47 protein-coding genes and 1 tRNA gene (2 of these 48 cut by a window edge) are annotated in these 57671 nt (G+C 33.2%); 21 read left to right on the plus strand and 27 right to left on the minus strand.

Annotated elements, in window-relative coordinates; all coding sequences use genetic code 11:
* Positions 1-40, minus strand: partial view of a porin family protein gene (locus L1276_RS19450; protein WP_253790789.1) — the beginning only. It extends 515 nt beyond the left edge of the window; the window shows 40 of its 555 coding nt (coding positions 1-40); it begins with the start codon at positions 38-40; the stop codon falls past the left edge of the window.
* A gap of 88 nt (positions 41-128) precedes the next feature.
* The gene (locus L1276_RS19455) at positions 129-1265 is read right to left on the minus strand and encodes an AraC family transcriptional regulator (RefSeq protein WP_253790791.1); all 1137 of its coding nucleotides are present in this window, start codon (positions 1263-1265) and stop codon (positions 129-131) included.
* A gap of 343 nt (positions 1266-1608) precedes the next feature.
* Between L1276_RS19455 and L1276_RS19460 the strand changes: the two genes are divergently transcribed.
* From L1276_RS19460 to L1276_RS19480, 5 genes are all read left to right on the plus strand, one after another.
* Positions 1609-2337 (plus strand): hypothetical protein, encoded by a 729-nt coding sequence (locus L1276_RS19460; protein ID WP_253790794.1) that lies wholly within the window; start codon positions 1609-1611, stop codon positions 2335-2337.
* Between the two features lie 2 nt (positions 2338-2339).
* Positions 2340-3041, plus strand: coding sequence for a M23 family metallopeptidase (locus L1276_RS19465; RefSeq protein ID WP_253790796.1), 702 nt, complete (start codon positions 2340-2342; stop codon positions 3039-3041).
* Positions 3042-3383: 342 nt separating this feature from the next.
* Positions 3384-3935, plus strand: a complete 552-nt coding sequence (locus tag L1276_RS19470; RefSeq protein WP_253790798.1) for a GNAT family N-acetyltransferase — start codon at positions 3384-3386, stop codon at positions 3933-3935.
* A gap of 252 nt (positions 3936-4187) precedes the next feature.
* Positions 4188-6200, plus strand: coding sequence for a M13 family metallopeptidase (locus L1276_RS19475; RefSeq protein WP_253790799.1), 2013 nt, complete (start codon positions 4188-4190; stop codon positions 6198-6200).
* Between the two features lie 44 nt (positions 6201-6244).
* Positions 6245-6703 carry an RNA methyltransferase gene (locus L1276_RS19480; RefSeq protein WP_053470562.1) on the plus strand — a complete coding sequence of 153 codons (459 nt, stop codon included), beginning with the start codon at positions 6245-6247 and terminating at the stop codon, positions 6701-6703.
* 96 nt (positions 6704-6799) lie between these two features.
* On the opposite strand, the gene L1276_RS19485 is transcribed toward L1276_RS19480, so the two are convergent.
* Complete coding sequence (locus L1276_RS19485; protein ID WP_253790801.1) at positions 6800-7207, minus strand: XRE family transcriptional regulator; 408 nt, start codon at positions 7205-7207, stop codon at positions 6800-6802.
* 217 nt (positions 7208-7424) lie between these two features.
* Here L1276_RS19485 and L1276_RS19490 point away from each other — a divergent pair, with 217 nt between their 5' ends.
* Together L1276_RS19490 and L1276_RS19495 are read left to right on the plus strand one after the other, a co-directional pair.
* Positions 7425-7565: a hypothetical protein gene (locus L1276_RS19490; RefSeq protein ID WP_253790803.1), complete on the plus strand. Its 141-nt coding sequence runs from the start codon at positions 7425-7427 to the stop codon at positions 7563-7565.
* 83 nt (positions 7566-7648) lie between these two features.
* Complete coding sequence (locus L1276_RS19495; protein ID WP_253790805.1) at positions 7649-7969, plus strand: lysozyme inhibitor LprI family protein; 321 nt, start codon at positions 7649-7651, stop codon at positions 7967-7969.
* Positions 7970-8002: 33 nt separating this feature from the next.
* Here the strand turns inward: L1276_RS19495 and L1276_RS19500 are convergent, their stop codons facing one another.
* From L1276_RS19500 to L1276_RS19525, 6 genes are all read right to left on the minus strand, one after another.
* The gene (locus tag L1276_RS19500) at positions 8003-8548 is read right to left on the minus strand and encodes a hypothetical protein (RefSeq protein WP_253790807.1); all 546 of its coding nucleotides are present in this window, start codon (positions 8546-8548) and stop codon (positions 8003-8005) included.
* Between the two features lie 254 nt (positions 8549-8802).
* Positions 8803-8973, minus strand: coding sequence for an Arc family DNA binding domain-containing protein (locus tag L1276_RS19505; RefSeq protein ID WP_089352030.1), 171 nt, complete (start codon positions 8971-8973; stop codon positions 8803-8805).
* 3 nt (positions 8974-8976) lie between these two features.
* Positions 8977-9831 carry an SPFH domain-containing protein gene (locus L1276_RS19510; RefSeq protein WP_253790809.1) on the minus strand — a complete coding sequence of 285 codons (855 nt, stop codon included), beginning with the start codon at positions 9829-9831 and terminating at the stop codon, positions 8977-8979.
* Positions 9832-10429: 598 nt separating this feature from the next.
* Positions 10430-10996, minus strand: a complete 567-nt coding sequence (locus L1276_RS19515; RefSeq protein WP_253790811.1) for a hypothetical protein — start codon at positions 10994-10996, stop codon at positions 10430-10432.
* Positions 10993-12240 (minus strand): hypothetical protein, encoded by a 1248-nt coding sequence (locus L1276_RS19520; RefSeq protein ID WP_253790813.1) that lies wholly within the window; start codon positions 12238-12240, stop codon positions 10993-10995. Before L1276_RS19520 ends, L1276_RS19515 begins: the two co-directional genes overlap by 4 nt.
* 208 nt (positions 12241-12448) lie before the next feature.
* Positions 12449-12521, minus strand: a tRNA-Met gene (locus tag L1276_RS19525).
* Between the two features lie 116 nt (positions 12522-12637).
* Between L1276_RS19525 and era the strand changes: the two genes are divergently transcribed.
* The 4 genes from era (at position 12638) to der (ending at position 16760) form a co-directional block, all read left to right on the plus strand.
* Entirely contained in the window at positions 12638-13519 is an 882-nt protein-coding gene (gene era, locus L1276_RS19530; RefSeq protein WP_253790815.1) for a GTPase Era, read from the plus strand.
* Between the two features lie 28 nt (positions 13520-13547).
* Positions 13548-14549, plus strand: a complete 1002-nt coding sequence (locus L1276_RS19535; RefSeq protein WP_253790817.1) for a hypothetical protein — start codon at positions 13548-13550, stop codon at positions 14547-14549.
* A 34-nt stretch (positions 14550-14583) separates the two neighbouring features.
* A complete protein-coding gene (locus L1276_RS19540; RefSeq protein WP_253790820.1) occupies positions 14584-15159 on the plus strand; it encodes a CHAP domain-containing protein in 576 nt (191 codons plus the stop codon).
* A gap of 293 nt (positions 15160-15452) precedes the next feature.
* Positions 15453-16760, plus strand: coding sequence for a ribosome biogenesis GTPase Der (der, locus tag L1276_RS19545; RefSeq protein ID WP_253790822.1), 1308 nt, complete (start codon positions 15453-15455; stop codon positions 16758-16760).
* Positions 16761-16824: 64 nt separating this feature from the next.
* On the opposite strand, the gene L1276_RS19550 is transcribed toward der, so the two are convergent.
* The gene (locus L1276_RS19550; RefSeq protein WP_253790824.1) at positions 16825-18702 is read right to left on the minus strand and encodes a hypothetical protein; all 1878 of its coding nucleotides are present in this window, start codon (positions 18700-18702) and stop codon (positions 16825-16827) included.
* 354 nt (positions 18703-19056) lie between these two features.
* On the opposite strand from L1276_RS19550, the gene L1276_RS19555 reads away from it, so the two are divergent.
* Positions 19057-21819, plus strand: coding sequence for an outer membrane beta-barrel protein (locus L1276_RS19555; RefSeq protein WP_253790825.1), 2763 nt, complete (start codon positions 19057-19059; stop codon positions 21817-21819).
* A gap of 86 nt (positions 21820-21905) precedes the next feature.
* On the opposite strand, the gene L1276_RS19560 is transcribed toward L1276_RS19555, so the two are convergent.
* The 8 genes from L1276_RS19560 to L1276_RS19595 form a co-directional block, all read right to left on the minus strand.
* Positions 21906-22451 (minus strand): hypothetical protein, encoded by a 546-nt coding sequence (locus tag L1276_RS19560; RefSeq protein ID WP_253790827.1) that lies wholly within the window; start codon positions 22449-22451, stop codon positions 21906-21908.
* A 172-nt stretch (positions 22452-22623) separates the two neighbouring features.
* The gene (locus tag L1276_RS19565; protein ID WP_253790830.1) at positions 22624-25170 is read right to left on the minus strand and encodes a TonB-dependent receptor; all 2547 of its coding nucleotides are present in this window, start codon (positions 25168-25170) and stop codon (positions 22624-22626) included.
* A 246-nt stretch (positions 25171-25416) separates the two neighbouring features.
* The gene (locus tag L1276_RS19570; protein WP_053470541.1) at positions 25417-25830 is read right to left on the minus strand and encodes an Rrf2 family transcriptional regulator; all 414 of its coding nucleotides are present in this window, start codon (positions 25828-25830) and stop codon (positions 25417-25419) included.
* Positions 25831-25922: 92 nt separating this feature from the next.
* Positions 25923-26744, minus strand: a complete 822-nt coding sequence (locus L1276_RS19575; protein ID WP_253790831.1) for a YgcG family protein — start codon at positions 26742-26744, stop codon at positions 25923-25925.
* Between the two features lie 3 nt (positions 26745-26747).
* Positions 26748-27185 (minus strand): TPM domain-containing protein, encoded by a 438-nt coding sequence (locus L1276_RS19580; RefSeq protein ID WP_253790833.1) that lies wholly within the window; start codon positions 27183-27185, stop codon positions 26748-26750.
* 35 nt (positions 27186-27220) lie between these two features.
* Positions 27221-27811: a LemA family protein gene (locus L1276_RS19585; protein WP_253790835.1), complete on the minus strand. Its 591-nt coding sequence runs from the start codon at positions 27809-27811 to the stop codon at positions 27221-27223.
* Between the two features lie 29 nt (positions 27812-27840).
* A complete protein-coding gene (locus L1276_RS19590) occupies positions 27841-28173 on the minus strand; it encodes a MerR family transcriptional regulator (protein ID WP_012023968.1) in 333 nt (110 codons plus the stop codon).
* A 46-nt stretch (positions 28174-28219) separates the two neighbouring features.
* Positions 28220-29197 carry a M23 family metallopeptidase gene (locus tag L1276_RS19595; protein ID WP_253790836.1) on the minus strand — a complete coding sequence of 326 codons (978 nt, stop codon included), beginning with the start codon at positions 29195-29197 and terminating at the stop codon, positions 28220-28222.
* A 280-nt stretch (positions 29198-29477) separates the two neighbouring features.
* Between L1276_RS19595 and alaS the strand changes: the two genes are divergently transcribed.
* Positions 29478-32117, plus strand: coding sequence for an alanine--tRNA ligase (gene alaS / locus L1276_RS19600; protein WP_253790838.1), 2640 nt, complete (start codon positions 29478-29480; stop codon positions 32115-32117).
* 276 nt (positions 32118-32393) lie between these two features.
* On the opposite strand, the gene L1276_RS19605 is transcribed toward alaS, so the two are convergent.
* Positions 32394-34139 (minus strand): ABC transporter ATP-binding protein, encoded by a 1746-nt coding sequence (locus tag L1276_RS19605; RefSeq protein ID WP_253790840.1) that lies wholly within the window; start codon positions 34137-34139, stop codon positions 32394-32396.
* 382 nt (positions 34140-34521) lie between these two features.
* On the opposite strand from L1276_RS19605, the gene L1276_RS19610 reads away from it, so the two are divergent.
* The 5 genes from L1276_RS19610 (at position 34522) to L1276_RS19630 (ending at position 44828) form a co-directional block, all read left to right on the plus strand.
* Positions 34522-35325 carry a hypothetical protein gene (locus tag L1276_RS19610; protein WP_253790842.1) on the plus strand — a complete coding sequence of 268 codons (804 nt, stop codon included), beginning with the start codon at positions 34522-34524 and terminating at the stop codon, positions 35323-35325.
* A gap of 97 nt (positions 35326-35422) precedes the next feature.
* Positions 35423-36379 (plus strand): GSCFA domain-containing protein, encoded by a 957-nt coding sequence (locus L1276_RS19615; protein ID WP_253790844.1) that lies wholly within the window; start codon positions 35423-35425, stop codon positions 36377-36379.
* Between the two features lie 247 nt (positions 36380-36626).
* The gene (locus L1276_RS19620) at positions 36627-41738 is read left to right on the plus strand and encodes a translocation/assembly module TamB (RefSeq protein ID WP_253790846.1); all 5112 of its coding nucleotides are present in this window, start codon (positions 36627-36629) and stop codon (positions 41736-41738) included.
* On the plus strand, positions 41722-44040 hold the full coding sequence (locus L1276_RS19625; RefSeq protein ID WP_253790848.1) for a BamA/TamA family outer membrane protein: 2319 nt from the start codon (positions 41722-41724) through the stop codon (positions 44038-44040). Before L1276_RS19620 ends, L1276_RS19625 begins: the two co-directional genes overlap by 17 nt.
* Before the next feature lie 158 nt (positions 44041-44198).
* Positions 44199-44828, plus strand: coding sequence for a DUF4230 domain-containing protein (locus L1276_RS19630; protein ID WP_253790850.1), 630 nt, complete (start codon positions 44199-44201; stop codon positions 44826-44828).
* A 287-nt stretch (positions 44829-45115) separates the two neighbouring features.
* Here L1276_RS19630 and L1276_RS19635 read toward each other — a convergent pair whose 3' ends face one another.
* The 3 genes from L1276_RS19635 to L1276_RS19645 all read right to left on the minus strand — a co-directional run bounded on the left by L1276_RS19635 (position 45116) and on the right by L1276_RS19645 (position 47967).
* Positions 45116-46888 (minus strand): aromatic amino acid hydroxylase, encoded by a 1773-nt coding sequence (locus L1276_RS19635; protein WP_253790852.1) that lies wholly within the window; start codon positions 46886-46888, stop codon positions 45116-45118.
* Between the two features lie 138 nt (positions 46889-47026).
* Positions 47027-47473, minus strand: coding sequence for a hypothetical protein (locus L1276_RS19640; protein ID WP_253790854.1), 447 nt, complete (start codon positions 47471-47473; stop codon positions 47027-47029).
* Positions 47474-47556: 83 nt separating this feature from the next.
* Positions 47557-47967: a group III truncated hemoglobin gene (locus tag L1276_RS19645; protein ID WP_253790856.1), complete on the minus strand. Its 411-nt coding sequence runs from the start codon at positions 47965-47967 to the stop codon at positions 47557-47559.
* Positions 47968-48349: 382 nt separating this feature from the next.
* On the opposite strand from L1276_RS19645, the gene L1276_RS19650 reads away from it, so the two are divergent.
* Positions 48350-50497, plus strand: a complete 2148-nt coding sequence (locus L1276_RS19650) for an RICIN domain-containing protein (protein WP_253790858.1) — start codon at positions 48350-48352, stop codon at positions 50495-50497.
* An 86-nt stretch (positions 50498-50583) separates the two neighbouring features.
* On the opposite strand, the gene ilvA is transcribed toward L1276_RS19650, so the two are convergent.
* The 5 genes from ilvA to L1276_RS19675 form a co-directional block, all read right to left on the minus strand.
* The gene (gene ilvA / locus L1276_RS19655) at positions 50584-51828 is read right to left on the minus strand and encodes a threonine ammonia-lyase IlvA (protein WP_253790861.1); all 1245 of its coding nucleotides are present in this window, start codon (positions 51826-51828) and stop codon (positions 50584-50586) included.
* 355 nt (positions 51829-52183) lie between these two features.
* Positions 52184-52723 (minus strand): DUF4136 domain-containing protein, encoded by a 540-nt coding sequence (locus tag L1276_RS19660; RefSeq protein WP_253790863.1) that lies wholly within the window; start codon positions 52721-52723, stop codon positions 52184-52186.
* Positions 52724-52846: 123 nt separating this feature from the next.
* The gene (locus L1276_RS19665; protein ID WP_253790865.1) at positions 52847-54823 is read right to left on the minus strand and encodes a urocanate hydratase; all 1977 of its coding nucleotides are present in this window, start codon (positions 54821-54823) and stop codon (positions 52847-52849) included.
* A 466-nt stretch (positions 54824-55289) separates the two neighbouring features.
* On the minus strand, positions 55290-56264 hold the full coding sequence (locus tag L1276_RS19670; RefSeq protein ID WP_253790867.1) for a D-glycerate dehydrogenase: 975 nt from the start codon (positions 56262-56264) through the stop codon (positions 55290-55292).
* An 11-nt stretch (positions 56265-56275) separates the two neighbouring features.
* Entirely contained in the window at positions 56276-56455 is a 180-nt protein-coding gene (locus L1276_RS19675; protein ID WP_095928730.1) for a DUF5522 domain-containing protein, read from the minus strand.
* A gap of 116 nt (positions 56456-56571) precedes the next feature.
* On the opposite strand from L1276_RS19675, the gene L1276_RS19680 reads away from it, so the two are divergent.
* The gene (locus L1276_RS19680) at positions 56572-56913 is read left to right on the plus strand and encodes a hypothetical protein (protein ID WP_253790869.1); all 342 of its coding nucleotides are present in this window, start codon (positions 56572-56574) and stop codon (positions 56911-56913) included.
* Positions 56914-56973: 60 nt separating this feature from the next.
* On the plus strand, positions 56974-57671 hold the 5' portion of the coding sequence (locus L1276_RS19685) for a 1-aminocyclopropane-1-carboxylate deaminase/D-cysteine desulfhydrase (RefSeq protein WP_253790871.1). The gene runs 211 nt beyond the window's last position; only the first 698 of its 909 coding nucleotides appear in the window; the start codon lies at positions 56974-56976; the stop codon falls past the right edge of the window.

Here is a 57671-nt window from a genome sequence, read left to right on the forward strand (position 1 = left end):
CCAAAACTGTAAAAACAGCTAACACTAAAATTTTTTTCATAAAAATTGATTTGAATTATTTGAGCCCAAAATTCAGATAAGAAAAATTAGAAAAGGTTTCAAAAGCTTAAAAATGGATAAATCGGTACTTATTTATTGGAATTTCTGTACTCATTTGGAGTCTGCCCGGTAACTTTTTTAAAAGCTTTGTAAAAAGTGGTTTTAGAAGTAAATCCAGATTCCAGCCCTATAGTCAGTAAATTGTAATTTTCGTAGTCAGAATTGGAAATCATTTCCTTAACAGCTTCAACCCGATATTGATTAATGTAATTGGCAAAATTATCTCCCGTAATAGTATTTACAATTTGTGAAACATAACCAGAACTTATGCCCAATTCTTCGGCAATTTTTTCTCTGCTCAATGTGCTGTCTGTATAAATGTGCTGTTCTTTACAGAGAAGTTCGAGTTTCTGAAAATAAAGATTATCAGCTGTTATGGATTCTTTATATTCTTCTTGTATGTTATTTTCTACAATGTGCAGATTTGTATTCGAAATGGCTAAATCATTATTTAAAAAATTGTAAACCGCAGCTTTGTCTTTGGCTAATTTGTATTTGAAAATCCCAACATAAGTAGTCCAATGAATTAAGAATGTTCCAAATAATGCCACAATCTTCATGGTGAACGAAACATCGTACTGAAAAAATATCGCAATAAGAACCACAATAACCCATGAAAATAATAAAGTTGAAACAATAGACCATAAAATTATAAGCCATCTTTTTTCATTAATATCTTCAGAATATTTAATGAAGCTGAATGAATAAATTAATAAGGAAGGAATAAAAGTAAAGGCCAGAAAAAATTCAATCTGACTGAGTGTATCAATTACAGCCAGGCCTGAATCAGGAATTTTATATAAACCTGCTATAATATCAAGATCGCAAGTAATATTAAGGATTGCAGAATAGGCAAATGGAAAAAATAATAGGTATAGTATTTTTTTGCTTTTAATCTTGCTGTTTACTTTGTTTACAATAAAGAAAAAAACAAAAACAGGAAGCAGAAATGCCCATTCGACATCATCAATAAAACGAAGAAACGGAAAAGAATGATATGCTTCTGCTATTTCAAAAACAAGGTTCAATAAAAGTATTGAAAGTGTAAAAATGGCACTTGCTAAGAATTTGTTTGAAGTGCTGTTAAATAATGGTGATTTTAAAATAATGAAACCTAAAACGATTCCCTGAAAGATTGCAATATTTAGAAATGTTATATAAATCAAAGTCAAATATTAAAATTGTTCTTAAAAATTTTACTGTAAATATTGTAGTCAAATCTATACTTCTCAACGTTAAATAATTGCTGATTTGTTCTGAATTTGCGGAGCGAATTTATATTATCTCTGAGAATTTTCTTAAGGGATTAAGAAATGATTAACTAAAATGATTTTTTGATTAACTGAAGCGAGGTATTCTTTTAAATCCTAATGATGCGGCGGTTTTTACGAACAGAAATAGTAATAAATAAGGTGCGGATTTATTCAATCTTAAGGTTTTGAAACCTCAGTCATTTTTGGCTCTCATATTTTTGGCGAATGATAATCAACTTAATCATCTCAACTTTATATGAAATTAAATCGACTCTTGTTTACTACTGCAATTTTATCTGCAGTATCGGTACAATCGCAAACCACTCCAAAAAAGAACCAGCTCGAATTTTCAGTAGGAAATAATTTTGGCTATTTAAAAAATCTTGAATTTGCTCCGGTGGCAATGTATGAGTATGAAGGTTTGGTGTATAAATTAAACTATACCCACACGAGTAAAAAAGAAAATTTGTTTGAAGTAAAGATGGATTATCTTTCATCAGAACTTAAAACAGATAAGCTTTCTAATCTCAACACAGATTATGCAAAAGCAGGGTTGGGTTTTTCTTATCTGAAACAGATTTATAATAAAGATAAATTTGCGGTGTATTTAGGACTTCAATCGCAAACTAATATTTCTATTTATCGTAATCCTAATACTTCCAGTTTTAATAATGAGGATTATTATACTTTGCATCAGGAATTCGGAATCGCAGGCAGATTAAGCTATCAGTTAAACGACAAACAATATTTATCTTCAAAATTAACCCTTCCTGCAGCCTTGCTGAGAGTTACCAACGCTGAGGGTAAGTTTTATGCATTAGACAATTATCAAAGTATTTTATGGAATATTGAATATGGTTACAAGCTTTCTAATCATTTTGAGGTAAAGGCAGCGTATAATTTTAATTATGCAAGACTTCAAGTGCCAAGTGCTTATAGAGAATTACAGCATCAGTTGAATCTTGGTATTAACTATAAATTTTAATCATGAAACCAATTAAATCTTTAAGTTGTTTTTTTGCAGTTAGCTTTTTTCTTTTATTTATTTCATGTGCTGATATGTTAATGGGAGATGAAGGAAAATACGATGAAGACATCTATTTAAATTATAAAACAAAAACAGAATTAGAACTGCCTTTTGAAGATGAATGGTACATAGTTGCGGGAGGAAAATCGTTGGAATTAAACCATCATTTTGCGCCTATTCGCCACCAAAGATATGCGCTGGATATTGTTCATGTAAAAAACAGAAGAGGAAATACGGGAGACGGAACTAAAAATGAAGATTATTATTGTTTTGGTAAACGTTTAAATGCTCCTGGAGACGGAAAGATAATAGCTGTTGAGAATGCTGTCGAGGATAATGTTCCAGGAATTAAAAACACGAAACAATCGTTAGGGAATTATATTATTATTGACCACTTGAATGGAGAGTTTTCTTTTATGCTTCATTTAAAAAAGAACTCTATAATAGTAGCTGCAGGAGATACTGTGGAGAGAGGGCAACAGGTAGGTCTGGCTGGAAACAGTGGTTATTCTACAGGGCCGCATTTGCATTATCACCTGCAGACAACTTCATCTCTTGCAACAGGTGTTGGGCTTCCTGTACAATTTTTAAATTATTATGCTAACGATATTTTTACAGAAAGGGGAGAACCCGTTACTTCTCAAATAGTAAGAAAAAATTAAAACAAAACGTAGTTTAATCTAACACGAAAAGCTTCAGAGGAATCTGAAGCCTTGTTTTAACAGCGGGAAGCATTAAAATATTTAAGCAGATTATCCTGGATTATTAAAGCATTCGCATCTTAATTTTTCTCTGTTTTGTTGGCATAATCACTCATGTAAGTGCAAAAAAGCATCAATCAAATGTAAAGTCTGTTTGAAAGTTTAAATTGAAAAAATTATATATTTGACTAAATAATGTGCAAAATTTACCACACATATCTACCCAAATTGAAATTGCTTTATGTAGTTTTAACGGTCAGTCCTTGATGACAAAAACTGATAATCAGAAACGAACAATAAATCATGAAGAAAGAATTTCCAACTATAAAAACCGAAAGACTTTTACTGCGGCAATTTGCTGATAGTGATCTTGAAAATGTTTTCCAAGGACTTTCAAATCCAGAAGTTATTAAATATTACGGAGTGAGTTTTCAAACACTGGAAGCAACTAAAGAACAAATGCTGTTTTTTGCTGACCTTGAAAAAAACGATACAGGAATTTGGTTTGCTATTTGCTCCGCCGATAATAAAACATTCTTTGGAGCGGGTGGATTAAATAATTTAAGTAAGGAACATAAAAAAGCAGAAATTGGTTTTTGGTTAATTCCAAATTTTTGGGGACGTGGAATTATAAAAGAAGCAATCCCTTTAATTTGTAATTATGGGTTTGGCGATTTAGAACTTAAGAGAATTGAAGCATTTGTTGAGTCGGAAAATAAGAATTGTAAAAACGTAATGGTTAAACTTGACTTTCAATATGAAGGAACTATGAAAGACTGTGAAATTAAAAATAACAAGTTTATAAGTCTTGATATTTATGCTAAAATAAAAGATAATTTAATAAAGGCTGAGTAAGAAATTAAGTAAAGCATTAAAGAAATATGAAGCTTTACTAAGCAGCGGTAAGAATTCAAATAGCTAACCAGATTATTGAGGGTTATTCCAATATTATAGATTACGCATTTTAATCTTAAAAGGTTATGATAATTCTGATAAATACTTTAGAATTAAAAACTGAATTTGTATATTGTTCTGCTATAATTAATTATGCCATGCCTATATCCTAAAACGTTTTTAAGTTCATTTTTAATAGAAATCATCTAGATTATGAAAAAATCATTAATGCTCTTTATTGCATTCTTAGCTCTTACAGCGTGTTCAAAACATCAAAAGAAAAAAAATATTGCTATCACAGGAATAGATTCGACATTGCGGCCTGGAAATGATTTCTTTAAATATGTAAATGGCAAATGGTATGATTCTGTATCAATACCTGCATCTCAAGCTGGAGTTGGTGCTTATATGTTTATGAATTTTCCGCAACGTCTGCGTCTGCAGGGAATATTAGACAGCATTTCGCAAAGCAAAAATCCAGCAGGAAGTATTGCGCAAAAAGTAGGAGACTTTTATGCATCAGGTATGGATACTGCAGCCATTGATAAACGCGGTTATGAACCTATCAAACCCCTGCTTGCCAAAATTGAAGCAATCAGCGATTTGCCATCCTTGCTCCACTTTGTAGTTAATGAAGAAAAAGCAGGAAATTCTTCTATTATAGCTTTTGGAGTTTCACCCGATCAAAAAAACAGCGGTATGAATATTGCCGAAATCTATCAAACGGGTATCGGTTTGCCTGACAGGGATTATTATTTCAAATCAGATTCATCAACTGCTGCTATACAGGCAGCATACAAAAAATACCTTGCTGCATTATTTAAGCAAACAGGAAGCAATGCCGAAGAGGCTAAAAAGAATGCTGATTTAGTTTATGATATTGACAAGCAAATCGCCGCTGCTCATAAAACAAAAGTTGAACTTCGAGATGTGCAGGCAAATTACAACAAAATCGCTGTGACAGATCTTGTAAAAAGACATTCGAATATAGACTGGACTACTTTTTTAAAAAAATTAGGTGCTAAAACTGATTCTATTAATGTATCTCAGCCGGCCTATTATGATAACCTTAATAAGCTTTTAAAAAACATCCCCATTAATAATTGGAAAATTTACCTGAAAGCAAATTCTTTAGAAAGATATGCAGATGATTTAAGTAAACCTTTTGTAGATGCTGCATTTGAATATGCGAAAGTGCTTTCTGGTCAAGCTGTTCAAAAATCACGTGGCGAAATAATGGCTAATGCAGTTGATACTTACCTGGGTGAAGCATTGGGTGAATTGTATGTAAAGAAATATTTTTCAGAAGATGCCAAAAAACGAATGTTGGTTCTCGTAAATAATTTACAAAAAGCCTATGCCAAAAGAATTGATAATTTGGATTGGATGAGTCCTGTTACAAAACAAAAGGCTAAAGAAAAATTGTTTGCCATTACCAAGAAAATAGGATATCCAGATAAATGGAGGGATTACAGTAATGTACAAATAGGCAGAAATACCTATTTTGAAAATATGGTTTCGGCTGCTACAGCTGCATATCAATTTCAATTGGCAAAATTGGGCAAACCAGTCGATAAATCAGAATGGTATACCACAACTCCAACAGTTACCGCATATAATAATCCTACTGCAAATGAAATTGTTTTTCCTGCAGGTATTTTACAAGCCCCATATTTTGATAATAATGCAGATGATGCACTTAACTATGGAGGTATCGGAATGGTTATAGGTCACGAAATAACGCATACTTTTGATGATCAGGGTGCTCAATATGATAAAAATGGAAACCTAAAAAACTGGTGGACAAAAGAAGATTATGCACAGTTTAAATCAAGAATACAACAGGTTATCGATTTGTATAGTACCTATACCGTTTTAGGAGATTTACATATTAATGGCGCAATGACAGTTGGCGAAAACACGGCAGATATTGCAGGAATAGCAGTTGCCTATGATGCTTTTAAAATGACTGAACAAGGAAAAGGAAATACAAAAATTGACGGTTTTACCCCAGACCAGCGCTTCTTTATTTCGATAGCTAAAATATGGAGAGTAAAAATGAAAGACGAATTCCTGCGTTTGTGGATTAATAATAATCCGCATTCTCCGCCAAACTGGCGCGTTAATGGTCCTCTAATGAATACGACACCTTTTTACAATGCATTTAATGTAAAACCTGGAGATAAAATGTTTTTGGCAGAGAAAGACAGAATAACGATTTGGTAATAATCTCGTTTCTGGAAATATTTAAAGTTTGTACTTTTGCCATTATGAATGATAACTTTATAAATGAATACTTTGGCATAGGAATTCAAAATGGGAAAACACCTGAAAATTTAGGGGTTTTATGGCGATCGGCTCAAAATATGGGTGCTACTTTTATATTTACCATTGGTAATCGATATGCGAAACAAGCATGTGATACTCATGATGCAGTAAAAGCAATTCCTTATTTTCATTATGAAACTTTTGAGGCTTTCTTTGAAAATTTACCTAAAGGCGCCAGATTGGTTGGTGTAGAATTGGCAGAAAAATCTTCTGATTTAGAAACTTTTGAACATCCAAGAAGATGTGTTTATTTATTAGGAGCAGAAGATCATGGATTGTCTAAAAAAGCAATGGATAAATGTCATCATTTGGTGAAATTTAAATCAGAAAAAAGTCTAAACGTGGCCGTGGCAGGAACTATTATTATGTATGACAGAAATTTGTCAAAACCACGTTCTTAAAACAAAAAGCTTCAGAGAAATCTGAAGCTTTTTTTATTTATTCTATGTGTGATACTAAACTCAAATTTTACTTGAATTAATATCGTTTTATAAAGTTTATTTATCCTTTAATAATTTCTCTAAAACCTTAATATGTTCGTCTTTGGTTTTCAAAAGTTCCGAATTTAAACGTTTAATTTCCTCTAAAGCTTCTATCCATTTTTCTATTGGATTTATATTGAAAGTTGGATAATAGTTGTAACCATTAGATTGGTCGTTAAAAGTATTTGAAATAATATTAATTGCCTGTTCCTCATCAAAATTCTGAAAAGCTTCAACAGGAATTCTCAATGAATTAGAAATTTGTTTAAGCAGATTATCTTCAATAACATCTTTCTGCTCCAGCAAAGAAATTTTCTTTTGATTCCAGTCTTCCCCCAAATCATAAGCCAGTGCTTCCTGTTTGATACCAAGCATTTCTCTAAAGCGTTTTACATTTCTTCCCTGATGAATTTTCTGTTCCATAAATGAGGTTTAGTTTTCTGAGGCTTAAAGATAAAGCCATTCAGATTAAAAAGACTGAATTTCAAAGATAAAAAAATATCCCATAAATATTCCTTTTGTCAGATATTATATCCAAATCCGGAATGATTTGGCAAATCCGAATAATGGGCTTAATTTAGTGCCAAACCTGCTGTAATAGTGGGATATTAGTTGCTTGCTTAGAAAAACCTAATAATATATGAAACACTTTTTTTTATCCATTATTTTTTGCTTTATAGGAAACATTGCTCTTGGGCAAAATGGTCCAAAAGAAATATCTCCGGAAATTTTTAAAAAAATAAAAGCAGAAGTAGAAGCCCAAATCCCTAAGCTAAACTAAAGCTTGCAAAACAAGAATTAAATCCTGACGAAATAGAATTCAAAATAGATACTTTCCGAATAGAGACAATAGCTTCTAAACGAATGGATATTGATTATTCAACAGCAGGAATGAATATAACAGTTGATGAATTGACTACTGGTTATGACAAGTTACTAAATAAGTATTATAATAAACTTATGAAATCACTAAAGCCCGAAGACAAGAAGGTTCTTATAACAGCGCAAAAAGCCTGGTTAGCTTTTCGTGATGCCGAAATTAAGCTAATTGGAACAATGACAGAAGATCAATATTCTGGAGGCGGGACAATGCAGTCCAATATACGAATGGGTCAATATTCCTCTTTAGTAGTCAAAAGAGCGATTGATATTTTTCATTATTATAATGGAATTCTTAAAGATTGATAAACCTAGTAGGGGGAGCTGTAGTTAAATTTTTTATTTTCTCTTTTCCAATCTGAGTATAACATTTCGATCTTTTGACTGATAATATTTTAATCTGACATAGACGTTTTCATCTATCACACCTCCTTTTGATTTAGCGTTATTGTATCCAAAGTCAGTTAAATCAAAATCTGAAAATTTGAATTTTACATTTCTAACATTGAAGCTTTCACTATCATGTCCTGATGATGGCATTCCATGAAAGTCAGTCACATAACCTTCTATTGATTTTAAGCCAGTGTTCAAAATGCTGTAGGTTCTGTATATCTTTATTGTTTGTATAATGACGAGAAAGGCAAAAATGATAATTGAAGTATATTTGATTATTTGCGCTTTTGTAGTATCTAAGCTTTTGCTTTGCGATAAAAGATTCTGAATCAAATTCCCTTCCTTATCTTCATCTTCATCTTCATCTTCATCTTCATCATTTCGGAGTCTATTAACTGCTATCCAGTATAAAAATACTGGTATAGTTATGAACCATGATTTTTGTATGACTTCCAAAACTCCGAAATCGTATATAATATCAAATTGTTTCATTAAGCTTAATTTAAAATTTTTCCCTTGAGCGCGAACCGATAGCGCAGATTTGCAACTGTGCCCGCAAAGATAATCAGAAACGTAGAAAGAAAAAAAGCTCCAGATTTCTCTGAAGCCTTTATTTAGTAGCCCTAACGGGATAATTTTCGAACCATTTTATTGATGATTTAAAAAAAAATGAGGTATTTAGTAAATGAGTATTAGAAAAATAACTTACCTGTAAGTTCTTCAAATTTACATAATACCTTTATGCTTTATTTTTTTTGTTCATTTTTTTCCTTTAATCTTTTCGCATTTTTAAGACTATTATTAAGCATCCACTCAATCTGACCATTGACACTACGAAATTCATCATTAGCCCATTTTTCAATTGCTTTCATCGTTTCTGAATCAATTCTTAATGCAAATGACTTTTTTTCAGACATCTTTTATTGATTTAAAGTACCGGTATTTATTACAGGTTTAGTTTCACTATCGCCACAAAGTACTACCATTAAGTTGCTTACCATTGTAGCCTTTTTATCTTCATCAAAATCTATAACTTCTTTATCTGCTAATAGTTTTAAAGCACTTTCAACCATGCCTACGGCGCCTTCTACAATTTTATGACGTGCAGCAACAACAGCCGACGCTTGTTGTCGTCTTAACATCGAATGAGCAATTTCAGGGGCATAGGCTAGATATGCAATCCTAGACTCTATAACTTCTATTCCTGCAATTTCTAATCGTTGCATAACTTCATGTTCAAGTGCCTGGTTAACGTCATCAAAATTAGTACTTAATGTTACGGTTGCTCTTTCATCTTCAAAATGATCGTATGGGAAAGAACCTGCAAGTTTTCGAACAGCTGAATCCGTTTGAATTCTAATGAATGTCTCATAGTTGTCAACTTCAAACGTGGACTTAAATGTATCTGTAACTTTCCAAACTAATATAACACTAATTAAAATAGGATTCCCCATTTTATCATTAACCTTAATTTTTTCGCTTTCAAAGTTTCTTGCACGCAAAGATAAACTAGTTTTATTATAAAGTGGGTTTACCCAAAACAAACCACTTTGTTTAATACTTCCTTTATAATCTCCAAACAGTAATAGAACATTTGAGCTATTAGGGCCTATTACAATAAAACCCTTTATTAAAAGAACAGACACGAGAAGTGAAATCACTGCTAATATCATGCTGTTTGTGATAAAGCCGTAAAGCGTTATTGCTATTGAAAGTAATAGAATTACAACAACTAAATAGCCATTGAAGGGTATTAAAACTTTTTCTGTTTTCATAATGAGTAATATTTAAATGATATTAAATTGATATCATAAAGATATATATTATTTTAATGTGAAAACATTTTTTTACTTTATAAATTTAAAATAAATGGTAGAATTCAAATACAAATAATCCTGATTATACAGATTTGCAATTTGTGTTCTTAAAAAATTAAAAAATACTTATAACAAACAAAAGCTTCAGATTTCTCTAAAGCTTTTTTTTCAATTGACCTAACGGGACTCGAACCAATTTTCCTAGAAATACAGGCTTTTTATATTTGATAAGAAATATTATAAGATTTTCGAATCATAAAAAAAGCCTGAGAAATCTAGATTTCTCCCGCTCTTCGAAGAATTCAATGGAGGCGCTATGCGACTGTCATTGTCTTCGCCTCGCTGATTGAAGAATGCAATGGAAAGGCTGTGCGAATGTCTCTGACTTCGCACCCACAATCTAAATCAAATATTTTTAGAAATTTTATTATAAACAAAAAAAAGCTCCAGATTTCTCTGAAGCTTTTACTTAGTAGCGGGAAGCATTCAAATATCTAACCGCTTTATTTATGATTTTTATAAAATTGTTTCTTGAATTTGTATTTTGAAAGAATAATTAATTTTTCCATTTTTTTATTTCTGACCATTCTTTTGGTGTAATATCATATGACGGGGCACCATCACTATTTTTATATTCATCATAGTAAACACCTTTCATGCCATCATTTTTCTTTACATCTATAAAAAAAGTTCCTTTTTTGAATTCAGGAATCTCTAATTCAAAACTTATGTGATCATTCCTGTCAAAATTCCCTACATAAATCATCATTTTGTCTACGTCTCTTACTTTGTAAGTGTAAACAGAATCTTTTGTATACATTTTTTTTCCTTTCCAAGTGTCATCACTAGCATCAATTATATTTTTATAAATAGTAAGTTTAAAATATGTGATGCCTAAACTGTCCTTGATAGTAGACTTGGGTATAAAAAAACAATTATTAATACTTAATGGTGTAGTCGGACTCAGTATCAATTCATCACTGCCCTCTAAAATTATTTTTATTCCTCTTTCAGAATAACAGCTTTGATCGCCAGGCTGGGCGTTTAATGAATAAAAAGAAAATAATAAGGCGATAAATATTGTTATTGTTTTTATCATTGAAATGTTGTTTGTTGCAATCATTGGTTAATACTTTTTTCGATTTTTTGATGCACGTTAATTCCTAATGCGTTATAATATTCTATTAAATCCATTGTACCAAGAGGTGAAGCTGTGTTGTTTTTGAGACTAAATATTTCTATTTCTTTATTTATCTTTTTTGATTCAATTAAAGAACTCTCCTTTTTGTATGCAGCAATATCATGTAAGTTGTAGGTAATTTGGTAGCGAAATGTGTCATTTTTATCAATTAAATGAATGCCATTGTAAGATAAAATGTTTGAAATGGCTACATATTGTTTCAGATAATTTTGTAAAGCGGGCATACTTGTTATCATCTTTAATTTTTGACAACTTGTTACTATCGTATCATTGTTATCAAAATTATCAAATAATTCGCCATTATTAATTCTTATTAGATCAGAGTTAGCTAAAGCGCTAATTTCTTTTTGGTTACGTTTGTAAATATTATTTTTTATCAATCCATTTTTGAGTTTTTCTTTAAAATCACGATAAGTGTTTGAGTATGAATTGGGAGAGTCACAATGGATATATCTGATGAATTTTGGAATGTAGTTTGCTGTTCCATCTTCGCTAAAATATGTTTTTTCGGTATTTTTTGTAAGCAGGAGTATTGTATACAGTGCTAAAATATTTTTATCACCAAGTAATTTTTCAATTGTAGAATCATTAAATCGTTTAAATTTTGTTTTGTCTTTTTTCTCTACTGTTATTGTGTTTAGACTATAATCGCCAATATTTAATTCATCTTTAACAACAAGATCTTTGTGAAATTTAGCAATATATTCTATTGCAAAACACAACAAATTAGAGTTGAAATCGGGGCATGTTTCTAATGTATGCAAAATAGTATCATTAAACAATAAGCGGATATGATGATCATCTTCTTTATAGAAATTAATACTATCACCCAGGATTTTAACTCTGTATGGAAGATGTAATTGCAGTCTTAATTCCTTAGGCAATCCCGAAATGTTTTGGAATCCTTTTTCATTGTATTTTTTATGGTAAGCCATGATTGTATTGTATCCTGAAGGAATTTTATCTAAATAATAATACTTTTCTTTTTTATTATATTTAGCTTTAATAGCTGGGATTTCAAAACCTTCAAGAGTTACTTTTGCATCATTAATGTTTTTCAGCGTTTCGGCATCTTCCAGATATATTTTTATAGAAGAAATGGGTTTTTCTTGTGCAGAAACGTAAAATGAAATTACTGTAAAGAAGAATATTAATAATGGTTTCATGCAGATTTTTGTTTCTTTTTAGTATAGATGCCAATTTAGTTTAAAAGGTTGGGAAGAAACAAAATATTTTTTCAATTTTTAGTTTAGTTAAATTTTCGTTACATCCCTTAGTGGCGGGAGCATCCCGGTGGTGAATGCAACGAGATGTTGAAAAAAAGGGGGATAAAACAAAAAAAGCTCCAGATTTCTCTGAAGCTTTTTGTCTGTGTAGCGGGAACAGGACTCGAACCTGTGACCTTCGGGTTATGAGCCCGACGAGCTGCCTACTGCTCTATCCCGCGATGTTTCGGGTGCAAAGATACGTCGATTTTTGAGAATTCCAACGAAAACTTTAAAAAATGTTTTATTTTCTGTATTGAGTTGATATGACTACCTTTGCAAATTAAATATTATGCAAATGTCACATAAAGCAGGTTTTGTAAACATAATCGGGAATCCAAATGTTGGAAAATCGACACTAATGAACGCCTTTGTTGGAGAAAGATTATCCATCATAACATCAAAAGCACAAACAACACGTCATAGAATCTTAGGAATCGTAAATGGCGAAGATTTTCAAATGGTACTTTCAGATACTCCCGGAATTATAAAACCGGCTTACGAAATGCAAGAGTCGATGATGAACTTCGTAAAGTCGGCTTTTGAAGACGCTGATGTTTTAATTTACATGGTCGAAATAGGGGAGCAGAACTTAAAAGACGAAGATTTCTTCAATAAAATCTTTTATGCTAAAATTCCCGTTTTACTATTGCTGAATAAAATCGACAATTCAAATCAGGAACAATTAGAAGAACAGGTTGGTTTTTGGAAAGAAAAACTGCCAAACGCTGAAATTTTTCCAATATCAGCTTTACAAAACTTTAATGTTCCGGAAGTTTTTGGCCGAATCATAGAATTGCTTCCAGAATCACCACCTTATTATCCAAAAGATCAATTAACAGACAAACCGGAACGTTTCTTTGTAAACGAAACGATTCGTGAAAAAATCTTATTGAATTACAGTAAAGAAATTCCGTATGCAGTAGAAATTGTAACAGAAGAGTTTTTTGAAGATGAAAAAATTATTCGAATCCGTTCTGTAATTATGGTAGAGCGCGAAACGCAAAAAGGAATTATCATTGGGCATAAAGGCGCCGCTTTAAAGAAAGTAGGAATGGACGCCCGTGTTGATTTAGAGAAATTCTTCGGGAAACAAATCCATATTGAGCTTTACGTAAAAGTAAACAAAGACTGGAGAAGTAATGCCAATATGCTGAAACGTTTTGGGTACAACCAATAATTTTTCTAAAACATCCAAAAACTAATTTATGCAGGTTTCTACCAAGTACTCCATACCAATATGTTGTGGACTTATAGTTATTGTGGGCTTAGCATCCTTCTTTCAATCAAAGGAAGATAGTGTAAAACCTGCTCCCGTTAAGAAAAATACAGAAATAGTTACAAAATTAGATTCAGTTACGTCCTTTGATACCACAGCATGTTCAGACGCAGAAGTGAAATTGTTTTTAAAGGAGTTTATTAAACAGTTTCAGACCAATAAAGCAGCTAATATTAATAGGTTTATTAATAAAGAAAACGGATTGGCAGTGTTTCTTAGAGATGGATATTACCCCATTTTAAGTTTCCCTGATAAAATTGATGATTGGATTGAATGGTTCGATTTTAAAATTTATGATAACATAATTTTTGAAAAATTCCCAGAATATCTGGGAGACGGTGAATTTAAGAAAACAGGCTTTTTTTATATCGATTATAAAAATAAATTCAATCTCGATGATTTTGATGATACTTATAGTAATCGTACAAATGAAGATAAAAAGCCATTTCGCCAGCTGGAAGAAAAATGCAATTATAGAGCAGATGTAATGTCGCTGGACAAAACAACAGTACTTACATTGTATTTTAGTATTTATAAAAATAATAAATACCTGGTTGGAATTACACAAGATAGTGTCGACGATGTTTTATATATAGATAAGGAAAAAGAATTTATAGCATTCGATACTGAAGAACAGGTAAACGAATTTATCCAAAATAACAGAAGATTTTGTGATTTAGAGAACAAAGCTTATGTTGATTTTGATAAAAAGGAATTGACTTACTGCGATTTTGGCGATGAACCGTTTCCATTTCTTAATTATAAAATTGGTCCAATAAGTGTTATCTCAGATAAAATAAAAATTAGAGAAATCACTTTTTATAATTCTAATGAAGAGGATGGATTTACCTTAAAATTATCAAACAAAGGTGCTTTTAGCTCCTACAGAATGGGGGCAAGGCCACAATATATTTATGATAAGTGTAATTAATAACTACTAGGGATTAATGAAGGTTAAAAAAATTATGCTGCTAATTATTTCAGTTTTAGCTTTGGGCTACGCAGGATTTAAAATTGTAAAGAAAATAAATTTAAACTCCGATTATAAAATAGGTCAGTCGCTGGATAGTTTAAATGGTGTAAAGGTTTATTACAATGGCGGAGTAGATCATGTTTCTGGACGAAACGTGACAAAAGATAATTACAATTTAGGACTTAAATATCAATGTGTTGAATTTGTAAAACGATATTATTACGAACATTACCATCATAAAATGCCAGATGCGTATGGTCATGCAAAAGATTTTTTTGATCCGAAAGTTAAAGATGGTGATTTGAATTCAAATAGAAATTTAATTCAATATACAAATCCAAGTAAAAAGAAACCTGAAGTTGGAGATTTGGTCATTTTTTCAGGATCTATTTTAAACAGATTTGGACATGTAGCGGTAATTTCTAAAGTTTTGGAGAATGAAATTCAGATTATTCAGCAAAATCCAGGGCCGTTTAGCAGTTCGAGAGAAAAATTTGCCTTAGAAAATCAAAACGGAAATTATAAAATTGATAATAAAAGGCTGTTGGGCTGGTTAAGAAAAGAGTAATAAAATATTCTTGAAACCTTAAAGCCTATCCCAGATAGAAGCGGCATCCTTTTTTTGATCTCGTTTTTTTCTAACGAGATCAGAAAAAGATATAGCGGATAGCTGGAAATTGCTCCTAAAAATAACAAGAATAACAATAAAAAACTTAGGTACTTAGAAACTTATTAGCTTAGGAGCTTTTTTTAACTACCTTTGCAAAAAATTAAAACACAGCATTTTGGATTAACGGTTTACATGATTTTGTCAAAAACAGAATCTAAAAATCTGAAATCCAAAATCTAAAATTCAAAAAAATGAATAACATTGTTGCGATAGTAGGAAGACCTAATGTAGGGAAATCGACCCTTTTTAATAGGCTGATACAAAGAAGAGAAGCTATTGTAGATTCAGTATCTGGGGTTACCCGTGATAGAAACTATGGTAAAAGCGAGTGGAACGGAAAAGAGTTTTCTGTTATTGATACGGGTGGATACGTTCGCGGATCTGATGACGTATTTGAAGGTGAAATCCGTAAACAAGTAGAACTGGCTATCGACGAAGCCGATGTTATTATATTTGTAGTTGATGTAGAAGAAGGTATTACACCAATGGATGAAACGGTTGCCAAGTTACTTCGTAAAGTAACAAAACCTGTTTTATTGGCTGTAAATAAAGTAGATAACGCAATGCGTGAGAAAGATGCAATTGAGTTTTATAATCTTGGTTTAGGAGATTATTTTACTTTTGCAAGTATTTCAGGAAGCGGAACAGGAGATTTATTAGATGCTTTAATTGATGCTTTTCCAGAGAAAGAACCAGTTGAGGTAACAGAAGAATTACCTCGTTTTGCAGTTGTAGGACGCCCAAATGCTGGAAAATCTAGTTTTATCAATGCTTTAATCGGCCAGGATCGTTATATTGTAACTGATATTGCAGGAACAACACGTGATGCAATTGATACAAAATTTGACCGTTTTGGTTTTGAATTTAATTTAGTTGATACTGCGGGAATCCGTCGTAAAGCAAAAGTAAAGGAAGATTTAGAATTTTATTCTGTAATGCGTTCTGTAAGAGCAATTGAGCATGCAGATGTTTGTATATTGGTAATCGATGCAACTCGTGGTTTTGAAGGTCAGGATCAAAGTATTTTTTGGCTTGCCGAGAAAAACCGTAAAGGTGTTGTAGTTTTAGTAAACAAATGGGATTTGGTTGAAAAAGACACCATGTCGAGCCGTGATTACGAAGAAAAAATTAAAAAGGAATTAATGCCTTTTACAGATGTGCCTATTTTATTCGTTTCGGCTTTAACTAAGCAGCGTTTATTAAAAGCATTAGAAGCTACGGTTCAGGTTTTTGAAAACAGAAAACAAAGAATTGCAACTTCAAAATTCAACGAATATATGTTGAAAGTTATTGAAGCTTATCCACCGCCAGCAACAAAAGGTAAATATGTGAAAATTAAATATTGTATGCAATTGCCAACGCAAACACCTCAGTTTGTGTTTTTTGCCAATATGCCGCAATATGTAAAAGAACCTTATAAAAGATATCTTGAAAATAAAATTCGTGATAACTGGGATTTTGCAGGAGTTCCAATCGATATTTATATCAGAGAAAAATAGATTTCAAAAAATCTTTATTATAAAACAAAAGCAGTATTTCTATTTTGAAATACTGCTTTTTAGTTTAAACTTCATAGAAGAATATTTGTTCAATTGGTCCGCTGTCAGAAATTGCATTATCGCCGTTGTGAAGCCTGGATCTTCCAAAAAGTTTTAGAATGTAAGTACATCTGGTCATATCATTTGGCGGATTGTTAAGCTGAGAACTATTGTTGGTTTTCTCTGTAACTGCCGGATTGATATTTGAAGCCAAAGGAACTATTGCGTCTGAAATTGCTCTGTTTACACTATTGCTGTTGTTTCTTAAGTGAAGTGAAGAAGATGATAAATGTGGATGATAAACCGTGTATTTTGCATGGATAGTACCATTTATCGGACTGCAAAGATTACTTGATTCCAATTCTGCAATCGCTAGTTTTATAAATACAGGATTATTATTCATAATAGCTGAATTTAATATTTTTCCGCCGGAAATTATTCCAAACTGATTTGCAGGTTTATTAATCACCTCTCTGATTTCAAAACGAATAGCAAATTTCTCAATTCCAATTTTGTTAGCTGCCGGAATAGTCTGCCCGGCATTAATGCTGTCAGGAATGTTGGGTGCTGATGTCAATGCAGCAGTATTTATACTGATCAGTGTATCTTCTTCAATAATATTATACAAAGACAAATCGGCTGGAGTTAATCCGGCATTTATTAAAGATCTTTCTATAGCATGATTAACATCAAACCAGCCTTCGGCATCAAAATCGCTCTGATCACTGTAAACGAAAATTTCATTATTAGTTAAAGAAAAAACTTTACGAATTAGTTTAGAAACCACTCCCGGAACAAATAAATTTGGATACAAACCTGCCACTTTTGTAAAGCCAGATAATGGAGGAGCATTCAAACCATCATTAGGAGTTGTAGAATCGCTTACGGAAAAACGATATTCAACAGGATTTCCCGATGCTGATTTTAAAGCGGCCTGCCCGGTTAAACGAATAGTTGAGAACAGAACATTTTTACCAGAACCTGCATAACCATCGGCATCAAAATCATAACTGTTGGCTCCGTAAGAAGAACTAAAGGCATTTCCAATTCCGGTCCACGCACTAGGAAAGTTCGGATCTTCAGGATTTACCACATTTACCTCCGAACATAAATTTACGCACAAACAATATCCCACATTTTTGCGCGCATTGGCCTTAGTTTCGTCAACCAATTTTGTTCCGGCTAATTCTGCTTTAAAATAAACATCGGGCCCGCTTTGAAAAGAGAGAAAACCGGGATCTGTTTCTACATTTATCCAAGGCGATAAAAACGTTTTTTTGAAATTGGCAGAGGTATAATCAATCCTAAAATGTCCGTTGGCATCCGTTGTGTCCGTACCTAAAGTATCATCGGTCAAAAAATCGGCATCCATTGCTGTAACTTTAGCATTAGCAATAGGCGTATTGGTTTTGCAGTTCATCAAATGACCGCAGATAACCCAGGCGTCAAAAAAGTGGCCGCGAATATAACACCACCATTTATACGGAATAGGATATCCCCATCGGTAATTTTGATTTTGTACTTGTTTCTCAAGTTCAATGCGCATAGATAAAGTCGTAAGATGCAGCTGGATTATTTCATCTTTCTTGGGTTTTGGATGTTTTGGCGGAACAGATCCGCATACAAAATCTATGTCAAAACTTGAATTGATATGACGTTCATCAATTTCAATTTCAAAATGGCCTTTAGCATCTGTTTTTCCTTTGTAAACAAGCAATTCTGCTCTTTGTTTTGCTTCTTCTTTTGAAACAAAACGAAATGTTTCTTTTATATTTGAAGCAGCATCTGCGATTACATCCGCTTTTCTGTAGGGGTGATAAATTAAAATTTCAACTTCAGATACCGCTTCTAGGCAATCTTCACATACATATCCTTTTAAGGAACCTTTAAAAATATTTTTCATGGTAATTCGTTTTTAAAATGCCTACTCTTATCAGTTTTCGACTTTTCTGCCATACTCTTTTTTAGGATTTTCTGAATTCTCCTTTTGATTTGTTTCGCAAAGTTTTTGAATTTTGATAAAATAGAAGCAAGGTGAAATACTGTTTTTATTAGGGTCATTTTACCCTTTTTTTATATTTTGTAAATAATTATAAAACAGTATTTTGTGTTTGTTTTTTAGAGCTCAAGTCCGTTTTTTAAACAGTTCTGAAATTTTAAATGGCACACTATTTGAATAAATGTAAAAACTACAATTATAAACAATTTAAACCTTTTGTTTTTTTTGGAGTCTAACTAATCAAACCAACCTAATTTTATGACCAGAATTTATTCATTTTTATCGTTTTTCTTCCTTTTTGTCTTAAGTGCCAATGCGCAAAACGACGTTACACTTAGAGGAACCGTTTTAGATGTCAACACGCAATTGCCTATGGAAATGGCAACGGTTTATTTTACTACAATAAAAGATTCCACTGTTATTGAATATGCCACCACAGATAAAAATGGCGCTTTTAGAATGGATATCAAGAAATATGAAAAGCCTGTTTTTTTAAAGGTGAGTTATATGGGATACCAAACCTATTATGAAGAATACAAGGGACTTACAGAAAGCAAAGATTTTGGTAAACTTTATATGATAGAAAATGTAAATGCACTTAACGATGTTGTTATAAAAACAGAAGCGGCACCTATTACTATTAAAAAAGATACTTTAGAATTTAATGCTGCTTCATACAAAGTCCGTCCGGATTCTAATGTCGAAACTTTATTAAAGCAACTTCCTGGTTTTGATGTTGATAATGACGGAAAAATTACGGTTAATGGGCGAGAAGTCAATCAGGTTTTGGTAAACGGAAAAACATTTTTTGATAAAGACGGAGCCATTGCTATTAAAAATTTACCTGCTGATATTATTAAAAAAATTCAGGTTTCTGATTTTAAAACCAAAAAAGAAGAACTTTCAAAACAAGAATCGACTTCAGATTTCTCGAGTATCAATATTACAATTGACGAAAAGAAAAACAAAGGCTATTTTGGTAAAGTCATGGGCGGTTATGGTACCGATGATCGTTATGAGGCCAACGTAAACCTTAACTATTTTAATAATAAGCAAAAAATAAGTTTACTGGCATCTTCCAATAATATCAATTCAACTGGTTTTTCTATGGATGATGTTTTTGATAATATGGGCGGTGGTCGCAACAGCAGTGGAAGAGGCGGAAATACAAGTTCTGGCGGAGGCGGAAAAGGAATTACGCAATCTAATTTAGTAGGTCTTAATTATTCTGATGACTGGACTGAAAAATTGCTGGCTATGGGAAGTTATAATTTTTCGAACACAGTCAATAAAAATGATAGTAAATCAAATGAAGTTGTTTTTCAGCCAACTGGAAATAATATAACACAAAGTGAATCTAAATCCAGAAATGAAAATACGGGGAATAATGCCAATTTTGAGCTGGAATATAGACTAGATCCTAAAACACGAATTGTAGTTGCTCCTAAAGTAAGCCAATCACGAACAAATGGTATTTCATCATCTTCAAGTGCTACAGAAGATGAAAATGGAAATGCGCTGAATAAAAGTGATGGAAGCTCAATATCTGAAGGAACAAACACAAACTTTGCGAACACAATAAACTTTAATAAGGCTTTTGATAAAAAAGCCCGTAATTTTAGTTTTGTTTTTACTAATAATAATACAGACAGCGATTCTGACGGTTTGAATATTTCTGAAACAATTTATTATGTAGGCACTACACCAAATGATTTAAGGAATCAGAATGTAAAAAAGAGAGCGGTGAGTGATGCTTATTCTGCAGATATAGAATATACAGAACCAATAACCGACTCATTAAGAATTAGAATTGGTGCCGATTTAGACTGGAAAAGCAATAGTAATGATCAAAAAACGTATAATTTCAATGAAGATACTCAGGAATATACTGACTATGATTCAAGATTTAGTAATTATACAAGTTCTATTCAAAATTCATTTACACCAAAAGTTGGAGTTACTTTGCAAAAAAACAAGTTTACTGTAAATCTAGACAGCCGAACTTCAATTGTAAATTTTGAAAATTATTCACTTTACCAAAATGCAGCAACAGATTTGAGTAAAAAATATGCATTGCCTTTTGCTGCTGCTTTATTGCGATACAAATTTAATCGTTCTAAAAACTTATCATTCAAATATGATTATTCAAATGCATTACCTTCGGCGAATCAGTTAATGCCAATTGTAAATTTGAATAATCCTTTGAATACAATTATTGGAAATCCTGACTTGAAACCAGTAGAAAAAAACAGCGCGAATCTCCAATTTAGAAATTACGATTTTAGATCTCGTTCAGGTTATAGTTTTAATTTAAAAGGAGATTATTATAATAATGATATTGTTTCTATTTCCAGCTTCAACGAAAGCGGGCAAAAGGAAACAACCTATACCAATATTTCGGGTGTTTATAATATCTCTCTGGGGGCAAATTGGAATCAGCAAATTAAAAAAGATGCACATACATTTCGATATGGTGTAGGTCTAAGTGGAAATTACTCTTTTGATAAAGGATATACCAATGACATTTTATATAATTCTAAATCTGTCGGAATTACTCCAAAGCTATATATGTCTTATGATTACGGAGAAGTATTAACCATTGCGCCATCGTATAATTTGTCATATAACCAGTCTAAATATGAAAATTATTTGCTGGATCAGACTTCAAATGTTATTCACAGGATTAATATGCAGACAACTTCTTATTGGCCGGCAAATTTGATTTTTGGAAATGATTTTGGATATACTTATAATTCAAATATCTCAGGCGATTTCAAGAAAGACTTCTTCCTCTGGAATACCAGTTTGTCTTATGGTTTCTTAGATAAAAAATTATATGCGAAAGTAAAAGTATATGATGTTTTAAATCAAAATCAAAGTGCTACAAGAACGATTTCTTCAACATCGATTAGAGATGAAGAAAATACAGTTTTAAAACGTTACGTAATGTTTTCTTTGGCTTATAAAATTGGAAATTTTACAGGTTCTGAAAAAGGAGGGAAAAGAAAACCGAGAGATTAGTTGTTTTGAAGGGACAAAGGTTCAGAGGAACTTGAAAAAAAACCTAAATCAAATTGTAAATTTGATTTAGGTTTTTTTGCTAAAAGTTAAATAGGCGAGCAATTTTCAGTATCAAAAACAATTATGGCTTCATTATTTAAATTAAAAAATGATTCCAGCTTTGGAATTATTTCCATTTCTAAAAAACGGATTTCAGGATTGCTTTGATTTTCATTTTTTATATCATTTGTGAGATAAAGCTTTTTGATTGAAGTTTTGTTTTGAGCCGTTAGGATATAATTAAAATTCCATGATCCGGATTTTGATATAATACCGGTAATGTTGCTTAAATTAATAATTTTCTTTTTTCCCAAAGGCGTAATTTTATAAAAAGCATCATCCGTTTTATCAAAAAGAAATATTGTTTTATTTTTAATCTTCCATCGATAAATACCATTAAGAAATAGAATTGCAGAGACAAGAATGGAAAGAAGGAATCCAATTTTAAAATCATTTATATGTGATGCGGCAATTCCCAGAACTAAAATGATAATTCCTAAAAAAAAGTTCAAAAACAAATTCGATTTATCGTACCAATAAGGATCGAATGAAATCTGATTTTCTGATGCTGTAAAATTGTAGTAATGCTGCATTTGGTATTTACTTAAAATTTGAATAAAAATCAGTTTTTAAAATAAAAATAAATGCCGCTAAACGTTTTTAAAGTAATAGTTTAAGGTTTTTTTGAGGTTATATAATCGCATAAAAAAGCGAGATACATTTTAAAATGTATCTCGCTTCATGATTTAAACTAACTAACTTTATTTATAGAGAATATTTCAATGTAACTCCATAAGTTCTTTGGTCTCCCAATACACCTGCGTATTGTCCTGCGTTACCACCTGCAGGTAATAATTGCTCGTAGTAATCTTTATTTAAAAGGTTACGTCCCCAAAAGTGAACAGATAATCCCTGCGAAGCACGGAAACCTAAACGAGCGTTAAAAATAGCATATCCTTGAACTACTAAATATTTTGAAGCTGATGGACTTGATGAAAATTCAGAACGAGCATAAGAATCAAGAGCTAAGAAAATTTTTCCTGCGTTTCCAAAAAATCTTGCATTATCAGAAAGCTCACCACCTAAAGATCCTGCCCATCTTGAAGCACCCGGAAGTTCAGATCCGGAAACATCCTTGAAAGATACTGGAGCTCCGGTTTCTTCTAACGGAAGCGGTGCATTAGTAAATTTTTCATAAATAGCATCTGTATAAGTTGCAGCCCCATTTATAGTTAAATGTGAGCTTATAACAAAACTTGCGTCTAACTCAACACCTTGTACTCGTACTTTATCAGCATTTGCAAGATAACCACGGTTTACACCCAATTCAGCTGCCTGAACGTTAGTTTGAAAATCTTTAATGTCTGTTCTAAACGCAGCAATATTGAAGATTGAATTTTTGAAAGGAGAAGTTTTTACCCCAACTTCATAATGATACACTTTTTCTGGTTTGATAACAGCAAGCTCAAGTAACGGTTGTCCGGCTGAGTTTGTTGGTAGTCCGGCTACGTTTACCCCAACTGGTTTGTAACTTTTTGCAAAAGTTCCGTAAGCATTGATTTTATCCGAAGCTTTAAAAGTAACGGTGATATTTCCAGAAAAATCTGTGTTGTCAATAGCAGAGTCAAATGCCTGATCAGAATAAACTTGTCTTTTCAAAGCCAATAATGCTGGATCTGTTGTTTGTAATCCTCCATAAGTAGTACGGGCATAATGAGCATCTTTTTTGTCAAAATTATATCGTAAACCCGGTAAAACATGCAGACGATCTGTAATAGCCCAGTCAATTTGTCCAAAAACTGCCGCACTCGATGCTCTGATATTGGCATCTGTTTTAATTCCGTATCCTTCAAAAAGACCAGGAGTTTTCCATAAAGCACTAGTAGAACTTTGTGCAAATCTCCATTGTGCATTTCCAGATTCTTCAGTACCGTCAGTTTGAGAAGTTTGATCAATAAAGAATACTCCGGCAACACCGCTTATTCTAGATGTCAATTGACCTGCGTAACGCACCTCCTGAGTGATTTGAGTTTGTCTTGTTGGGTTTTGAGATTTAGCCAATACTTGTAATCCTGTAAAGTCTCTGTCATTTGATGGATCCCAATTCCAAAAACGCCATGCCGTTGTAGAAGTAAGAGTTCCTCCTCCAATTTTTGTATCAACATTTAAAGAGAAACCTCCCATATCTTGTCCTGAACGCCATGGAGTATCCTGATCTATTTTACGATCAAATGCATTTTGGCTTGGAAGCTGATAGTTCAAATCTTTAATAATGGCATCAAACTGGCGATAAGCTGCTCTTTGTGTTGGAGCTACTCCTGCAATTACCTGCGCATATCCGTCAGGACGCTGAGTCGTAATATCTGCAGCAAATATAACATTTGTATTTACAGTTGGAGTCCAAAGTAATTGTCCTCTAATTCCTTGATTGTTTAATGTATTAGTTGGTCTTCCTGTTGCAACGTTATCAACTAAACCGTCGCGCTGCGTTCCGGAGAAAGAGATTCTACCGGCTACTTTTTTACCTAAAGCCCCAGTAACAGAAGCTTTAGCCTGTAAGAAAGCATAATTTCCGTAGCTCACTTCAAAATCAGCACCAGAAGTAAAACTTGGTTTGCGGGTTGTAATATTGAAAGCTCCTGAAGTTGTATTTTTTCCAAATAAAGAACCTTGCGGACCACGTAAAACCTCGATTTGTTCAACGTCGATAAAATCAAGAGTTGTTGCTGCCGGACGAGCATAATAAACACCATCAACATAGAAACCTACACCCGGATCAATTCCGTCATTTGTTAATCCGAAAGGAGAGCCTAAACTTCTAATATTAATACCTGTATTTCTTGGGTTTGAAGAATAAAGCTGTACCGAAGGAACTAATTCTTTAATACGGTTTACGTTAAAAGCTCCGGTTTGTTCAGCCTGTTTTCCTGTAATTACAGAAATAGCAATTGGCACATCCTGAACCTTTTCAATACGACGTCTTGAAGAAACGACAACTTCAATAAGTTCGTTTTCTTCTTTTAATGCTACTTGAATTGGATTTACAGGAATTGCAGAAACTTCGATTTCGGCAGTGGTATAACCAACATACTGAATTAAAAGTGTTATCGGTAATCTTCCTTTTGAATCGATTATGAATTTACCGCTGTTGTCGGTAATTGTGCTGTTTGTAGTTCCTTTAACTACTACGTTTACGGCTTCTAACGGAATGTTTTCGCTGGTTTTAACTACACCTTCAATGTTTTGTGCAAATGAGATTGAGAAGGTTAAAAAGAATAATATTGTGAATATGTTTTGTAAAGATGTTTTCATTTTTATATTAAGTATATGTGATTAGTAGAATTTAAAATAAATTTTTTTTAAATCAACATATACACATCATAGATGAATTTCTTTTTACAGAAGCAGAAAGCTTTGTTTGTTTTTGCAAAAGTTTTGATACACCCGATCGACTAAAATGTACTTTCATGTTAAAATTTTTGTAAATGGTTAGTTAATTATTTTGTGCAAATATAAATATTAATTCTATCGATTTACTAGGAATTATAAAATATTTTTTTATTTATTTACTAACGAAGCGATTGTTATACCTTCCATTGCCTTCAAAGTTTTGTCTCTAATCAACATTAAACCGTGGCGCAGACTGCATTCAGACTCGGTTTTGCAATCAGAGCAAGGCTCGTAAAAATTTAAAGAAGCACATGGCAAAAGTGCAATTGCACCATCAAATAATCGGTGAATTTCTGCCAAAGTGATATCATTTTTTGATTTTATCAAATAATATCCGCCAAATTTTCCTTGCTTACTGCTCACAAAACGCCCTCGTTTTAGATCTAATAAAATCTGTTCTAAAAACTTTTTAGGAATGTTAGCGCCATCAGCAATTTCTATAGTTCTAGAAATGTGATTTTCGTCTTGTTCTGCTAAATAAAGTAAGGCCTTAAGGGCGTATTTTGCTTTATGTGATAACATCTATATTGAGTTGTAATTTGTAAAAGTATGAATTTAAATTTGAAACCTAAAACTTGAACGCTGAAACAAAGAAAACTTGAAACAAAATTAGTTTACCAGCTTCCGCCAGACCCTCCGCCAGAGAATCCGCCTCCGCCAAATCCACCGCCGAAACCGCCGCCTCCGCCAGATGATCCTCCGCCAAAACCTCCAAATCCACCGCCGCTGCTTCTGCCAAGACTGCTTAAAAGAATTACATCCATCAGACTTGGACCTCCGCCATTGCTGCCCGAATTTCCTCCACCGCCTCTTTTGCCGCGGGAAAGTAAAATTAATACGATTACAACAATAACAATAAATGGGAGTATTGGAAAGTCTTTACCTCCTTTAGACTGCTTGCGTTCGCCTTTGTATTTTCCTGTAAAAACATCAAAAAGCGCATCGGCACCTTTGTCAAGACCACGATAATAGCTTCCAGCTTTAAATTCAGGGATAATTATGTTCCTTGTAATTTCTCCACCAATTCCTGCGGTTAAACGATCTTCTAATCCATAACCAGGCGAAATCCAAATTCTTCTTTCGGCTTTAGCCAATAAAATCAAAACTCCATTATCTTCTTTTGCCTGCCCAATTCCCCATTCCTGGGCCCATTTTGGTGTAAGAATACCAATATCTTCGCCTTTTAAGCTTTCGATTGTAATAACCACAATTTGAGTTGAAGTTGAATCAGAGTAACGAATTAATTTTTCTTCTAATTGTGTTTTTTCAGAAGCACTTAAAACATTTGCGTAGTCATAAACAGAAGTTTGAAAATCCGGTTTTTTTGGAATATCTAATTGAGCAAAAATAGTATTGCTGATAAAAAATGTGATAAACAAAAGACTAAACTGAAAAACTCTATTGGAATCTGAGATTTTATTTTTGGAATTTTTCATTATTTATCCTTTTGAGATTTCGTTAGATAATTCGTTTGTATCGTCTTCTGTTGAAGGAAAATATTTTTTGAGCTGTTCACCGGCATTTAAAATACCCTCAACAATTCCTTGTTTAAAATTGCCAGTTTTAAAATGATTGGTCATAATTTCTTTTGTGCAATGCCAAAAATCAGCAGCAACTACATCATTTATTCCCTTATCACCGCAAATCACGAAATTTTTGTCTTCAACTGCAAAATAGAGTAATACTCCGTTCTGTAATCTGGTTTCATCCATTCGTAATTCATGAAAAACTTCTAAAGCCCGGTCATAATGAGCTTTAGAAGTTGTTTTTTCTATATGAACTCTAATTTCGCCAGAAGTATTTTTTTCGGCCACACGAATAGCTTCAACAATTTCATGCTCTTCTTCTTTGGATAAAAAATCTTCTACTTTTGACATGAGAAATATTTTAGAGTTTAAATTCTAGATAGAAATTATTTATTAAAATTTACGTCAACTGGTTTATCAGCACCTGTAGAAGCTTCGAAATATGGTTTTTCTTTGTATTCGCTCAAGAACCAGTTGTTCGGGATCTTTAAGACATATCCGTTGTAAACTTGGACAGCCTCGTTAAAACGAGTTCTTGCTGTTAAAATTTGGTTTTCTGTACTAGCCAGTTCATCCTGTAATTTTAAGAAATTTTCATTAGCTTTTAAAGTTGGATATTGTTCAACAGAAACTAATAATTTTGATAATGATGAACTTACACCGCTTTGAGCCTGGTTAAATTGAGCTAATTGCTCAGGAGTTACATTGCTTGGGTCAATAGTTACAGAAGTCGCTTTTGCACGAGCTTCGATTACAGCTGTTAAAGTTGATTTTTCAAAATCAGCCGCACCTTTTACTGTGTTAACTAAATTTCCAATCAGGTCATTTCTTCTTTGGTAAGCTGTTTGAACGTTACCCCATTCTTTATTTACAGCCTGACTGTGTTGTAAAGCAGTATTTTTAATTCCAATCGACCAAAATGCGATAATAGCAATAAATGCTACAATAATTCCAACAGGTATTAACCACTTTTTCATATTAGTTTTGATTTAAGTTTATTTTTTAATTACAATTCGTTTTTGATGTCGTTTAACTGCGTTTTTATGGACTCTAATTTACGTATTATTTCGAATTTATCTAATGTTTTCTTCTGTCCCTCTTTTAAATGCGTTTTTGCTCCTTCAAGTGTAAAGCCTCTTTCTTTTACTAAATGATAAATCAACTGTAAGTTTGTTATATCTTCGGGCGTAAACATTCTGTTGCCTTTGGCGTTCTTTTTTGGTTTTAGAATATCAAATTCGCTGTCCCAAAATCGTATCAATGATGCATTGACATTAAAAGCTTTGGCAACTTCGCCAATGCTGTAATATCTTTTATCTTTTGAAAGCTCAATATGCATGTTTTTTTATTTCTAATTTATTTCAAAAATAATACTTTTTGCAGTATTAATCTAATGACTGATTTTCCTGGTTTGCCATATGTGAAATTGCCACGTATTCTGCCGCCGAAATATTTCCGTAATAGAAGTTCAGCGGGTTAACCACTTTACCGTCTTTATGTACTTCATAATGGCAGTGCGGTCCTTCAGATCTTCCTGTGCTTCCTACATAACCAATTACGTCACCGCGTTTAACATGTTGTCCGGGTCTGCAGTTGTATTTGCTTAAGTGTGCGTACAAACTCTCATATCCAAAACCATGCCTGATCACAACGTGGTTTCCAAAGCCCGAAGCCGTGTTGTCAGCTCTTGCTACAACGCCGTCACCAGTAGCATAAACGGGAGCTCCCGTGTTGGCAGTAAAATCCATTCCGTTATGCATTTTGCGCACTTTCGTGAAAGGATCAATTCTGTACCCAAAACCAGAAGCAACACGTTTTAAATTCTCATTTTGAACAGGCTGAATGGCCGGAATTGCTAACAGTAAATTTTCTTTTGCACCGGCTAGTTTCAGTATTTCATCTAACGATTTCGACTGAATGGCTAATTCTTTTGAAAGTTTATCGACTCTTTTCGTGGTGTTTAAAACCAATTGTGAGTTGTTGTAGCCTTCTAAAACTTTATATCTTTCGGCATTTCTAAAACCCGCTTTTCTGACGGAATCCGGAATCTCGGCTTTATTAAAATATACTCTGTAAATATTATTATCACGTTCTTCTAAAGCATCTGCAGCAGCATCAATTTCGTCAAGTTTTTTATTCAAAATGGAATATTGCAGCTTTAAATTTTCAATTTCACGAGCCTGCAAACGATCTTTTGGTGTTTCAAAGTACGGAGTATTAATTAAAAGTACAAAAACTAAAAAGCCAAACAATGCCGAAGCCACTAAAAACAGTAATGCATAACCAATTTTTATTCTTTTTCTGGTTTTTATTTTCGTATAAGCCAGATTTTCTGAGTCGTAATAATATTTTACTTTCGCCATATTTTAAAATACGCTATTTTTGCTGCTTGTAAAATAAGTTAGACGAACAAAACGAATAAATGTTTCAGTCGTTGACCGCTTTTTTACAAGAACAAAATAATTTGATAATTTGGGGGAATTACATAATTATATAATGCGCAAAATAGGCAATTTATTGTTGTAAAACATAAGTTTTTAGTTTTCAATTTTAAAATTAACGCATTATTAATTGGAGATTATTTCTAATTGTCACATTATCAAATTGACACATTTGTAAACAGATACATTTTCTAATTTAAATATGAAATCACAAGACGTACGTAAACAATTTTTAGATTTTTTTGAGAGTAAAGGACATACAATTGTTCCTTCGGCTCCTATTGTCCTTAAAGACGACCCAACCTTAATGTTCAATAACTCGGGAATGGCCCAGTTTAAAGAATTTTTCTTAGGGAACGGAACTCCAAAAAGTCCTAGAATAGCCGATACGCAAAAATGTCTTCGTGTTTCAGGAAAACATAATGACCTTGAAGAAGTGGGGATCGATACGTATCACCACACAATGTTTGAGATGTTAGGAAACTGGTCTTTTGGAGATTACTTCAAAAAAGAAGCGATTAACTGGGCTTGGGAATTATTGACAGAAGTTTATAAAATTCCAAAAGAAAATCTTTATGTTTCTGTTTTTGAAGGAAGCAAAGAAGACAATGTTCCTTTTGACCAGGAAGCTTGGGATATCTGGAAAACTTTAATCGACGAAGACCGAATTGTTCTAGGAAATAAAAAAGATAATTTCTGGGAAATGGGAGATCAGGGGCCTTGCGGACCTTGTTCTGAAATTCACGTTGATTTACGTTCTGAAGAAGAAAAAGCGCTGAAACCAGGAAAAGGAGAAGTTAATGGTGATAACGCTCAGGTTGTTGAAATCTGGAATAACGTATTTATGGAATTCAACCGTAAAGCAGATGGTTCTCTAGAAAAACTTCCAGCACAACACGTTGATACCGGAATGGGATTTGAGCGTTTGTGTATGGCATTACAAGGAAAAACATCAAACTATGATACTGATGTTTTCATGCCTTTGATTAGAGAAATTGAAACTATTACAGGAGCAAAATATACACCTAATGAAGTAAAAAACATTAGCGATGAACAAAATAAAATGAATATTGCTATTCGTGTTATTGCAGATCACGTTCGTGCAGTTGCTTTTGCTATTGCCGATGGACAATTGCCGTCTAACACTGGAGCTGGCTATGTAATTCGTAGAATTTTACGTCGTGCTATTCGTTACGGATTTACTTTCTTAGGTACAAAAGAACCATTTATTTATAAATTGGTTGAAACTTTGAGCGAGCAAATGGGAGATTCTTTCCCAGAAATCAGAACGCAGAAAGCACTTTGTTCAAATGTAATTCGTGAGGAAGAAAACTCTTTCTTGCGTACGTTAGATCAAGGTTTAATTCTTTTAGATGCTGTAATTTTAAATAATCAAGGAGATACAATCGATGGTAAAAAAGCATTTGAATTGTATGATACGTACGGATTCCCAATCGATTTAACCGCTTTGATTCTTTCTGAGAAAGGATTAAAATTGGACGAAAAAGGATTTCAGGAACAATTGCAATTGCAAAAAGAAAGATCTCGTGCTGCATCAAAAGTAACGGCTGGAGACTGGAATGTAATTGTTGAAGACGATATTCAGGAATTTATTGGTTATGACAGATTATCTCACCAGGTAAAAATCACTAAATACCGTAGAGTTGACAGTGTAAAAGATGGTGAAATCTACCAATTGGTTTTCAATGCAACTCCATTTTACGGAGAAAGCGGAGGCCAAACTGGTGATAAAGGATATTTAGAATCTCAAAATGGAGATATTACTTATATCATTGATACTAAGAAAGAAAATAATCAAACGATCCATTTAACACAATCCTTGCCAGAAAATATTACAGCAACTTTTAATGCGGTTGTTGATGCAAACCAAAGAGCTAAAACTTCGTCAAACCACTCGGCTACGCATTTATTGCACCAAGGTTTACGCAAGATTTTAGGAACTCATATTGAGCAAAAAGGATCGATGGTAAGAAATGCTTCATTGCGTTTTGACTTTTCTCACTTCTCTAAAGTTTCTGATGAAGAATTATTAGAAGTGGAGAACTTTGTAAATGCAAGAATCCGTGAGAGTTTGCCATTAATTGAAAAAAGAGCAATTCCAAAAGATCAGGCTATCGAAGAAGGTGCAATTGCTTTGTTTGGAGAGAAATATGGTGATTTGGTACGTATGATTAAATTCGGTGATTCTGTTGAGTTATGCGGAGGAACACACGTTGCAAATACATCTGATATCTGGCATTTTAAAATTGTTTCTGAAGGTGCTGTTGCATCTGGAATCAGAAGAATTGAAGCAATTACAAGTGAAGCTGCAAAAGAATACTTTGAATCTCAAGCAGTTTCTTTAGGTGAAATTAAAGAAGCGCTTAAAAATGCTCAGGATCCTGTAAAATCGATTTTGGCATTGCAAGACGAAAATGCGCAGTTGAAAAAACAATTGGAAGTTTTATTGAAAGATAAAGCTAAAAACATGAAAGCTGATTTAGCTAAAGAATTACAAGAAATCAATGGAGTTCAGTTCTTAGCAAAACAAGTAGATTTGAATCCAGAAGGAGCAAAAGATTTGGCTTACGAATTGGGTAATTCTTATAATAATCTATTTGTTGTTTTCGCTACAGCTCAGGAAGGAAAACCAATGTTAACGTGTTACATCTCTAAAGAAATTGTCGCTGCCAAAAACTTAAACGCTGGACAAGTGGTTCGCGAATTAGGGAAATATATCCAAGGTGGAGGAGGAGGCCAGCCTTTCTTCGCAACTGCAGGAGGTAAAAATGTTGATGGAATTGGGGAGGCTTTGGCTAAAGCGGTTGATTTCGTGAAGTAAAGAAAAGGTTCTAAGATACTAAGGGACTAAGTTTTTAGAATATTTAAAAAATAAACCCGACAGATTTTTAAAATCTGTCGGGTTTTGTATTTATAGCATTTTGTCATTTCGACTGAAAGGAGAAATCACACGCGGAAATCCGCAAAGGAAGTCGCCAATCTTTGTCGATATACTAGTGTGATTTCTCCTTTCAGTCGAAATGACAAATAGCAAGTTTTTCGATTGTTAAAGAAACTTAGAACCTTAGTGCCTCAGAATCTTAGCACCTTAAAAAAACTATTTTCTCTCCCCAATCTGCTGGCGCCACATAGCGTAGTAGAGACCTTTTTCTACAATCAAATCATCATGTTTACCTTGCTCGATGATTTTACCTTGCTCTAAAACAAAAATTCTGTCAGCGTGCATAACAGTCGATAAACGATGGGCAATTAGAACTGTAATTCGATTTTTATCTGAAATATTTCGAATTGTGGCATTAATTTCTTCTTCGGTGATAGAATCCAACGCAGAAGTTGCTTCATCAAAAATCAATAAATTCGGATTTCGAAGAATAGCTCTGGCAATAGATAAACGTTGTTTTTCTCCACCAGAAACTTTGATTCCGCCTTCGCCAATTGTAGTGTTTAAACCATCTTCGGCACGTCTTAAAAGTTTATCACAGCTTGCACGTTTTAAGGCATCATATAAATCTTCATCGGTTGCATTTGGTTTTACAAACAATAAGTTTTCGCGGATCGTTCCAGAGAACAATTGTGCATCCTGGGTTACAAAACCTAATTGTTTTCTAAGATCCAGCAAATCTATATCTGTTGAATCAATATCATTATATAAAACCTGACCTTCGGCTGGCGTGTATAATCCAACTAATAATTTTACTAAAGTGGTTTTACCAGAACCAGACGGACCTACAAACGCTACAGTCTGACCTTGTTTAATTTCGAAATTGATATTTTCTACGGCCTTAAATTTGGCTGTTTTATGCTGAAAACTAACATTCGAAAATAACAAAGACTGAATTGCTCCAACATGCTTTGGAGTTTTTGGACGAAATTCTTTTGGAGCGCTTAATAAGATTTTGAAATTTTCCATTGAAACTTTTGTTTCGTTCAAAGCAATAATGAAATTTCCAAGTTCCTGAAGTGGACCAAAAATGAAAAAAGTGAAAAATACCATTGTCAGCAAATCACCCACAATAATTTTTCCTCCAAACAAGAAATAATACAATGTAAAAACCACACAGGTTCTTAAAAAGTGAACTGTAGTTCCCTGAATAAAACTCAAGCTTCGAATAAATCGGATTTTTTCTAGCTCTAATTGTAGAATTTTAAAAGTATTCAAGTTCAAACGTTTCTCTTCTTGATACGTTAAGCCAAGACTTTTTACAAGCTCAATGTTACGTAAACTTTCTGTTGTTGAACCCGCCAAAGCATTAGTTTGGTTTACAATTTTCTTAGAAACAACCTTGATTTTTTTCCCTAAATAAGAACTTACTAAGGCAATAATTGGCGCTGTAATTAGAAAAATAATCGAAATTCGGTAATCAATTCGGGCAACATACAGGATTACAAATATGAATCCGATAATGGTTTGAAAAATAAGCGAAATAGAAAGCGTAATCAATTTTTCTGAATCGGAACGCACTTTGGTTAGCTTGCTTAAAGTTTCACCGCTTCGCTGATCTTCAAATTCTGCATACGGAAGATCTAAAGATTTTTTAATTCCGTCAGTATACATTTGAGCGCCAGTTCTCTGAATTACAACATTGGTGAAATAATCCTGAAAGTTTTTGGTAATTCTGGAAATCATGGCCGCACCAAGCGATAGACCAAGCCAGAAGGATAATGATTTAATAAAACCAATTTCGTTTCCTTTGTATTTTGCCAGTCCAACACCGCAATCCTGCATTAATTTACCGGTAATAATAGAATCTGACAAACTGAAACAAATGTTTATGGAGGCCATAATCAAAGCAAAAAACAAAAGCATTTTATGTTTGATTATATAAGAATATAATAATTTCATAGAGTAGTTAAAAAAATGGAAGATGCAAAAGTAAGCAATTGTTTTAGTTTCTGAAGTTCATTTTTGTTATTAAAAATGTAAATCTTTATTTATTCATTTTGCAGAATCGTAAATCTTAATTTTTTTTATTGACCTATGTTTTTAAAAGACATTCTATTTATCTTTTTAGATGATGAAACATAAGAAAATGCGTAAGCATTTATTAAGCATTAGTTCGTAATTAAATTTATTTATAAAAAAATAATAATTATCTATCTATGTTGTTTGTAGTTAGTGTGTTAGTAAATGTTTAAGTTGTATTATGCTCTTAATGTGGAATGCCGTAAGGTTTTGGTTTTGGGTTGTATTACGTTTGCAGAAATAACAAAATTAACCAAGTCAAATGAAAAAAATTTTATGTTTATTCAGCGCTTTATCAATGGTGCTGATTTCTTCTTGTTCAAGTGATGATGATAAAGCCAATGTAATTTTGCCTAAAACCATCAAATATACTAGTATACAATTTCCTTCAGATAACTCTTCATACGTGAGTACTTACAATGGAAATAAAATTGTAAGCGTAAAAGATGAAGCTGGAAGAACTGATTATACTTACGATGGAGACCTAATTGTTAAAGAAGTAAATTACGATACTGAAAGTGGTAAAGATATTATTAGTGATATAGTAACTTACAAATATGCAAACGGAAAATTGGCAGAGTCTATGTATGCAGAAGGGTTTTCAACAGAATATCCTAATGGCGAATATCAAAGCAGAGATGTATATACACATAACGCAGATGGAACTATAAAAAAAGAGCAATACCGAAAAAACACTGAAACTGGAAATGAAGAAAAAAGCATGTATTCTGAGCTGCTTACTTATGCAAATGGTAATTTAATTAAAAGTGTTGAAACCAATACCGAAAACGCTTATACCTTTACAGCAGTATACGAATATGACAATAAAAACAATCCGCTTAAAAACATTTTAGGATTTAATTTGTTAGTTGGTCATAGCGAAGGTGAGGGATCTATCAGCTCTGTTAATAATGTTGTAAAGTATACAGCTTCTTACACTAGTACAGCTTCAACAAATGTATACAAAAGAGAAATTGTATATGACGCAAATGATTATCCGTCAAAAATTACCCAATATAGAAATGATGGAACTACAGTTAGTGAAATAAATGATTATGTTTATTAATTAAGCATATACTTTCATTCTAAAAAACCAAATACTTTTTGTATTTGGTTTTTTTATTGGTGAAAATTGGTGAAATTCGTGTTTTAATTTACAAACCATGCAGTTCAGAACCCAGATCCCAATTTCAAAAAGTAATACTCCAATCGATTATAATTCGAAAATACTTTCTGTAGGTTCTTGCTTTGCAGAAAATATGGCCGGGAAATTTGACTATTTTAAATTTCAGAACGAAACCAATCCATTCGGAATCATATTTAACCCTGTTTCAATTGAGAAAATATTTCGAAGAGTTTGTGAATTGGATTTCTATCAGGAAAAAGACGTTTTTTTTCATAACGAACGCTGGCACAGTTTTGAGGTTCATTCTGACTTAAGTAATGCCGATAGACAAGAATTGCTGGAAACGCTTAATAAAGCTATTTCAGAAACTAACAAGCAGCTAAAAGAAGCATCTCACATCATTATTACATTTGGAACCTCTTGGGTTTACAGAAATCTGGAAAGTACAGAAATCGCTGCCAATTGCCATAAAGTGCCCCAAAAGCAATTTTCAAAAGAATTATTATCAGTTGATGTAATTGAGAAAAGCATCCAAAATACAATAGATTTAATTCAGATCCTGAATCCAAATATCAATTTCATTTTCACGATTTCGCCAGTACGCCACATCAAAGATGGCTTTATAGAAAATCAATTGAGTAAATCACATTTATTCACTGCATTGCATTCCGTTCTGAATACTGAACACTCAAAACTGAACACTGAATACTTTCCTTCTTACGAAATCATGATGGACGAACTTCGTGATTATCGTTTTTATAACGAAGATATGTTGCATCCTAACCAAATCGCGATCGATTATATCTGGAAACTTTTCAGCGAAAATTATATTTCGCAAGAAAGCATCTTCACAATGCAGGAAGTAGACGAGATTCAGAAAAGTCTGCGCCATCGCAGCTTTAATCCCGAATCAGAACAACACCAAAAATTCCTGGCTAAATTGCAGCAGAAAATGAATCTTTTAGGAGAAAAGATTTCCCATATTCAATTTTAATTTTCAGTCAGCATTGCTTTTAACAATGCTTGCAACCCAAACATTCTTATAAAATATTAGGTACAAAAACTTTGCGCCTTAGTGCCTTTCGGCTGTAATATAAAGTAAGAAATTAACTATTTAACAGTAAAATTTTAGAATAATTGATAATAATTATGTAAATTGTTAAAGCTTTAATTTTACATTTTTGTAGAATGTATAACTCTGCTTTTTTCAGAAGCAATTTAATCATGTATTTTATTGACGTATGAATAAGAAACCCATTCATTATTTAAAAAAAACACTTCGTATACTCTTATGGTGCGTGGGTTCTGTGGTTGTTCTTTTATTACTTCTTATCATCTTAATTCAGGTTCCTTCGATTCAGAATTTCGCCAAAGACAAAGCGATTTCGTATCTCCATAAAAAAATTAAAACCAAGGTTTCTTTAGATCATATTTCTATTAAATTTCCAAAAGATGTAGTTCTGGAAGGTTTTTATTTTGAAGATCAAAAAAAAGATACTTTACTGGCTGGTAAACGATTAGAAGTCGATGTTGATCTTTTTAAATTAGTCAGCAGCGAACTCGAAATCAATTCCGTTTCTCTTGAAAACGTAAAAGCCAATATTTCCCGAAACAAAGACGGCATTTTCAATTTTGATTATATCATAAAAGCATTCGAATCAAAAGAACCAAAAGTAGAAGATCCAAATGCTAAACCATTCAAAATATCAGTTGTAAAAGTAAATCTGGATAACGTCAATTTTAATTTTAAAGACGATTTTTCTAAAAATGACATTGCCGTAAAACTAACGCATTTCGACACCAAATTCAATAAATTCGATTTGGATAAAATGGATTTTGATATTCCTAATATCGATTTGAACGGATTGAAATTAGTTTTAAATCAAGATGTTGTAGAGCAAATAGCGGTTGTTTCCGTAAAAACCGTCGATACAATTTCAAAACGAAAAGACTTCAAATTAAAACTAGGTAAAATCAGTTTGTCAAAAATTGATATTGCATATGATAATAAAGATTCCAAATTAGATTCAGGAATAAAACTCGGCAATCTGGATTTATCCGTTAATGAAATTGATTTAAACAAACAGCTTTTAGATTTCGATACTTTCGAATTAAAAAACCTAAGCGGAAATTTACGATTAGGAATAAAAGATAAACAAATTCAAGCGCCAAGTTTAGATACAACAGCCATTAAACAAGCCGGATGGAAAGCAAAACTAAACAAAGTAAACATACAAAATATAGCTTTTAAATTTGATGATATGCGATCGAAGCATGTTGTAAAAGGAATCGATTACAGTCATTTAGATTTAAGCAGATTCAATCTGGAAGCCGAGAAATTGTTGTATGGCAATGATACCATTTCGGGAAATATAAAATCACTTGCAGCAATAGAAAAAAGCGGTTTGAACATTCAGTCTTTAAAAACAGATTTTTTCTACGGTCCTAAAAACGCCTATTTAGATAATTTGTATTTAAAAACGCCGCAAACTCTTGTAAAAGATAAAATTAAAGTAGAATACAAATCACTTGCCGCGCTTCAAAAAGATATTGCCAATCTTGCTGTTGATGCTAATTTAAAAGATTCAAAAATAGGATTTAAAGATATTTTGTTATTCGTACCCGATTTACAAAAAACAAATCCGTTTAAAAGTAATCCCAACGCCGTTGTATACATAAACGGCCGAGTGAGCGGAAAAGTAAAGGATTTGAATATTCCGAAATTTGAAATGAGCGGAATAGGAACCACAAAAGTTTCCCTTTCGGGGAAGATAACCGGATTGCCTGATGCTCAAAAGGCCTATTACGATTTGGATATTAAAAACATTTCGAGCACAGCAAAAGATATCAATACGTTTGTGCCGGCCGGAACAATTCCTAAAAACATTCAGCTTCCATCGCAAATAAACCTGCAGGGAAAATTTAAAGGCTCTGTTCAGAATTTTAAAACCAATCTGGCTTTAAACAGTAGTTTCGGAAATGCAAAAGTCGACGCTTTATTTGACCAGCGTGTTAAGAAAAAAGAGAAATACGACGCAACAGTTTATTTATTAGATTTTGATTTAGGCCGATTAATCAAAAATGATTCAATTGGAAAAATTACGCTTAAAGCGAAAGTTAAAGGAAACGGTTTAGACCCAAAAACAGCAAAAGCAGAATTGGATGGAATTGTTCAAAAAGCAGTTTTTAACAGATATACTTATAGAGATTTAGCTTTAAAAGGAAATATTGCAAACGGTTCATTCGCAGTAAAATCTGGAATGAAAGATCCGAATTTGAATTTTGATTTAGTGGCAAGCGGAAATACACAAGAAAAATATCCGTCAGTAAAATTAAAGTTAAACCTCGATATCGCCGATTTAGAAAAACTGAATCTGCATGCCGGACCAATGAAACTTCGAGGGAATATCGATGCAGATATTACCAATAGTAATCCCGATTACTTAAACGGAAAAGTATTCCTTTCGAATGTGCAGATTTTACAGGACAAAGAACCAATCGTTTTAGATTCGGTTCGTGTAATAGCATTTTCAGATAATACTCGAAATAATATTAAAGTTTCTTCTCAGTTTTTAAAGGCTGAAGTTGACGGAAAATACAAATTGACGACACTTGCTGCAGCGATGAAAAAATCGTTGTCAAAATATATCGATTTGAAAAATCCGAAAGCAAATGGAGAATCAGATGAGCAAAGATTGTCTTTTACGTTAACTGTAGACAACGATCCGATTTTGTTTAAATTAATTCCGAAACTAACAGGTTTAGAGCCAATTAAAATCACAGGAAAATACAATAACGTAACAGATTCTTTAGAAGTTAGAGGAACAATTCCGAGAATTACTTACGCTGATAATACTATTTCTGATGGAAAAATAAATATCGAAGCAAAAGAAAATGCTTTAGAATATTCTATTTCTATCGCGACAATTGAAAGCGGTTCTTTAAAAATTCCGTTTACAAGTTTAACAGGACAAGTGCAGAATAATATTTTGACGTATGCGCTTGATGTTCAAGATGCCAAACAAAAACAACAATATTATATTGCAGGTGAATTTAAAGCAGAAGATTCTAAAAACATCTTAAAATTAGATGCCGAAAATTTCGTCTTAAACTACGATAAATGGACGGTTGATCCAGAAAATGCAATCGAATTTGGAGATAAACGACTTTATGTAAACAAATTCAATTTGAGCAATAGCGGCAATGAATTAAAAGTTCAGTCTCAGGGAAATCAAGATAATGCGCCTTTACAAGTTGATTTTGTAAACTTCAAAATTGAAACCATTATGAATATGGTTAAAAAGGATGAACTTTTAATGCAAGGTTTAATTAACGGAAATGCATTGGTTGAAAACGTAATGACCAATCCAACTTTTACATCCGATTTAAAAATAGATGATTTTACTTTTAAAGGTGATAAAGTTGGCGATTTAGAAATCAAAGTAGACAATAAAACGGCCAATACACTTGCCGCAAATGTAAGTTTAAGTGATGAAGGAAATGATCTTAAACTGACTGGTGATTATAAAATGGATTCTGGGAATTTTGATTTTGATGTCGATATTAATAAGTTGAATATCAAAAGCATTCAAGGTTTCAGCATGGATAATATCACAGAAGGAAAGGGATATTTATCAGGGAATTTTAAAATAACGGGAAATACAACAATGCCAAAAATTGACGGAGAACTGAATTTTAATGATGCCGCTTTTAGGGTAACGCAGTTGAATTCTTATTTTAAAATTGGAAAAGAAAAAATCACGTTTAATAACGAAACGATTTCATTTGATAAATTCTCTCTTTTTGATGAAAATGATAATGAATTGTACGTAAACGGAAATATCAAATCGGCTGATTTTAGAAAATACAATTTCGATTTATTGGTTGAAGCAAATGATTTTAGAGCAATTAATTCGAAGGCAAAAGACAATGATTTATTCTACGGAGATTTGTTTTTAGATACAAAACTAAATATCAAAGGAGATTTGGACAGTCCAACAATTGATGGAACACTTAAAATCAATAAAGAAACCAAATTTACAGTGGTTATGCCCCAGTCTGATCCATCAATTGCAGATCGAGAAGGAATTGTTGAATTTGTGGATGAAGATAATCTATATCTAAAACAAACAGTTGATATGCAGAATCAATTGAATCAATCTGAAATAAAAGGAATGAACGTAAATGTAGCCATTTCTATTGATAAAGAAGCAGAATTAACTTTGCTGATTGATAAAGCAAACGGCGATTATTTGAATTTGAAAGGAGAAGCAGAATTAGTTGGAGGAATCGATCAATCTGGAAAAACAACTTTGACTGGAAAATATGAGTTTTCGGAAGGTGCTTACCAAATGAATTTCAACGGAATCAAAAGAAAGTTCGATATTCAGAAAGGAAGTTTTATTACCTGGAATGGTGAGCCGACAATGGCAACTTTAAATATTACAGCTATTTATAAAGTAGATACAGCTCCAATTGACTTGTTAGGAAATCAATTGAAAGGAGAATCTCAAACGGTACAAAATACATACAAACAGAAACTTCCTTTTCAGACTTTATTGAAAATGAACGGAGAGTTATTGAAACCAGAAATTTCTTTTGGAATTGTACTTCCTGAAGGCAATTATAATGTTTCTTCGGATGTTGTAGAGCTTACACAAGCCAAATTAAAACAATTAGAACAAGATCCGGCAGAATTAAATAAACAGGTTTTTGCCCTTTTATTATTGAACAGATTTGTGGGTGAAAATCCGTTTTCAAGCGAAAGCGGCGGTACAAATGCAGAATCTTTTGCAAGACAAAGTGTGAGTAAGATTCTTTCGCAGCAATTAAATAACCTTGCTGGAGATTTAATTACAGGATTTGAAGTCAATTTCGATTTAGAATCAACCGAAGATTACACAACAGGAACCATGCAAAATAGAACCGACCTGAATGTTGAGGTTTCTAAAAAATTACTAGACGATCGATTGAAAGTTACCGTTGGAAGCAGTTTTGGAGTTGAAGGGCAAGAACGAGCAAATGAAGAAAGTACCAACATTGCGGGCGATGTAGCATTAGATTATCAGTTAACAAAAGATGGCAGGTATATCGTTCGTGCGTATCGTAAAAATCAATATCAGGTTGCAGTTGAAGGTCAGGTTGTAGAAACTGGAGTCGCCTTTGTAATTACAATGAGTTACAATAAGTTCAGAGAGCTTTTTCATCGTACAGAAGAGGAAAAAGAATTAATTCGAGAAGAAAAAGTTCGCAAGGAAAAAGAAAAGAAAAAGAAGCAAGAGACCAAAGAAAAAGAAAAACTGAAGGAGAACGAAGAAGAAAATCAAATTAAAGGAAATGAGCAAAAAACATAATCATATAAAACCATCTTATATAAAGTGTATCGCACTGCTTTCTTTGTTTTTTGTTGTTGGATGCAGTAATACTAAATACCTTCCGGAGGGCGATTTACTTTACACAGGAGGTTCAGTTACTATAAAGGATTCGATTATGAAAAAGAAAGATCGAAAAGCTTTGGAGACTGAATTGGAAGGTTTATTGCGCCCAAAACCGAACAAACAGATTTTTGGTTTGCGTCCTAAATTATTGATTTACAATCTCGCCGGAGAACCAAAAAAAGAAAAAGGAACACGATATTGGCTGCGTAACAAAGTGGGAGAAGCGCCCGTGCTTTTTAGTCAGGTTGACTTAGATTATAATGCTTCGGTTTTGAGAAACTTTGCCGAAAACAGAGGTTATTTTAAAGTCAGAGTTAGTGCCGATTCAACTGTCAGCAACAAAAGAGTTACGGCAGAATATACCGTTATGCCTAGAAAACAATACATTATAAAAAGTGTGACTTTTCCAGATGATTCTTTAAAAATGTCTAAGATCATTGCAAAAAGCCACAGAAGAAGTTTATTGAAAGTTGGAAATCCATATGATTTGGATGTTATAAAAGCAGAAAGAGAACGAATTGATGCCCGATTGAAAGAAAGAGGATATTTCTACTTTAATCCAGATTATATTTTAGCTAAAGTCGACAGCAGTAAAGGTGATCATGAAGTAAAGATCAGATTAGTTATAAAAGATGATACGCCTGTTAAGGCAATGACAGCTTATAAAATTGACAAGATTTTTGTGTATCCAAATTATTCTCTGACGAATGATAGTGCGGTTTACAGAAAAAGAAATATTACGCAGTATAAAGATTTTACTATAATTGATACTACAGAAACTTTTAAACCAAGAATTTACGACCGAACGATTTACTTTAAAAAAGGCGATGTTTACAACAGAAAAGATCATAATTTAACTTTAAATCGATTTGTAAATCTTGGAACTTTCAGTTTTGTAAAGAATGAATTTAAACCATCAGATTCTATTCCGAATGCTTTAAATTCTTATTATTATCTGACACTTTTACCCAAAAAATTTATTCGTGTTGAAGTGATCGGAAAAACCAATTCGGCAAGTTATACAGGAACAGAATTAAATCTAAACTGGAATAATCGAAACTTTTTTAAAGGAGCAGAATTATTTACGGCTTCAGTTTTTGGAGGAGCAGATTTTCAGTTGGGAGGAGCAAATAAAGGCAAAAATATTTATAAACTCGGAGGAGAAGTGAGTTTGACTTGGCCACGATTTATTTCACCTTTTAATATTGAAGGAAACAGCGAATTTGTACCGAGAACGAAAGCGACATTACGTTATGAATATCAAAAAAGAACACAATTATATGCACTAAATTCTTTTAATGCTTCTTTTGGTTATTTGTGGAAAGAAAACATTCGTAAAGAACACCAATTGAATGTGATTGATATAACATATGTAAGTCCAAATCATGTTACGCCAGAATACATGGCAGATATTGAAGAAGATGAAGCGTTAAGAAGGGTAATCGAAAAACAGTTGATTTTTGGTCCGACTTATAATTATACGTACACCAATACAATGCAGAAACGCCGAAAAAATACGATCTATTTTAACGGTGAATTAGATTTGGCAGGAAATTTAACGGGTATGATAACGGGAGCAAATATCAAAAAAAATGATACGATTAAGATATTTGATGTTCCTTTCAGCCAGTACGTAAAAATAAAAACTGATTTTAGACATTATCTAAAACTAGGAAAAGAAAGCGAACTAGCCAGCAGATTAATAGTCGGAGCTGGATTTGCCTACGGAAATTCAAATGCACTGCCAACCTCAAAACAATTTGTTGTTGGTGGAACCAATAGCATTAGAGCATTCCGAGCAAGAACTTTGGGGCCGGGGAGTTATGTTATTCCGCCTCCAACAAACAATAATTTCACTCCAGATCAATCAGCCGATTTAAAGTTAGAATTCAATACCGAATATCGAGCGAAGCTCTTTAGTATCGTAAGAGGAGCTGTGTTTTTAGACGCAGGAAATATTTGGCTTCTTCATGCCGATCCTAATAAACCTGGAGCTGAGATTTCAAAAGATTTTATGAAAGAATTGGCCGTTGGAGCAGGAGCAGGTTTACGCTTCGATTTGTCATTCTTAATCTTGAGAACAGATTTAGCGATTCCGCTTAGAAATCCTTCTTTACCAGACGGACAGCGATGGGTTATTGATGATATTAATTTCGGAAGCAGTTCTTGGCGAAAAGACAACCTGATTTTAAACATTGCTATTGGATATCCATTTTAAAATTTTTTGCCACAAATTTCATGAATTTTCACAAATTCACTATGCTGTATTTATTGATTAATTTCGATTTGATTTTCAAAAAAATTAGTGGAAATTAGTGTAATTCGTGGCAAAAGAAACAAAAAAAGAAGTAAATTGGTCTTTAAATATTTTAAGGAATGCAAAACTTGATCAAAAGAATTATTGGAGTTAGTGTCATCGTTTTATTAATTGTTTTGGCATTTAAATATTGCCAGTTCAAAAAAGAAGACGATTCAGATATTCAGTATAATACCAATTTAATTCAGCAGCAAATTCTTAATGTTGGAAAATTGGTTGTCACCGAAGGACATTTTTCAGAAGTGATCACGTATAAAAATCAGCAGAAATATTTGATGGATATGGTTTCTTTTGAGAAGAAAGCATTGGTTGTGGTAAATGCAAATGTTACGGTTGCCTACGATTTGCATCAAATGAAATATGACATCGACGAAAAAAACAAAACGATTACGATTTTAAATATTCCAAAAGAAGAAATTACGATTAATCCCGATATTCAGTTTTATGATGTCGAACAAAGTAAGTTGAATCCGTTTACGGGGGAGGATTATAATAAAATCAATAAATCGGTAAAGGCAAACTTAGCCAAGAAAATCGAAAAATCAACCTTAAAAACAAACGCCCAAAACAGATTAATAAGCGAGCTGTCTAAGATTTTAATTATGACAAATTCAATGGGCTGGAAACTGCAATACAACGGGAAAACTATTGAGTCAGAAACGGAGCTAAATCAGGATTTGAAGCTTTAGTTTGAGGTTCAAAGGTTCAGAGGGTTTTTTAGGTTTTCCGATTGTTATTAGATAAAGATTTATTAAATTGCCTCCTGCTTTAGCTGGAGGTATTTATAATGCAAACTAAAAAGGCTTTAGCCAAAACTCATTTTTTGGCTAAAGCCCCTTGCTGGCTTTAATTTTCTCCTCCAGCTAAAGCGGGAGACAATTAAAAAGGGTTTCTTTGTGAGATTAAAAAATTTGGACAAATCATTTTAAATCTGTAAAATCTGCGGGCAAAAACTAAACGATAAAAACTTCGCGTCTTAGTGCTTTTGTGGCAAATGCGGCAAAGAACGATCAAAAATCAAATCCAATCCGCCGGAAATTAAATGTGCCGTTTCAGGACGTTTTTCTTTCAATTGAGATAAATATACTATTACTTCGTGTAAAAGCGGGCTTAAAGAATCCGTTAAAAGTTCTGCAATTTCAAGAGCTAAAAGCCAATCGTTTGGATGATTGTTTTTTAATTTGTTAAATATTAATTGAAGCTCTGTTTTAATACTATTGTTCTTTCTGATTTCCCTAACGGCGGCATATAAACTTTCTAATTCATCACGCTCATCAGTATGTTTCGCTTTAATAGTTTTAGTTGTTGGGACAATATTAAGCAAGTCAAAACTATTTACATCGGCTGGACCGGAAAAAGCCGAAATCACTTTTTTTCCAATTGCCATATCATAATTTCCCCAATCAGGCTGAAATAAAACAGTTTCGCCATGGGTTACAGTACAATTTCTAAAACTGATTAAAATAATTTCTCCGTGTAAGTTTCGGGAACCCGTAATAATTTCACCTTCCACAATAATATTGCCTTCAAATTCCAGTTTTACCGTTTCGTTTTCAACAATGCTGTAAGCCTGCAAATCCTTCGGACTCATGTCTTCAATTGCCAGATTAAAACCTTTCAGTTTCCCAATCGGACTCCCGAATCCATGTGGATGCGTTAAAGTTCCGTGTCCGACTAATTCTTTTTCACGATACGACAAGGCTGTTTTTCCTGTTGTTTGAATGTAAACCGGTTTTCCTTCATCTTCAATGACATTCGTAAAAACCCCTGAAACTTGTAAACCAGTACTCAATTCAATTGTACCTAAAGCATTCGATTGAATCAGTTTTTTAATTCCCGAAAGACCTCCGGTACGTAAAGCCATTTTATTAGCAAACTCTTCCAGAATCAAACTTAAATAAGAAAAATTTGGTGTTACATAAAGTTGAGGCTGCAGCTGCGTAATATCAAAATTTTGATTGGCAGCCGAAATATCATAAGGGATTTTCTTTACATTATCTGTCATGCACCAAGCACTTTCTCCAATCGAAGAAAGTAATCCGGCACCATAAATTTTTGGATCTTCAACCGTTCCAATCAAGCCGTATTCAACCGTCCACCAATGCAGGTTTCTAATTTGAGCCATTTCAGACAATTCGCCCATATCATTTTGTAAATCGGCAACTGCTTTTTCGGCTTCGTCAATTTTTTCCTGCGGCGTATCTTCGGCTTCTTTTAAAATAGAAAGCAAACGAATCGCTTCATACATTTGATAATCTTTATGAGAAGAAATTGCTTTACAGCCAATTTCACCAAAACGTCTTAAATATTCTGCATATTCTGGATTGGCAATAATAGGAGCGTGGCCGGCACCTTCGTGAATAATATCTGGAGCGGGAGTATATTCAATATGTTCTAATTGACGAATATCCGAAGCAATAACCAAAACATTATAAGCCTGAAATTCCATAAAAGCATTTGGCGGAATAAATCCGTCGACAGCAACTGCAGCCCAGCCAATTTCAGTTAAGATACGGTTCATTCCGTACATACTCGGAATAGAATCAATTTCGATTCCCGTTTTACGTAAACCCTCCAAATACGAATGATGCGCGACTTTTGAAAGATAATCTACATTTTTGCGCATAACATATCGCCAAACCGCCTGATTAATTGGTGTGTAATCACTATAGTCCTGAGGTTTAATAAATTGCTTTAAATGTTTTGGCAATCGTTCTAATAACGGATTGGTTTCTATAGATGCATTCATTTCGAAAACGTTGTAGATTAGAATGTAAAATTACGAATTTAGGTCGCTAATTTTTGCTGTTCATCACAAAATTTTTATTCGAAAGTGATTTTTATTGCGTTTTTATAGATTTTAAAGAGTTAATAGAAAATAGTAATTTTAGCAGTCATTGTTTTCGAAACTTACTTTTTCCATTGTTTTTTCATAGCTGTCAACCTCTTTTTTGGTCATTGAAACTTCTTTGATATCTACTTTTAATTGTTTTTTAGCATCGGAACTAATCCATAAACCGGTAAAAGTATTTCCGTTTTTTTGTAAAATTAAAACGCCGGTGAAATTATGTTCAACCATAACAAATTCATTTTCTTTCTTTTTGCTCTGAGTAGGATAAATTTGAATCCAATTGTTTGATTTATTGTATCGGTACATTGCAGCATACATTAAATCGGCAGTACATTGATTTTCTTCTGCCTGGATATAAACAGTTATTGGTGTTTTTCCGTCAATAGTTCCTTTGTATAAATTAGAAACCCTTGATTGAGATTGTGCGTTTAAATGATTAAAAATAGAAAAATAGAATAGAAAGAACAGGATAACTTTTTTCATTTTACTTATTGATTTTTGATAGAATTTGGATTAATCAAATTTATTTAAATTAAAATAGTATCCAATCTTATTCTAAAATATTTTTAAGATTTACCTGATGAATTTCTTAATTCGTTTTCAGCATTTCTAAAATATTCAATTTTATGGCTGAACATAAAAGCCATATTGGTTGCGCGCATTTTGGCTTCTTCGGTAATTACGCCTGTAAATTGAGCATCTATTGTAGTATTGAAGATTTGTATCCAGCGTTCAAAATGAGTTTTATCAACTGGTAATTGTTTGTGCGGAGGAAATGGAGTTCCGGAATAAGCACGAACATCAAATAAAATAGTCTGCCAGAATCCATACATTTTTTGCAAATGCGGTTCCCAGCGATCTTGCAGTTTGTCATTAAAAATAGGACCTATTAAATCGTCTTTTCTAACATTAGCATAAAAGGTATCAACCATTTGTTTAATATCGTCTAAGGTTGAAATATCTTTAAGTTCTGACATGATTTTCTATCTAAAATTGAATTGCAAAAATACGTTATAACTCCAAGTTTATTCTATGATATTTGTCATTTGTGAAAATTTTATCAGAGCATAAAAGAAGCTAAACTCTCCATTTTAAAGCTTATTTGTAATGTATTGTAAATGTGCTAAAATCAGAAAGCATTTTTTTACTGTTTTTTAGTTTTAAGGTATTGATTTTTAAATGGTTGAAAAAAATAAAGATAAGTTTTTGTTAAGTTAATTTTTACAAATGATGTGTATTTGTAAAGTTCGATTTATATCGATTTCGTTAGAATTAAATTATTTTAGATGAATTTTAATAAAATTAATCACAATAAAATGAGAAAAATTTAACTATTTAACAACCACAAAACCTTGAAAAATGCACAAAACTACTAAAAAACCTGCCAATCGATTGAAAAGCATAATGCAAGTTATTATAATGCTTTTATTTATTAATGCTGGCGCTCAGACTGTAACGCCTTTTATAACATCGGGCGATCAGACCAGACTATTACAGCAACAAGCGGCAGTAAGCTTTGGAATCAATTCCGGAACCAATCCTTCTACTGTTACAGTTAATGCAGGAACTACTTACCAGACAATGGACGGATTTGGTTACACGCTTACAGAAGGTAGTGCTGAAGTGATCAGCGGAATGGCTGCAGCACAGCAGAATCAATTATTAAATGATTTATACAATCCTGTTGCAGGACTAAATGCAAGTGTAATTCGTATTAGTATTGCTGCTTCAGATTTGAGCAGTTCTTCTTATAGTTATAATGAAACTTCGGGAGATACCAACATGAATAATTTTAGTCTCAACGGACCGGATTTAACTTATTTAATTCCGATTATAAAAAAAATCCAGCAGATTAATCCCAACATTAAAATATTAGCAACACCTTGGTCAGCGCCACGCTGGATGAAAACTAATAATTCATGGATTGGAGGAAGCCTTCAAACACAATATTATGCTGCTTATGCGAGATATTTTGTAAAATACATTGCAGCAATGCAGTCGCAGGGAATTCCGATTTGGGGAATCACACCGCAAAACGAACCAGAAAATCCGCATAATGAGCCAAGTATGCTGATGAATTCTACAGAGCAGAAGAATTTCATTAACCAACAGCTTGGGCCGCAATTGGCCGCAGCAGGTTATGGAGGTGTAAAAATTATTGCTTTTGATCATAACTGCGATAATACAGCATATCCAATTGATGTTTTAAACAACAGCAGTTATGTAGATGGGGCAGCATTTCACTTGTATTTGGGAAATATTTCAGCTATGTCTACAGTTCGAAATGCAACCAATAAAAACGTTTATTTTACAGAACAATATACAGGTTCGGGCGGCAGTTTTAGCGGTGATTTTGGCTGGCACATGCAAAACGTTGTTATTGGGAGTACCAACAACTGGTCTAAAACAGTTTTAGAATGGAATGCAGCAAATAATTCCAGTTTAGGACCACGTACACCTGGAGGATGCAATACTTGTTTAGGAGCAATTACGGTAAATAACAGTACAAGTTATACTAAAAATGTGGCTTATTACATTATTGGTCAAATCTCGAAATATGTAAAACCGGGTGCAGTAAGAATTGGTTCTTCTAGCACAAACGGGAGTATTTTATCAGTTGGATTTAAAAACCCTGACGGATCTATTGCTCTGGTTGTTTATAACTCAGGCGGTTCATCAAATACAATAAAAGTTGTTTCGGGATCATCTGCATTTAATTACGCCGTTCCCGGATTATCTGCAGTTACTTTTACGTGGGGAGCAGGAACGACGCCTCCAACAGGTTTTCCTGGATATTATAATGTTATTTCAAGAAACAGTAATAAAGGACTGGATGTGGCAGATAATTCAACCGTAAGCGGCGGAAGAATCCAGCAATATGATGTAACAGGCGGCGGCGGAAATAACCAGCGATGGAAGTTTGTTTCTGATGGAGCAGGGAATTATTACATAATAGTAAAATCAACCGGAATGTATCTGGCAGTTGAAAATAATGGAACGGCAAATGGATTGAAAGTACAGCAAAAAACGTTCTCGAATTCTAATGAATTTAAATGGACAGTGGAAAGCCTTGGTGGAGGATACTATAAGATTACCAATGTAAATACAGGGAAGTCACTTGATGTTGAAAATGTTTCTACAGCAAATGGAGCAAATATTCAGGTTTGGGATTATACAGGCGGATTAAATCAGCAATGGCAGCTTGTTCAGGTTGAGTCTACGGCAAAAAAAGCTTTATGGATAAATCCGGAAGAAAATGAAAATACAGCCGATATGGCCATTTTTATTGATGAAGTAAGCGGCCATTTAAAAATTGAAACGAATCATGAAGGAAGTGCCGATGTGCAAATATTTAATGTTAGCGGACAAAGTGTATTGAAACGAAGCGTAAATTTTGTAAAAGGAAATCTTTCTGAAATAGAGGTCTCAAGACTTCCAAAAGGAGTTTATATAGTGAGAGTAAATGACGGTACGGGGTCTTATTCTAAAAAAGTATTAAAACAATAATTATCAATTCAGGATTCAATTAGTAATTTTATATTGGTGATTAAAAGGCTGACTAATTATTTAGTCAGCCTTTTATTTTATCATCATTATCCAATCAATTGGGTAAACAAATCCTGATTGTCATTTAAATATTGAAATTCAAAACCGTATTGCGTCATTTTCATTTTAATAGGCAGAATGTCTTTTTTCTTTTTCAATTCTAAACCAACTACAACAGAACCTACTTCACGACTGTTTTTCTTGGCAAACTGAAAATAGGTTATGTCATCATCCGGACCTAAAATATTATTTACAAATTCTTTTAAAGCTCCCGGACGCTGTGGAAACTGAATCATGAAATAATGCATTAAACCTTCATATAATAAAGAACGTTCTTTTATTTCGGCTGTTCTTTCAATATCATTGTTGCTTCCGCTCACCACACAAACCACATTTTTTCCTTTAATTTTATCTTTATAAAAATCCAAAGCTGCAATGGTTAATGCGCCTGCAGGTTCTACAACCATCGCTTCTTCATTATATAATCGTAGAATTGTCGTGCAGACTTTTCCCTCAGGAACCAAAATAATGTCTTCCAGATTATATCGGCATATTTCAAAAGTTTTATCGCCAACTTGTTTAACTGCCGCACCATCAACAAATTTATCGATTGTTTTTAAAGCGGTATTTTTATTTTCTTCAATTGAAGTTTTCATTGAAGGCGCACCTTTGGGCTCAACGCCGATGATTTTAGTATTCGGGCTTAAATGTTTGAAAACTTCAGATAATCCAGAAGCCAGTCCGCCGCCGCCAATTGGCACAAAAACATAATCAATAGTTTCTTTAAAACTTTCGAGAATTTCTAAACCAACCGTTCCTTGTCCTGCGATTACTTTTTCGTCATCAAAAGGATGGATAAAAGTTTTATGATTTTTGATGGCGTCTGCCGTTGCCGAAGCATAGGCATCATCAAAAGTATCTCCGGTTAAAACAATTTCTACAAATGATTTTCCAAACAACTGCACTTGTTTTACCTTTTGTTTTGGAGTGGTTTTAGGCATATAAATTTTACCTTTTATATGCAGAAGGTTACAGGAGTAAGCAACTCCTTGAGCATGATTTCCGGCACTTGCGCAGACAATTCCGTGTGCTTTTTCCTTTTCATTTAAAGAAGAAATCTTATTGTAAGCACCTCTAATTTTGTATGAGCGAACAATTTGCAAATCTTCCCGCTTTAACAAAATAGTCGATTTGAATTCGTCTGAAAGATTCAAATTTTGAGTTAAAGGTGTCGCTGCAACTACATCTTCAAGCTGCTTTTTTGCATTAAGTACTTCGTTAAATAAACTCATGATGTTTTGTTTTTTGCCATGAATTACACCAATTTCCACTAATTTTTATTTAGAAGCTGCACAGAGTAATTCGTGCTAATTGTGTAATTTGTGGCGACATTTAAATTATTTTTAAAATAAAAAACCTCCCGATGTGGGAGGTTTTTATAAATTATATTTTACTTATTTATATAACACCTCGCCATCATTGCTGAATTGCAATAATGCTGATAATCGCGATAATAATGTTATTAAAGTTTTTCATTTTTAATTGATAGAGTAACAAATGTACTTATTTTTTCTGAAGTAATAAACAGCTGTTTTTAAGTTTTGAAAAAAAACTGAAAGCTGAAAAACGGACAATCGAGACTGAATACTACTTTTTAACCGGAGGATATTGAGCCAGAATTTTGTTTACAAATTCACCAATTTTTTCATCTTTTTTATCAATGTTGCGGGTTAGCGTTCCTTGACCTTCACCTTGCCAGATCATTTCTTTCTTTTTAGCATCGATTAAGTCAATGTAAAGAGTTCCTTCTGTAGAAGTTGAAACAGTGGTTTGATTTCCTCCGTACATCATCCACGGATTCCAACCCCAACCCCAACCGTAGCCCCATCCAGCGCTAAATTGGTTTACATTTACTTGTTCTCTGGATTTAGTAAAAATATTTACCAATAAATCAGGATTATCGCTTTTGGTAAAACCTTTGGCCTGCATTTCGTTATCTATGGCGTGAAGTATACGTCTTTTATCCAAATCAGAAATTTCTACTTTATCAATTCCGGGCTTAAAAAAAGCGTAAGTCTTGTAAGGCGCAAAATCGACATTTTTGTCGTAATCAGAATATACAGTAACACTGCTGCATGAAGAGAGAATCATAAGCAGTAAAATCGGAACTAACTTGAATGTTTTCATATTATTGGAAATTTAATGTTCTCTTTATATCTGTCAGTCTGATCGTAGTCGAAGTCCTTGTAATTTCTATAAGCTTTCAACTCCGCTCAGGTGACATCTTATTTTAATGATAAATCTCTTTGACTAAAGTAAGCCTTCATCTACAAAGTTAGGTAAAGTTACTTTAAGTAATGGCTCAACTTCCATTGCTCTTTTTATGGCAAAAACGGCACCTTCATTTCGAGCCCAGCTTCTTCTTGAAATTCCGTTGTTAACATCCCAGAAAAGCATTGAAGCTAAACGCTTTGAAGCCTCTTTAGAACCATCAAGAACCATACCAAATCCACCGTTTATAACCTCTCCCCAGCCAACGCCGCCACCATTATGAATGGATACCCATGTTGCTCCTCTGAAACTATCGCCAATTACGTTGTGAATTGCCATATCGGCTGTAAAACGAGATCCGTCGTAAATATTTGAAGTCTCTCTGTAAGGAGAATCAGTTCCCGAAACGTCATGATGATCGCGTCCTAAAACTACTGCACCAATTTCGCCTTTTGCAATCGCCTGGTTAAAAGCTTCAGCAATTTTGGTTCTTCCTTCAGCATCGGCATAAAGAATTCGTGCTTGAGAACCTACAACCAGTTTGTTTTCCTGCGCGCCTTTAATCCATTTAATGTTATCCTGCATTTGCTGCTGAATTTCATTTGGAGCGGTTTCTGCCATTTTTTCTAAAACTTCACAAGCAATTGCATCTGTTTTTAATAAATCTTCTGGTTTTCCTGAAGTACAAACCCAGCGAAAAGGCCCAAATCCGTAATCGAAACACATTGGTCCCATAATATCCTGAACATAGCTAGGATATTTAAAATCGATATTATTTGCTGCCATTACATCTGCGCCGGCGCGTGAAGCTTCTAATAAAAAGGCATTTCCGTAATCGAAAAAGTAAGTTCCTTTTGCAGTATGTTTGTTAATGGCATCTGCATGACGACGCAACGTTTCCTGAACTTTTTGTTTGAATAATTCAGGATTTTCGGCCATCAAATCATTGGCATCTTCAAAAGAAATTCCAACAGGATAATAACCTCCTGCCCACGGATTATGAAGTGAAGTTTGATCTGAACCTAAATCAATTTTGATATTTTCCTGATCAAAACGTTCCCAAACATCAACTACATTTCCTAAATAAGCAATCGAAACGGTTTCTTTATTGGCTTTCGCCAAAGCTACTCTGGCAACCAATTCATCAGTAGAAGTCACCACTTCATTAATCCAGCCTTGTTCGTGACGAATTTTAGTGATTTTCGGATTTACTTCGGCGCAGACCGTAATACAGCCTGCAATATTTCCAGCTTTTGGCTGTGCGCCAGACATTCCGCCAAGTCCGGAAGTTACAAATAAATTGCCTTCTGGATTTTGTTTTATTTTTCTAAATCCGTTTAAAACGGTGATTGTAGTTCCATGTACAATTCCCTGCGGACCAATATACATATAACTTCCCGCAGTCATTTGTCCGTATTGCGAAACTCCTAGCGCATTCATTTTCTCCCAATCGTCAGGTTTAGAATAATTTGGTATAACCATTCCGTTGGTAACCACAACTCTTGGAGCTTCTTTATGAGAAGGGAATAGTCCCATCGGATGTCCAGAATACATCGTTAAAGTTTGCTCATCTGTCATTTCAGACAAATATTGCATCGTCAATAAATATTGTGCCCAGTTTTGAAAAACTGCCCCGTTTCCGCCATAGGTAATCAATTCATGCGGGTGCTGCGCCACAGCATAATCCAAATTATTTTGAATCATGTGCATAATGGCTTTTGCCTGCAATGATTTTCCTGGATATTCATCAATCGGACGTGCGTACATTCTGTAATCTGGACGAAGACGGTACATATAGATACGTCCGTATTTTTCTAATTCTTCTGAAAATTCAGGAATTAATTCGGCATGATGTTTTGGATCAAAATAACGCAATGCATTTTTTAAAGCCAGTTTTTTTTCTTCTGCCGAAAGAATTTCTTTTCGTTTCGGAGCATGATTAATAGCAGGATCGTATGCTTGCTTTGGAGGCAATATAGATGGAATTCCTTGTTGTATTTGTTCTTTGAAAGTCATTTTTTTTTAGAGATGCTAAGTTGCTAAGGTTATAGGATGCTAAGATATTTTAGTTAGATTAACAACAGATTAATTTTTTGTTCTTTAAATTATGTCGCCCCGCTGGGGCTTATATGTGACAAATGTTTAAATGATTTCTATAAATATGTCGCTCCCCTGGAGCTGATGAAACAAAGCCTTGGAAAGGCGAAATAGGTATAGAAAAACAAAAATCGCCTCAGTATAAAAGCTCCAGCGGAGCGAAATATTAGCCGACGTAATTGGAATTTAAAATTTGGAATTTATTTTAATTGTCACATTTTAAAATTGTCACATTTTCTAATTAAAAAACTAGGGATAACGGATATCCGACCTATGATAGGATTTGTGGATCGTAATCCTAAATTTTCTCGAACGAATATCCATGTATAATTTTAGATTTTAGATTTCAGAAATTATCTAATTGACTAATTATCTCATTCTCTAATTAAGAATAAACCTCTTCGTTAACACAAAACGGCATTTTTTTGCCTTCAATAACAGCAATTACATTTTGCGCCGCACAAACGGCCATTCCGTTTCTGGCTTCGTATGTTGCTGAACCAATATGTGGTAAAACACAGCAATTAGGAATCGACAATAACGGATTATTTGGCTTCATTGGTTCTGGATTTGTAACATCGAGTCCCGAGCCCCAGATTATATTATTTGTTAATGCGCGAAATAAATCGTCTTCGTTATGAAATTTTCCTCTTGCGGTATTAATGAAAATCGAATTCGATTTCATTTTAGCGAAAGCATTTTTATTGAAAATTTCATTGTTCTCTTCGCTGTAATTAGCATGAATACTCAAAACATCACTTTGAGAAAGTAAGGTTTCAAAATCAACTAATTTCGCATCCAATTCTTTTTCGGCAGCTGCATTTTGAGAACGATTATGATAAATAATATTCATTCCGAAAGCAGCTTTGCATTTTTGCGCCATTTCAAAACCAATTCTTCCCAAACCGAAAATCCCTAAGGTTTTACCATAAAGTTCCTGTCCTAAATTGGCTAACGGATCAAAACTTCCCCAATCGTTGTTTAAAATCCTTTTATGATTGTAGAAAGATTTTCTCGCAACACTTTGCATTAATAAAAAAGCAGCATCAGAAGTGGCTCTGCTTAAAACATCTGGCGTATTTCCAACAGGAATTTTTCTGGTGTTTGCCGAAGCAATGTTTACAGAATCGAATCCGACAGAAAATAAAGCAATCCCTTTTAAATTGGGACACTGCTGAAAAAAATCTTCATCTAAATTATTGGTTCCAACATTTAAAAGAACATCATTTTTCTGGCAGATTTCTATAAAATCCTCTCTTAATAATACATTCTCAGTTGGATTTATTGTTAAGTTGATTCCTTTTTCTTGAAGCAATAAAAGACCTGCTTCGGGTATATTTTTATTGATAAAAACGTTCATTTTGTTGAGGTCTAATTTTTATTTATTCTTCCAGTTTTTTTATCATATCCGTACGGACAATGACGGCAGCCGCTTTTACAGCAATACCCTCTTTTTAAATGATGTTTTTCGGTAAAGCATTTGTAACCTTCGGGCGTATAGTAAAAATCTTCGCCTTCGATTAATTTATTTTCATTACTTTGCTCTTTCATAAATCTGCTTCGCGTTCTATTTTAATAAGCTTTAAAATCAAAAATATAAATAATTGATTGTGTTTTTATTGAAATAGAACAATTTTATAGCTACAAATTTATAAATTTTACAGCCAATGTTTCTGATTGTTGCCAAATATTTAATTCCGAAAGGATATCGTGGAATGGCTGTATTTCCGTTTGTTTTGGTGAAATATGATTTGGACAAAACTAATGGCGTTTTCGTGAATCATGAAAAAATCCATTTGAGACAGCAGTTAGAACTTTTAATAATTCCGTTTTTTGTCTGGTATTTTTTAGAATATTTAATTCGTTTGATTCAATATAAAAATGCAGGTTTAGCGTATCGAAATATTAGTTTTGAAAGAGAAGCTTACGATAAAGAATCGGATCTAAATTATTTAAAAAACCGATCTTTTTTTCAGTTTTTACATTTCATAAAAAGCAATAAGCATTAAAGGTATTAAGACAAAGATTATCACTTTTGACTTTCGACTTTTGACTTTCAACTATTAAAAATGAATCCAGTTTTCAATCAAAATATAAATATTCAGTTTCCGAATGCTATCTCTTTGACAATAAAGCGTGAAGATCTAATTCACCCGTTTGTCTCTGGAAATAAATTTCGAAAATTAAAATACAATTTACTTCAGGCGAAAGCCGAAAACCAAGACACTTTACTGACTTTTGGCGGTGCTTTTTCGAATCATATTGCGGCTGTGGCGTATGCGGGAAAAGAACAAGGTTTAAAAACTATTGGAATCATTCGTGGAGACGAACTTCAAGATAAAATTGAAGAAAATCCAACTTTGAAATTTGCTCAGGAAAACGGAATGCAATTTGAATTTGTTTCGAGAGAAGAGTATCGTTTAAAGAATGAAACTTCATTTATAGAAAAGCTGAAAGAAAAGTTCGGCGATTTTTATTTAGTTCCAGAAGGCGGTACAAACGAACTCGCGGTAAAAGGCTGTGAAGAGATTTTAACTGATGAAGATTCGGTTTTTAATTATGTTTGCTGCGCTGTTGGAACGGGCGGCACCATTTCGGGATTAATCAATAGTGCATTGCCAAATCAGAAAATTTTGGGCTTTCCAGCGTTAAAAGGTGACTTTTTAACCGATGAAATTCGTATTTTTGCCAAAAAAGATAACTGGAATTTAATTTCTGACTATCATTTTGGAGGTTATGGCAAGATAAATTTAGAATTAATCGAATT

This window comes from Flavobacterium sp. HSC-32F16, from assembly GCF_024171645.1.
In the GTDB taxonomy this organism is placed as follows: Bacteria; Bacteroidota; Bacteroidia; order Flavobacteriales; family Flavobacteriaceae; genus Flavobacterium.

Bases quoted from the DNA above. Each gene is read 5' to 3' on its own strand.
- L1276_RS19605 (WP_253790840.1), bottom strand. From the start codon at position 34,139: ATGAAATTATTATATTCTTATATAATCAAACATAAAATGCTTTTGTTT.
- L1276_RS19590 (WP_012023968.1), bottom strand. From the start codon at position 28,173: ATGCATATTGAGCTTTCAAAAGATAAAAGATATTACAGCATTGGCGAA.
- der (WP_253790822.1), top strand. From the start codon at position 15,453: ATGAATAACATTGTTGCGATAGTAGGAAGACCTAATGTAGGGAAATCG.
- L1276_RS19585 (WP_253790835.1), bottom strand. From the start codon at position 27,811: ATGAAAAAGTGGTTAATACCTGTTGGAATTATTGTAGCATTTATTGCT.
- L1276_RS19490 (WP_253790803.1), top strand. From the start codon at position 7,425: ATGAAACACTTTTTTTTATCCATTATTTTTTGCTTTATAGGAAACATT.
- L1276_RS19480 (WP_053470562.1), top strand. From the start codon at position 6,245: ATGAATGATAACTTTATAAATGAATACTTTGGCATAGGAATTCAAAAT.
- L1276_RS19675 (WP_095928730.1), bottom strand. From the start codon at position 56,455: ATGAAAGAGCAAAGTAATGAAAATAAATTAATCGAAGGCGAAGATTTT.
- L1276_RS19610 (WP_253790842.1), top strand. From the start codon at position 34,522: ATGAAAAAAATTTTATGTTTATTCAGCGCTTTATCAATGGTGCTGATT.
- L1276_RS19595 (WP_253790836.1), bottom strand. From the start codon at position 29,197: ATGGCGAAAGTAAAATATTATTACGACTCAGAAAATCTGGCTTATACG.
- L1276_RS19500 (WP_253790807.1), bottom strand. From the start codon at position 8,548: ATGAAACAATTTGATATTATATACGATTTCGGAGTTTTGGAAGTCATA.
- L1276_RS19660 (WP_253790863.1), bottom strand. From the start codon at position 52,723: ATGAAAACATTCAAGTTAGTTCCGATTTTACTGCTTATGATTCTCTCT.
- L1276_RS19640 (WP_253790854.1), bottom strand. From the start codon at position 47,473: ATGAAAAAAGTTATCCTGTTCTTTCTATTCTATTTTTCTATTTTTAAT.
- L1276_RS19465 (WP_253790796.1), top strand. From the start codon at position 2,340: ATGAAACCAATTAAATCTTTAAGTTGTTTTTTTGCAGTTAGCTTTTTT.
- L1276_RS19505 (WP_089352030.1), bottom strand. From the start codon at position 8,973: ATGTCTGAAAAAAAGTCATTTGCATTAAGAATTGATTCAGAAACGATG.
- L1276_RS19580 (WP_253790833.1), bottom strand. From the start codon at position 27,185: ATGTCAAAAGTAGAAGATTTTTTATCCAAAGAAGAAGAGCATGAAATT.
- L1276_RS19475 (WP_253790799.1), top strand. From the start codon at position 4,188: ATGAAAAAATCATTAATGCTCTTTATTGCATTCTTAGCTCTTACAGCG.
- L1276_RS19670 (WP_253790867.1), bottom strand. From the start codon at position 56,264: ATGAACGTTTTTATCAATAAAAATATACCCGAAGCAGGTCTTTTATTG.
- L1276_RS19680 (WP_253790869.1), top strand. From the start codon at position 56,572: ATGTTTCTGATTGTTGCCAAATATTTAATTCCGAAAGGATATCGTGGA.
- L1276_RS19570 (WP_053470541.1), bottom strand. From the start codon at position 25,830: ATGTTATCACATAAAGCAAAATACGCCCTTAAGGCCTTACTTTATTTA.
- L1276_RS19560 (WP_253790827.1), bottom strand. From the start codon at position 22,451: ATGCAGCATTACTACAATTTTACAGCATCAGAAAATCAGATTTCATTC.
- L1276_RS19550 (WP_253790824.1), bottom strand. From the start codon at position 18,702: ATGAAAAATATTTTTAAAGGTTCCTTAAAAGGATATGTATGTGAAGAT.
- L1276_RS19495 (WP_253790805.1), top strand. From the start codon at position 7,649: ATGGATATTGATTATTCAACAGCAGGAATGAATATAACAGTTGATGAA.
- L1276_RS19665 (WP_253790865.1), bottom strand. From the start codon at position 54,823: ATGACTTTCAAAGAACAAATACAACAAGGAATTCCATCTATATTGCCT.
- L1276_RS19460 (WP_253790794.1), top strand. From the start codon at position 1,609: ATGAAATTAAATCGACTCTTGTTTACTACTGCAATTTTATCTGCAGTA.
- L1276_RS19555 (WP_253790825.1), top strand. From the start codon at position 19,057: ATGACCAGAATTTATTCATTTTTATCGTTTTTCTTCCTTTTTGTCTTA.
- L1276_RS19635 (WP_253790852.1), bottom strand. From the start codon at position 46,888: ATGAATGCATCTATAGAAACCAATCCGTTATTAGAACGATTGCCAAAA.
- L1276_RS19630 (WP_253790850.1), top strand. From the start codon at position 44,199: ATGCAAAACTTGATCAAAAGAATTATTGGAGTTAGTGTCATCGTTTTA.
- L1276_RS19625 (WP_253790848.1), top strand. From the start codon at position 41,722: ATGAGCAAAAAACATAATCATATAAAACCATCTTATATAAAGTGTATC.
- L1276_RS19645 (WP_253790856.1), bottom strand. From the start codon at position 47,967: ATGTCAGAACTTAAAGATATTTCAACCTTAGACGATATTAAACAAATG.
- L1276_RS19485 (WP_253790801.1), bottom strand. From the start codon at position 7,207: ATGGAACAGAAAATTCATCAGGGAAGAAATGTAAAACGCTTTAGAGAA.
- alaS (WP_253790838.1), top strand. From the start codon at position 29,478: ATGAAATCACAAGACGTACGTAAACAATTTTTAGATTTTTTTGAGAGT.
- L1276_RS19615 (WP_253790844.1), top strand. From the start codon at position 35,423: ATGCAGTTCAGAACCCAGATCCCAATTTCAAAAAGTAATACTCCAATC.
- L1276_RS19620 (WP_253790846.1), top strand. From the start codon at position 36,627: ATGAATAAGAAACCCATTCATTATTTAAAAAAAACACTTCGTATACTC.
- L1276_RS19650 (WP_253790858.1), top strand. From the start codon at position 48,350: ATGCACAAAACTACTAAAAAACCTGCCAATCGATTGAAAAGCATAATG.
- L1276_RS19535 (WP_253790817.1), top strand. From the start codon at position 13,548: ATGCAGGTTTCTACCAAGTACTCCATACCAATATGTTGTGGACTTATA.
- L1276_RS19515 (WP_253790811.1), bottom strand. From the start codon at position 10,996: ATGATTGCAACAAACAACATTTCAATGATAAAAACAATAACAATATTT.
- ilvA (WP_253790861.1), bottom strand. From the start codon at position 51,828: ATGAGTTTATTTAACGAAGTACTTAATGCAAAAAAGCAGCTTGAAGAT.
- L1276_RS19575 (WP_253790831.1), bottom strand. From the start codon at position 26,744: ATGAAAAATTCCAAAAATAAAATCTCAGATTCCAATAGAGTTTTTCAG.
- L1276_RS19470 (WP_253790798.1), top strand. From the start codon at position 3,384: ATGAAGAAAGAATTTCCAACTATAAAAACCGAAAGACTTTTACTGCGG.
- L1276_RS19520 (WP_253790813.1), bottom strand. From the start codon at position 12,240: ATGAAACCATTATTAATATTCTTCTTTACAGTAATTTCATTTTACGTT.
- L1276_RS19510 (WP_253790809.1), bottom strand. From the start codon at position 9,831: ATGAAAACAGAAAAAGTTTTAATACCCTTCAATGGCTATTTAGTTGTT.
- era (WP_253790815.1), top strand. From the start codon at position 12,638: ATGTCACATAAAGCAGGTTTTGTAAACATAATCGGGAATCCAAATGTT.
- L1276_RS19565 (WP_253790830.1), bottom strand. From the start codon at position 25,170: ATGAAAACATCTTTACAAAACATATTCACAATATTATTCTTTTTAACC.
- L1276_RS19540 (WP_253790820.1), top strand. From the start codon at position 14,584: ATGCTGCTAATTATTTCAGTTTTAGCTTTGGGCTACGCAGGATTTAAA.